The sequence below is a fragment of the Streptococcus pseudopneumoniae genome (assembly GCF_001072375.1).
GTDB classification, from domain to species: domain Bacteria; phylum Bacillota; class Bacilli; order Lactobacillales; family Streptococcaceae; genus Streptococcus; species Streptococcus pseudopneumoniae_L.
Genome location: NZ_JVKV01000052.1, coordinates 1 through 57,106, shown reverse-complemented (window position 1 = coordinate 57,106; position 57,106 = coordinate 1). Strand labels below are relative to the sequence as shown.

The following is a 57,106-nucleotide window of genomic DNA, read 5'->3' as shown; positions in this document are numbered from 1 at the left end:
TGCGACAGATGCCGCCTTTAAACGCCAATTGGCAGCAGCCCTTGCTTATGCGACAGATGCAGAGAACATCCAAACACTGCTTGCAACTTGGAAGGACAAATTTGTCGTGAAACCACAGGACCTTTCAGCATGGTATCTCCAATTCCTCGGACACCAAGCAACTCAAGAAATTGTATGGGTGTGGGCACGTGAAAACTGGGATTGGATTAAGGCAGCTCTTGGTGGTGATATGAGTTTTGACAGTTTTGTCATCTTCCCATCACACATCTTTAAAACAGAGCAACGCTTGGCAGAATACAAGGCATTCTATGAACCACAACTTTCTGACCTTGCCCTTAGCCGTAATATCCGCATGGGAATTAAGGATATCGCAGCTCGCGTTGAATTGATTAAGCGTGAAAAAGCAGCAGTTGAAGCAGTTGTAGCTCAATATAGCAAAGCTTAAAAGATTCTAGTCTAAATAGATGACAAAAACTCAACTTTCTCTTGGAAAAACAAGGGAAGTTGAGTTTTTTTTAAGATATTTTTGCTATAATAGGTATAATAAGGAGGAATTTTTGATGATCAAAATTCTATTAGTGGAAGATGACCTAGGCCTGTCAAATTCAGTCTTTGATTTCTTGGATGATTTTGCAGATGTCATGCAGGTTTTTGATGGAGAAGAAGGTCTTTATGAGGCTGAAAGTGGTGTTTATGATTTGATTCTATTGGACTTGATGTTGCCTGAAAAAAATGGGTTCCAAGTTTTAAAAGAATTGCGCGAAAAAGGTATTTCGACTCCTGTTCTGATCATGACAGCCAAGGAAAGTCTCGATGATAAGGGACACGGATTTGAGCTTGGGGCAGATGATTATCTAACAAAACCATTTTATCTAGAAGAACTCAAGATGCGTATCCAGGCCCTGCTCAAACGTTCTGGCAAATTCAATGAAAATACCCTTTCCTATGGTGATTTGACTGTCAATCTCTCTACTAATGAGGTTAAAGTCAATGAGACTGCTGTTGAATTATTGGGTAAAGAATTTGATCTCTTGGTTTATTTCCTCCAAAATCAAAATGTAATCTTACCCAAAACCCAGATTTTTGACCGTTTGTGGGGATTTGATAGTGACACCACTATCTCTGTCGTAGAGGTTTACGTATCAAAAGTTCGTAAGAAATTAAAGGGATCAGTCTTTGCTGAAAACCTCCAAACCTTGCGTAGTGTTGGGTATATTTTAAAACATGTTTAATAAATTTAAAAAGAATTGGTATGCAGAAGATTTTAGCTACTTTATCCGTAACTTTGGAGTATTTACTCTGATTTTCTCTGCTATGACCTTGATTATCTTGCAGGTTATGCACTCCAGTCTCTACACATCGGTTGATGAGAAGCTTCTGTCTCTCAGTGGCAATCCTCAAGATGTCATCCAGTTGGCTGTTAATCGAGCAACAGATGAAGTCAAAGATTTCAATAGTCAATCCGTGACTCCATCAACGGATAAAAAACCAACGGTCAGTTCCAATACAGAAGTGATTTTATTGGACTCTAATTTAAATCAACTAGTAGCTGGAAATCGCTTTTTAGGTCTTGATAGGGTTACATTTAATAAAAAGGATTTGAATCACATTAGACAGCTTCATGTTCAGAATAGCTATGGGCAGGATGAGATTTATCGAGTGATTCTGACTGAGATGAATATTGAATCTGTCTCGACCAATATTAAGTATGCAGCTGTTTTAATTAATACCAGTCAGCTAGAGCAAATCAGTCAAAATCATGAGCAGTTAATCGTAGTAGTCATGGCCAGCTTCTGGATTTTATCACTCATAGCTAGTCTTTATCTTGCTCGCGTTAGTGTCAAACCCTTGCTTGAAAGTATGCAGAAGCAGCAGAGTTTTGTCGAAAATGCCAGTCATGAGCTACGTACTCCATTGGCTGTTCTCCAAAATCGTCTAGAAACTCTTTTTCGAAAGCCGGAAGCTACTATTATGGAATCTAGCGAGAGTATTGCTTCTAGTTTAGAAGAAGTTCGAAACATGCGCTTTTTAACAACCAATCTCCTAAATTTAGCCCGTCGTGATGATGGTATCAATCCTGAACTAGGAGAGGTACAGCCAGACTTCTTTAACACAACCTTTACCAACTATGAGATGATCGCATCTGAAAATAACCGCGTTTTTCATTTTGAAAATCGTATTCATCGGACCATCATAACAGACAAGCTTCTTCTTAAGCAACTGATGACTATCTTGTTTGACAATGCTGTCAAGTATACTGAAGAAGAAGGAGTTATTCATTTTGTAATCGCTGCTACAGAGCGTAATCTCTATTTGTCAGTGGCTGATGATGGAATTGGTATTTCTGCAGCAGATAAAAAGAAAATTTTTGATCGCTTTTATCGAGTTGACAAAGCTCGTACTCGCCAAAAAGGTGGCTTTGGGCTAGGTTTATCCTTAGCAAAGCAGATTGTCGATGCCTTAAAAGGAACCATTAGTGTTAAGGATAACAAACCACATGGTACGATTTTTGAAGTAAAAATCGCCATCCAAACACCATCCAAGCGTAAAAATAAATAAAAAAATCTGTGACTTAGAAAGCGGTAGAGCAAGTATCGCTTTTCTAGTCGCAGCTCTTTAGCTATCGTATAAAAAATAGGTCGGGACAAAAATCCCGACCTTTTGAATCTAATATAATTTCTTCTTAATCATTGAACGTTGAAAGTTTGATGCCGCTAAACTCAAGGCAATTGCTAGGCTAAAAGCCAGAACTGTATTGAACTTGAGGGCTAAAAAGATGAAGCTAAATAAGGCTAAAAAGACGCAAAAACAAGCAATGTTTACAAAGAAAAGAACTTCCTTCAAACTAGCAACGGAAGTTGTTTCTGGAACATAGTCTTGGTATAGCGTTGTTTGAGTTTCCTCTTCTTCAAACTCATACGATTGATATTTTCTTACGGGCATGATTCTCTCCTTAACAGTACTCTTTCATTTTACCACTTTTCAAGAAAAAAATTATTACAGTAAGGTTACAAAAAGAATAAAGTCTGTTTTCAAATGATGAAACAAATTTCTTGACACTCTTACCCAAAGATGATAGGATGGGTAAACAACTCAAAACATCTTGGCTGTTCAAGTTTTTGTAATGAGGAAGCGAAACAAATATAAATAGCAATTGCTGGTTGTTTCCGTAGATTTAGAACCACTTTGTAGGATGAATGAAAAGATTTGCATGAAAGACAGATTTTTCTGTCTTTTATTTTTGATGCTGAGTGAGCTTTTTCCACTCTTAGAAAAGTAAAAGGAGATTTGCGGTGTATCTTGCAATCAAAGAAATTTTAAAAAATAAACTTCGTTATAGTTTGATTTTAACGACGATCTTTCTTATAGCGTTTATGGTCTTTTTTATGACAAGTTTAGCTCTGGGGCTTGTTAGAAATAATAGAGCAGCCGTGGATAATTGGCAAGCGACAGGAATTGTTTTATCAGATTATGCAAATGATAATCTGACAGCTTCCTTTATTCCAGAAAAGAATTATAAGGATCAGGTTTCCGAAGATGCAGCACCTTTGGGGTATATGTTTGCAGTGACCAATCTCGTCAATGATAGTGAGAAGGTAAACATCTCTATTTTTGCACAGGATTGGGATAGTTTTATCTCTCCTTCCTTGATTGAGGGCCATTACCCAGAAAGTGACAATGAAGTTGTCGTGGATCAGTCTTTAGAAAACTATGGAATAAAACTGGGCGATGTCATTCAACTGAATGGAAGTGAAAATTCTTATACTATCGTTGGACTTACGAAAGGGAATAAATTTTTTACAGAACCTGTAGTGTTTACAAATTTGACCAGCTATTGGACCTTGCAAGGTAGTCTGAATGCAGGTCGCTCGATTTCTGCTTTGGTCTTAAAAAATGATGCTCAGTTATCTGCAGAGGGTTTAAGTCAACTAACCATTCAAAACATGATTGCCCATATTCCGGGCTACACACCTCAAGTAAACGTATTTTCAGGCATGATTTTAGCGATGATTATCATATCAGGTCTTATTATTGGTATTTTTATTTATATTATTACCATTCAAAAACTAGGCCTCTATGGGATTATGAGAGCCCAAGGAATTCAGGTTAAAACTATTGTTTGGTCGCTTTTTTGTCAAATTATATTGCTAGCAGGTTTTGGGATCGGTCTAGCATTATTGGCAATTGTAGCTGTCATCCTTGTTCTACCTGCAACCTTCGTTTTCTATCCAAGTTGGTTAGCATATTTAGGATTGAGTTTGGGAATTTGCTTGATGGCATTACTTGGAGGAGTGATTTCTCTCCCTCGTTTGCTCAAAGTTGATCCAATAACAGCTATTGCAGAATGATAAGGAGACCAACATGACACCATTGATAGAAATGAAGCAAGTGACGAAAAGTTACGGAGAAGGAAATATGAAAGTCGTTGCACTACACGAGACGAACTTTCAACTAAATGCAGGTGAATTTGTTGCCATAGTTGGTCCTTCTGGATCTGGTAAAACAACCTTTTTGACCACCTTAGGGCAGTTGCAGGAGCCTTCAAGTGGTAGAATTCTAGTGAAGGGAAAAGATACGGGTAATTTGACTGAAAAAGAGAAAACAGATCTTCGGTTTAAGGAATTTGGTTTTATATTACAGGCTTCAAATTTGATTCCTTTTTTAACCGTTAAGGAACAATTAGACCTAATTGATCGACTAGATAAAGACAAATCTTCGAAAAGTGACCGTCAAGAGTTATTTGATTTGTTGGACCTGAACAAAGTTCAAAATCATTATCCAAAGGCCTTATCTGGGGGAGAACGTCAACGAGCAGCAATTGCCAGAGCTCTCTATAACAATCCTAGCATCGTACTTGCTGACGAACCAACGGCTAGTCTTGATACCCAAAGAGCTTACCAAGTTACGGATATGCTGGCATCTATAGCCCATGAGCAGGGAAGAGGAGTGGTAATGATTACTCATGACACCAGACTTCTCGATAAGGTCGATCGTGTCTTTATCATGAATGATGGTCACCTTGTTGAAGAAATACAAGCATAAAAGAATATAAAGTGAACTCTAGTAAAGGTGGTTCACTTTTCTTTTTCTAAAAGTGAAGAGTATAACTTTTCTTAAAAAATAGATTGCCCATAGCTGATTTTTCAGAAATGTGGTATAATTTTTCTTATGGAAAAGATTATTATTACAGCAACTGCTGAAAGCATTGAACAAGTAAAAGAATTACTAGAGGCGGGAGTTGACCGCATCTATGTTGGTGAGAAAGATTTTGGGCTTCGCCTACCAAAGACTTTTTCTTATGATGAACTGAGAACCATCGCTGGTCTGGTTCATGATGCAGGTAAGGAATTGATCGTAGCGGTCAATGCTCTTATGCATCAGGATATGATGGATCGTATCAAGCCCTTCCTTGATTTCTTGGAAGAAATTAAAACAGACTACATTACAGTTGGGGATGCGGGTGTCTTTTATGTTGTCAATCGCGATGGTTATTCTTTTAAAACCATCTATGATGCCTCAACCATGGTAACAAGCAGCCGTCAGATCAATTTCTGGGGGCAAAAGGCTGGCGCTTCTGAGGCAGTTTTAGCCCGTGAAATTCCATCTGCAGAGCTCTTTAAAATGCCTGAAATTTTGGAAATTCCTGCTGAAATTTTGGTTTATGGAGCAAGCGTTATCCACCACTCTAAGCGTCCACTCTTGCAGAATTACTATAATTTTACTCAGATTGATGATGAAAAAACACGTCAACGCGACCTCTTCTTAGCAGAGCCTAGTGATCCAGATAGCCATTACTCTATTTTTGAAGATAATCATGGAACTCACATTTTTGCCAACAACGACCTTGATTTGATGACCAAATTGCCAGAGTTGGTAGAGTATGGTTTCACTCATTGGAAACTAGAGGGACTTTATACTCCAGGGCAAGATTTTGTTGAGATTGCAAAACTCTTCATCCAAGCCCGTAGCTTGATTCAAGAGGGAAGCTTTACGCATGACCAAGCCTTCTTGTTGGATGAGCAAGTCCGTAAACTCCATCCAAAAAATCGTTTCCTTGACACAGGATTTTATGACTACGATCCTGACATGGTTAAATAAGAATCAGAAACCCGAAATAAAATGTTCGGGTTTTTCTATTGCAAGGATGAATTTGAAGCGTATTCATGTTATAATAAAAGTAGCTTTTTGTTTGGAGGTGTTTAAGTGGAAAATCTGAAAAAAATAGCAGGCATCAAGGCTGCTGAGTTCGTAACCGACGGAATGGTTGTAGGACTTGGAACAGGCTCGACTGCCTATTATTTCGTAGAGGAGATCGGACGTAGAATTAAAGAAGAAGGACTTCAAATTACAGCCGTAACGACCTCGAGTGTAACGACAAAACAGGCACAAGGATTGAATATCCCACTTAAGTCGATTGACGAGGTGGATGAGGTTGATGTGACTGTTGATGGAGCTGATGAGGTAGATCGACAGTTTAATGGTATCAAAGGAGGTGGTGGTGCGCTTCTAATGGAAAAAGTAGTTGCGACACCAACCAAACAGTATATCTGGGTGGTAGATGAGAGCAAAATGGTTGAAAAACTGGGCGCTTTCAAACTACCTGTCGAAGTTGTCCAATACGGAGCAGAACAGGTTTTCCGTCGTTTTGAAAAAGCTGGTTATAAGCCAAGTTTTCGTGAAAAAGATGGCCAACGCTTTGTGACGGATATGAAAAATTTCATCATTGATCTTGATTTAGGTGTTATTGAAGATCCGATTGCTTTTGGTCATCAACTGGATCTTCAGGTCGGTATTGTTGAGCACGGTTTATTTAATCAAATGGTTGATAAAGTGATTGTAGCAGGGCAAGCTGGCGTTCAGGTTTTAACTTCAACAAAAGGGAAATAAAGGAGGCAAACGATGTCAAAATTTAAACGTATTCACTTGGTGGTACTTGATTCTGTAGGAATCGGTGCAGCACCAGATGCTAATAACTTCGTCAATGCAGGGGTTCCGGATGGAGCATCTGATACATTAGGACACATCTCTAAATCAGTTGGTTTGAATGTACCGAATATGGCTAAGATTGGTCTTGGGAACATTGAACGTGAGACAGCCCTTAAAACCGTTCCCGCAGAAGAAAATCCTAGCGGTTACTACACTAAACTTGAGGAAGTGTCACTAGGGAAAGACACTATGACAGGTCACTGGGAAATCATGGGGCTTAATATCACTGAACCTTTCGATACTTTCTGGAATGGATTCCCAGAAGAAATTCTTACTAAAATCGAAGAATTTTCAGGACGTAAGGTTATTCGTGAAGCCAACAAACCATACTCAGGAACTGCTGTAATCGATGACTTTGGACCACGCCAAATGGAAACTGGCGAGTTGATTATCTATACATCAGCTGACCCAGTTCTTCAAATCGCAGCTCATGAAGATATCATTCCTTTGGATGAACTTTACCGTATCTGTGAATACGCTCGCTCTATTACTTTAGAGCGTCCAGCTCTTCTCGGACGTATTATTGCTCGTCCTTATGTTGGGGAGCCTGGAAACTTCACACGTACTGCAAACCGTCGTGACTTGGCCGTATCACCATTTGCACCAACTGTTTTGGACAAATTGAATGAAGCAGGTATCGACACATATGCGGTTGGTAAGATTAACGATATCTTTAACGGTGCAGGAATCAATCATGACATGGGACACAACAAGTCAAATAGCCATGGAATTGATACACTATTGAAGACTATGGGACTTGCTGAGTTTGAAAAAGGATTCTCATTCACTAACTTGGTCGACTTTGATGCACTTTACGGTCACCGCCGTGATCCGCATGGTTACCGTGATTGCTTGCATGAGTTTGATGAACGTTTGCCAGAGCTTATCGCTGCTATGAGAGAAGATGATCTACTCATGATTACTGCAGACCATGGTAATGATCCTACTTATGCAGGTACAGACCATACTCGTGAATACATTCCACTTTTGGTCTACAGCCCATCACTAAAAGGAAATGGACACTTACCAATCGGACATTTTGCAGATATTTCGGCAACAATCGCTGATAACTTTGGCGTAGATAAGGCTATGATCGGTGAAAGCTTCTTAGATAAATTGGTTTAAGATGAATCGCTTTGCATTACTGGTTAGAGGTATCAATGTCGGTGGAAAGAATAAGGTGGTCATGGCCCAGCTTCGTCAAGAATTGACAGGGTTGGGATTAGAAAATGTTGAAACCTACATCAATAGTGGGAATATTTTCTTTGATACTAGCATGCCTAGAACTCAGTTGGTTGAGAGTCTACAGGGTTTCTTTAAAGAACATTATCCATTTATCCGATATTTTTCCTTGTTAAGTCAAGAAGACTACGAAGAGGAATGTAGTCATCTACCAAACTGGTGGTCACAAGACCTAGCAAGAAAGGACATCCTCTTCTACACTGAGGACTTGGATGTGGATCAAGTCATCGAGAAAGTGAATAGTTTGGAACTGGTCGATGAAGTGCTTCATTTTGGGAAATTAGGGATCTTCTGGGGTAAATTGTCAGAAGCTAGCTACTCTAAAACAGCTTATCATAAGCACTTGCTAAAGATGCCTTTCTATCGCCAAATTACGATTCGCAATGCAAAAACCTTTGACAAAATCGGTCAATTTTTAAAACATAAAGAAGGAGATACCTAATGACATTTTTAGATAAAATAAATGAAACAGCTGCTTTTTTGAGAAGCAAGGGAGTAGAAGCGCCAGAGTTTGGTCTAATCCTTGGATCAGGACTCGGTGAACTTGCTGAAGAAATCGACAATCCAGTTGTTGTAGACTACGCTGAAATTCCAAACTGGGGACGTTCTACTGTTGTTGGACACGCTGGAAAATTAGTTTACGGTGAGCTTGCAGGACGTAAAGTCTTGGCCCTTCAAGGTCGTTTCCACTTCTACGAAGGAAATCCTCTTGAAGTTGTGACTTTCCCAGTTCGTGTTATGAAAGTTTTGGGCTGTGAAGGTGTAATTGTAACCAACGCTGCTGGTGGTATTGGCTTTGGTCCTGGTACTTTGATGGCTATCACGGACCACATCAATATGACAGGCCAAAATCCTCTAATCGGTGAAAACTTGGATGAGTTTGGTCCTCGCTTCCCAGATATGTCTAAGGCTTACACACCAGAATACCGTGCTACTGCCCATGAAGTGGCTAAAAAACTCGGTATCAAGCTTGATGAAGGTATCTATATCGGTGTTACTGGTCCGACATATGAAACACCTGCAGAGATTCGTGCCTATAAGACATTGGGAGCAGATGCAGTTGGTATGTCCACTGTTCCTGAAGTTATTGTGGCAGCCCACTCAGGCTTGAAAGTTCTCGGTATTTCATGTATCACTAACCATGCTGCTGGTTTCCAAGAAGAGCTCAACCACGAAGAAGTAGTGGAAGTGACAGAACGCGTCAAAGGCGACTTCAAAGGCTTGCTGAAAGCGATTCTTGCTGAATTGTAAGACTATGAGAGCACGACTCCAAAGCCTACCCTACGGATGGCGCCTGCTGTTAGCGACTATAACTTTGGGAATAGGAACAGGTCTAGTTGGAATTGCTTGTCACTATTTACTAGAAGGTGTGCAATGGCTTGCCTTTGGTCAAGATGGATCAGATTTGCTCCAGCAATTCAAACAAGCTGGAGGACTCCGTAGATTTCTCGTTCTATCTGTGACAGGGATTTTGGCAGCAGGGTTCTGGTATGTCCTACAACGGCGTTATAAAATCCTTTCCATTCGAAGTCAAATTGACCTGGTTGGAGATAAAGAACCAGCGCTCCTAGCCCATATCCTTCATGCAAGTATGCAGGTTGCGATTGTCGGAGCCGGCGCTTCGGTCGGAAAAGAAGCAGCTCCACGCGAGCTTGGTGCTCTTATAGCTGGACGATTGGGCAAAGTCTTGTCTTTGACTATTAAAGAGCGAAGAGTTTTGATTGCCTGTGGAGCAGGAGCCGGCTTAGCTGCGGTTTATCAGGTTCCTTTTGCCAGTAGCTTGTTTGTCTTTGAGACCTTGGGGGTATCTTATCGCTGGAAAAATTTTGTACTGGTCTTGTCCAGTACTTATCTAGCGGCCTGGGTATCCCAGCCTATTGTTGGCCATGGTGCTATTTATCACATGTCACTGGTTCATTGGTCAGCGAGTAGTTTCTTCCAGGCTGTCATAGTAGCTCTATTAGTTACTCCGTTGGCACTTGCCTTTCGTTTTCTAGCCAGTCGGGCTAGTCGCAAACGTCGCAAGAACGAGACGATTCTTTGGGCTCTTCCTCTAGCTTTTCTAGTGCTAGCGAGCCTTGCAGTCTTTTTCCCTATCTTTATGGGAAATGGCCAGGTATTAGCCCAAGCCTTGTTGTCTAGTCAGCCGATTCCCTATCTTCCATTGACTCTCGTAGTGAAGGAGCTTCTGGTTTATCTCCTTTTACGAAATGGTACCTACGGGGGAACTCTGACACCGTCATTTACTTTAGGAATTGGAGCAGGCTATCTAGTGACTTTGATCTTTGAGGCAGTTGGTATTCATCTAGATCCAGCTCTAGGAATGCTACTTGGAGCGACGGTCTTTTTAGGGCCGACCTTACAAGCTCCCTTGACTGCCATTGCCCTAAGTCTTGGTTTTACAGGACAGAGCTGGACTTTGATTCTACCACTGGCACTAGCTGCTGGTGTGTCTTATGTGATTCAAAATAGATGGGAGAATAAACGATGAGAGTGCATTTTGTCTTGCACGAAACTTTTGAAGTACCTGGTGCTTATCTAAAGTGGGCGCAGGAGCGTAGTCATCAGGTGAAAATGACAAAGGTCTACGAGCGAGAAGCTCTACCTGAGACAGTGGATGAGATCGATTTTTTGATTGTCATGGGAGGACCACAATCACCAGATGAGGATCGCGCAACCTTCCCTTACTATGATCCACAAGCTGAGATTGAACTAATTCAAAAAGCTATGAAGGCGGATTGCTACATCGTTGGTGTCTGTCTGGGTGCGCAGCTCATGTCAGTTGCTTATGGGGCGGAGTATGAGCATAGTCCAGAGCGTGAGATTGGGGTGTATCCTGTGACCTTGACGCCTGAAGGCCTAGCAGATCCGCATACCAGCTTATTTGGTGCAAACTTTGATTCAGGCCACTGGCACGGTGATATGCCGGGATTGACGGAGGATGCTGTCGTCCTTGCGACCAGTCAAGGTTGTCCACGTCAGATTATTCGCTTTAGTCCTAAACACTATGCCTTCCAAGCTCATTTGGAATTTGATTCAGAAGCGGTTGACCTTCTGATTGCTGCGGATGGTGAAGAAGTTTTGGAAGAACAAAGCAAAAAATTGACCTATGTTCAAAATCCTGAGACCATTCGCGCATATGATTATCAAGAAATGAATGCAAAGCTTTACGCATTTTTGGATTCATTAACAAACTAAACAAAATGGAAAGCTAAAACATGTGTTCTAATTTGAACACGAGCGGAAAGCTTTTTTAAACAAAGAATACACACAGAAAGGATGGGTTAACCGTATTTGCTAAACTAAATACGGTCGGAGAACTGTGTAAAAAAGATAAAGTTTCTAGCATCTGCGATGCGTCGTCAGTTTTCTATTTTTACTTTGTTCTCTGTCGCCTGTCCTATTAATAAAAAAGAAAGGATGAGCATGTGTTCAGATTTGAACACGAGCGGAAAGCTCGGAAAATAGATAATCTGACTGAGAAATCAGGTTTTCTCGTCAGATTCCTAATTTTCAGTCGTTTTCTGGTTGCTCTTTGTATCATAAATTATGTCTATCCATATTGCTGCTAAGCAAGGTGAAATTGCTGATAAAATTCTTCTTCCTGGAGATCCTCTTCGTGCGAAATTTATCGCTGAGAATTTCCTTGAAGATGCTGTTTGCTTCAACGAAGTGCGTAACATGTTTGGTTACACAGGCACTTACAAAGGTCACCGTGTATCTGTTATGGGAACAGGGATGGGTATGCCATCCATCTCTATTTATGCGCGCGAGTTGATTGTCGATTACGGTGTGAAAAAATTGATTCGTGTCGGTACAGCCGGTTCTTTGAATGAGGATGTTCACGTTCGTGAGTTGGTCTTGGCACAAGCAGCTGCTACCAATTCAAATATCATCCGCAACGACTGGCCTCAATACGATTTTCCTCAAATTGCTAGCTTTGATTTGCTAGATAAAGCCTACCATATTGCCAAAGACCTCGGTATGACTACTCACGTCGGAAATGTCTTGTCATCAGACGTTTTCTATTCTAATTATGGTGATAAGAACATCGAGCTTGGTAAATGGGGTGTGAAAGCTGTCGAAATGGAAGCGGCGGCTCTTTACTATCTTGCTGCCCAACACCATGTCGATGCTTTAGCTATTATGACGATTTCTGACAGCTTGGTTAACCCAGAAGAAGACACTACAGCTGAAGAACGCCAAAACACCTTCACTGATATGATGAAGGTTGGTTTGGAAACATTGATTGCTGACTATAGGTAGATTCCATTCATGTGATTTCTCTTGTTCTCAAAATGATAACCACCAACAATGAATCAATCCTGAAATAGGTAAGAATAAGGAAATTTAAGGAAGCCTAATTGTGTCAAAGGACCGAGACTAGTCAGTTTAATATCTAAATCATAATCAAATGAAGTTGGAAGCCAAGTTGTCAAGCAGTCAAGGCTTTCAACTTTTTAACTTGAAAATTCCTAGGAGTACAAAATGGATAAAATTGAACAACTACAAGGTATTATTGACCAAAGTCAGAGAATTATCTTTTTCGGTGGTGCAGGGGTTTCTACAGAGTCTAATATTCCAGATTTTCGTAGTTCAGATGGTATCTATAGTCTGAAACTAGGTCGCCATTTTACTGCCGAGCAACTGGTTTCACGCACTATGTTTGAGCGCTATCCAGAGGATTTTTTTGATTTCTACAAAAAGTATCTGGTCTATCCAGATGCCAAGCCGAATTTAGCACATGATTATCTAGCATCGTTGGAAAAAACAGGCAAATTAAAGGCGATTGTGACGCAAAATATCGATAGCTTGCATGAAATGGCGGGGTCTCAGAAAGTTTTGAAACTGCATGGTAGTGCAGATCGTAATTACTGTTTGGGCTGTCATCACTTTTATGATTTGGATGATTTTTTGGCACTTGAAGGTCCAGTTCCTCATTGTTTATATTGTGGTAAAGTGGTCAAACCTGATGTAACCCTTTATGAGGAATCACTAGATATGGACGTATTTAGTCGAGCAGCTCGAGCCATTCAGCAAGCAGATTTATTGATTATTGGAGGAACTTCCTTAGTCGTTTATCCTGCAGCTAGCCTAATCAATTATTTTTCAGGGTCAAATCTTGTCGTTATCAACAAGTCCAGCACTCCTCAAGACAGCCAAGCTGATTTAGTTATCGAAGGTAAGATCGGAGAAGTATTTTCTAAATTGAGACAATAAAAAACTGAAAGAAGTAGGACTATACTTCTTTCAGTTTTTTTGTATCACGAACTCAGAAACTATGAACAAGATTCTCTTCATTTCTAGGGGAATATTATAGTGGATTGAAATAAGATGTGAACAGAGAGATTAGAAAAGTCAAACTAATTTCTCGAAATATTTTTAGCAGTTGTAGTGTACTGTTCTAGATTCAATCTACTATATTGTTGATTTATAAATTGCTCGAGTTATTTTTAATTGTTGAATAAAAGGAAAAAAGGAAGATTTTCTGGATGAAAATCTTCCTTTTTTAGTCAATCAGTACATGCTGATTTTAATGAGATGCTACTATATTGTTTACTTTTTTAAAGATCGCAAAAAACAATCAATCTCTGCTTGAGAATGGAGAATACGCATCTTTTCTGGGTAAGTATTGTTTAAGTATTGGTATCTATCCTTAGCATTTTTTGTTCGTCCATCCCAGAGAATCCAACGGATAAATTCCCAGTTGAATTGCTCGGGGCATCCTGCTGCCATACTTTCTCTGACTTTGCCTCTGTATTTTAAATAGCGCTTAAAGGCTCTTAGCAAACAAGTCCAAGCCGAGAAATTTAAAAAGATAATCTGGTCAGCTTGCTCCATTCTTTCCTCATAGCAACACCAAGAGTAGTTGCCATCAATGACCCAATTTTTGTTTTTGGATAAAAAGTCCTTCATTTCCTTAAGCATCCAGTCACGGTCACTGTCTTGCCAACCAGGTTGAAATTGGAGAGTATCCATATGAAGTTTTGGGATAGAGTAGTGCTTGGCCAGTTTTTCTGCAAGAGTAGATTTACCTGATCCTGAATATCCGATGATAGCTATTTTCATAATGACCTCCAGAAAAATGTGTACAAAAAAAGCTCCGAAGAGCTCATTTTGTATGCAGTTAAAGATTAACCAAGTTTAGCTGCAAGACGTGCTTTATCACGGCTAGCTTTGTTTTTGTGGATCAAACCTTTAGTTTCTGCTTTATCGATAGCTGAGCTGGCAGCACGGTAAAGTTCTTCAGATGGGTTTGCTTCAAAAGCTTTGATAGCAGTACGCATAGCTGATTTTTGAGCTGAGTTCTTTTCGTTTTGTTTAACGTTCAATTCAGCGCGTTTGATAGCTGATTTAATGTTTGCCAATGTTCTTACCTCCATTTTTACTAACTATACCATTATATCTGAAAACTTACGTTTTGACAAGGGAAAATTATTTTTTTAAGTAAATTTCATCAATTTCGTGATTTTTAGATTTATGGAGAATGACCTCGGCACGATTTCGTGTCGGTTCAATGTAATTTTGGAGATTGGTGAGGTTGATACTGGTCCAAACTTGGTGAGCAAAATCCTTCACTTCACTAAGAGGAAGTTGAGTGAAACGATAGTAATAGTTGCCTGGATCATCTTGAGCAAAGCTAAGGAGTTTTAAGAATCGATCCAAATACCAACTTTCAATGTCTTCGACAGCGGCATCGACATAGATTGAAAAGTCAAAGAAATCAGTAATATAGAGACGGGCATTATGAGGGTTTTGGAAAACATTGATTCCCTCAACAATGACAAAATCAGCAGCTTCTACTCGTTGTTTTTGACCTGGCACGATATCATAGATTTCATGGGAATAAACAGGAATATCAACATCCTGCCCATTTTTGAGTTGGTCTAGGAAATTGAGCAAAGCTTCCATGTCGTAGCTCTCAGGAAAACCCTTGCGGTTGAGAATGTCTTGCTCAATTAAGACACTATTTGAGTATAGAAAACCATCCGTAGTCACTAGTTCAACACTTGCTCCAGGAACGATACGAGACAGCAAAATTTGCAAGAGTCGACTAGTGGTTGATTTACCGACAGCGACACTTCCTGAAACTCCAATAATAAAGGGCTGTTTTTTGCTCTCTCTTTGAAGGAAAATGCCTTTTGAGAAGGCAAGGTCTTCTTTGGAACGTTTGTAAATCTGAATCAGATGTGCCAGTGGCAGATAGATATCTGTAACGTCTTGAAGGCTAATCTGGTCATTGAAACTCTTAATAGAATCTAACTCTTCCTCGGTCAAGGGAGGAGTTGTTTTGCGATGCAAGGATTGCCAAGTTTCGCGGTTTATCTTTTCAAAATGTAAAAATTCGTTGGTCATACTATATCCTCGTTTGATATCTTAGTATACCATATTTTAGAAAGAATAACCATCTGACCAATTGAGAAAAAGCGCTTTCTTTGTTAAAATATAAGGGGAAAAACCTATAAAGGAGGTGTTAAGATGAAAGCTGGATTAAGAGAAAATACGCTGGGTTTGTTCAGCCTATTTGTAGTTGTTTTATGGTTATCACCAAACTGGGTGAATTTCTCCTTTACGATAGGAACTCAGAGCTATAACTGGACCACTTTTGTTTTGTTTATCTTATTACCCCTCATAGGTCTTGGCTACCTTGTGCTAGCTTTCTTTAAACGAAAGTGTTGGCTCTTCTTTTTTGGTCTTGCTTGCATTTTTGCTTTTCCGATTACCATGGCAGTTGGGAGCTTTTTACTAGGTCCCTAATGTTAATCCGAATTTATATTATTTTTGAGAAAATACAATGTGATGTAAGGGCTTGATACCTTTGTAAACGATTTACAATTTAAGTCAAATTATGGTAAAATAGTATCATGAGTAAAATGTATTATGCAGAAAATCCAGATGCAGCCCATGATATTCATGAGCTTAGAGTTGAGCTACTTGGGCAAAAGATGACCTTTTTGACAGATGCTGGTGTCTTTAGTAAAAAAATGATTGACTTTGGAAGTCAGTTGTTGTTAAGATGTCTAGATATTGAAAAAGGTGAAAAAATTCTTGATGTTGGTTGTGGCTATGGTCCGATAGGTTTGTCTTTGGTTAAAGCATATGGTGCCCACGCAACTATGGTGGATATCAACAATCGTGCCCTGGATTTAGCCCAGCAAAATGCAGTAAAAAACAAGGTTCAAGCGACTATCTTCCAGTCTAATATTTATGAGCAGGTAGAAGGACAATTTGACCATGTCATTTCGAATCCTCCTATTCGCGCTGGCAAGCAAGTAGTCCACGAAATCATCGAAAAAAGTATAGACTTTTTAGTAGATGGTGGAGATTTGACGATCGTCATCCAGAAAAAACAAGGAGCTCCTAGTGCCAAAAGTAAGATGGAAGAAGTCTTTGGCAATTGCGAGGTTGTAAAGAAAGATAAGGGATATTATATCCTTAGAAGTGTGAAAGAATGAGAGCAGTAGATCTAATCCAGAAAAAAAGAGACGGCCAAGAACTAAGCTCCAGTGAGATCCAATGGCTGATTGAAGGTTATGTATCTGGAATCGTCCCTGACTACCAGATGGCTGCTTTTGCTATGGCAGTATATTTTCAGGGAATGACTATAGATGAGATTTCTGACTTGACTATGAACATGGTTAAGACAGGTCAGGAGTTTGATTTATCGCCAATCGAAGGCATTAAGGTGGATAAACACTCTACTGGTGGAGTTGGTGATAAGGTAACTTTAATCCTAGCACCTTTAGTAGCTAGTTTCGGTGTTCCAGTTGCTAAGATGAGTGGTAGAGGTCTGGGGCATACCGGCGGTACTATCGATAAATTAGAATCCATCAAAGGTTTTCAGATTGAACGAAATCAGGATGAATTTATCAAACAAGTTCAGGATATTGGTGTCTCAGTCATTGGCCAGTCCGATCAACTGGTTAAGGCTGATAAATTGCTCTATGCCCTTCGTGATGTGACGGCAACGGTTGATACTATTCCCTTGATTGCTAGCTCAGTCATGAGTAAAAAGATTGCAGCTGGAGCTGATGCCATCTTACTTGACGTTACTGTTGGTGAAGGTGCTTTCATGAAAACAGTGGACGAGGCCCGTGAATTGGCTCAAACCATGGTAAACCTTGGTAAGACGGTAGGTCGTAAGACAGTAGCAGTCATTACGGACATGAGTCAACCATTGGGACGTGCCATTGGAAACCGCTTGGAAATCCTAGAAGCACTAGAAATTCTTCAAGGTAAGGGACGTGAAGATATTAGTCATTTTATCTGCGAGTTAGCCCAGATTATGCTATCTTTAGCAAATGTTGAAAAAACTGTTGAGGAAGTAAGACAACATCTTGAAAATGGTAAGGCACTCCAGAAATTCGAAGAGATGGTTGTAGCTCAGGGTGGAGATTTAGAAGACCTCTATCGTCCAGTAAAAGTTGACCATATAGTTGATATTCCTGCTCAAGAGGATGGTATTATCGCAGAACTTCCAGCCATGGAGTTTGGTCTTTTTGCCATGAGATTGGGTGCTGGTCGTTCAGTGAAAACAGACGCCCTTGACTTTGAGACAGGGATTGTTTTTGAGAAGAAAGTTGGAGACTTTGTCAGAAAGGGTGAAATTGTTGCAAAAGTATATACAAATGGCAAAATTTCTCCGGAACTAGTTACAGATTTCCAAAAATATGTTAAAATTAAAATAAGTGATGAAGTGATAAAATCGCGTGAAATTATCGAAATCATCTCCTAATTTAAGGAAAAACCGAAATGAAATTAAATAAATACATTGATCATACGCTTTTAAAACAAGATGCAACAGTGGAACAAATTGATCGTTTGTTATCTGAAGCCAAAGATTATGATTTTGCCAGTGTTTGTGTCAATCCTTGCTGGGTTTCGCATGCAAGAACTGCACTCGTAGATACTGATGTCAAGGTTTGTACAGTAGTAGGATTCCCTCTTGGAGCTACAACTTCAGCAGTCAAAGCTTATGAAACCAAAGAAGCAATCCAAAATGGTGCTGACGAAATTGATATGGTTATCAATGTTGGTGCACTCAAATCAGGAAATGCTGCAGTAGTTGAGTCAGACATTCGAGCTGTTGTTGAAGCAAGCGGAGATAAACTCGTTAAGGTTATTATCGAGGCTTGTTTGTTAACTGATGAAGAAAAAGTTCTAGCTTGTCAGCTAGCTCAGAAAGCAGGAGCAGACTTTGTCAAGACGTCAACAGGTTTCTCAACAGGTGGTGCAACTTTGCCAGATGTTCAATTAATGCGTCAGATAGTTGGTCCTGATATGGGGGTCAAAGCAGCTGGTGGAGCTCGTTCTTATGCAGATGCAGTTGCCTTTGTTGAAGCTGGAGCTACTCGTATCGGAACATCTTCTGGCGTAGCAATCTTAAAAGGAGAGTTAGCAGATGGCGACTACTGAGTTGATTGACTTAGCGATTGAGACTAGTAAAAATGCCTATGTTCCTTATTCACATTTTCCGATTGGAGCTGTTTTGGTTGCCAAGGACGGCAGTGTTTATACAGGATGCAATATTGAAAATGCTAGCTACCCCTTGACCAACTGTGGTGAGAGAACAGCTATTTTTAAAGCTATCTCCGAAGGACAACGTGAGTTTTCAGAATTGATTGTTTACGGTCAAACTGAGAAACCTATTTCTCCTTGTGGAGCTTGTCGCCAAGTTATGGTCGAATTTTTTGAACAAGATCTAAAGGTGACTCTAGTTGCCAAAGATAAATCGACGGTCGAGATGACGGTCGGGGAATTACTTCCATACTCATTTACAGACTTGCAATAGTCTGTGTCACTCTTTGAGTGACAAGGGTCCTTGTGGCCAATCAATCCATACTTGCAACTTCGTTGCGCATCTTATTTAGGAGGTTCAGTAATGAACAAGAAACAATGGCTAGGCCTTGGTCTAGTTGCAGTGGCAGCATTTGGACTTGCTGCATGTGGTAATCGCTCTTCTCGTAACGCAGCTTCTTCATCTTCTGATTTGAAGACTAAAGCAGCTATCGTTACAGATACTGGTGGTGTTGATGATAAATCATTCAACCAATCAGCTTGGGAAGGTCTTCAAGCTTGGGGTAAAGAGCACAATCTTGCAAAAGATAAAGGCTACACATACTTCCAATCAACAAGTGAAGCTGACTACGCTAACAACTTGAACCAAGCAGCAGGAAACTACAACTTGATTTATGGTGTTGGTTTTGCCCTTCACAATGCAGTTGAAGAAGCAGCGAAAGAACATGCAGACTTGAACTATGTTTTGATTGATGATGTGATTAAAGATCAAAAGAACGTAGCAAGTGTAACATTTGCTGATAACGAAGCAGCTTACCTTGCAGGTGTAGCAGCAGCTAAAACTACTAAAACAAAACAAGTTGGTTTTGTAGGTGGTATGGAATCTGAAGTTATTTCTCGTTTCGCAGCTGGTTTCAAAGCTGGTGTTGAGTCAGTTGACCCATCTATCAAAGTACAAGTAGACTACGCTGGTTCATTTGGTGATGCTGCTAAAGGTAAAACAATCGCTGCAGCTCAATACGCTGCAGGTGCAGACGTAATCTACCAAGCAGCTGGTGGTACTGGTGCAGGTGTCTTCTCAGAAGCTAAATCTTTGAATGAAAGCAAAAACGAAGGCGAAAAAGTTTGGGTTATCGGTGTAGACCGTGACCAAGTTGAAGAAGGTAAATACACTTCTAAAGACGGTAAAGAAGCTAACTTCGTACTTGCTTCTACTTTGAAACAAGTCGGAACAACAGTTCAAGATATTGCAAACAAAACTGAAAAAGGTGAATTCCCTGGCGGTCAAGTGATCGTTTACTCATTGAAGGATAAAGGGGTTGATCTAGTAACAACTAACCTTTCTGAAGAAGGTAAAAAAGCTGTTGAAGATGCAAAAGCTAAAATCCTTGATGGAAGTGTAAAAGTTCCTGAAAAATAATGGATGAAAGTCATTTCTTAGGGGAGCGGCCTGTGGCCGCTTCTTTAAGAATTGAGACAAATTGTTTTGTCTCAATAGAGCTTGCTAAGATTCTTTAGCAGGTTTTATTGAAACAAAATAAAACTCTGAAAGGAAGAGCACATGGCACACGAAAATGTCATTGAGATGCGTGAAATTACCAAAGTTTTTGGTGAATTTGTCGCTAACGACAAGATTAACCTTGAACTTCGTAAAGGTGAAATTCATGCACTTTTAGGAGAAAATGGAGCTGGTAAGTCCACTCTTATGAACATGCTTGCAGGGCTTCTAGAACCAACTAGTGGTGAAATTGTGGTTAACGGTCAAGTTGTAAAACTAGACTCGCCATCAAAAGCAGCTAGCCTAGGAATTGGGATGGTTCACCAGCACTTTATGTTGGTAGAGGCTTTCACTGTTGCTGAAAATATCATTTTGGGAAGCGAATTAACCAAAAATGGTGTTCTAGATATTGCTCGAGCAAGTCGAGAGATTCTTGAATTATCAGAGCGTTATGGACTAGCTGTGGATCCTTCTGCCAAAGTAGCAGATATCTCTGTTGGTGCTCAACAACGTGTTGAAATTTTGAAGACACTTTATCGTGGTGCCGATATTCTTATCTTTGACGAACCAACTGCCGTTTTAACACCATCAGAAATCGATGAGTTGATGGCTATCATGAAGAACTTGGTCAAAGAAGGCAAATCAATTATCTTGATTACCCACAAGTTGGATGAAATTCGTGCAGTTTCTGATCGCGTTACAGTTATCCGCCGTGGGAAATCAATCGAAACAGTTGAAATTGCTGGTGCAACTAATGCTGACTTGGCAGAAATGATGGTGGGACGTTCGGTTTCCTTCAAAACTGAGAAGCAAGCACCTCAACCTAAAGAAGTCGTTCTTTCCATCAAAGACTTGGTTGTTCATGAAAACCGTGGCGTTCCTGCTGTTAAGAATCTTTCACTCGATGTTCGAGCTGGTGAGATTGTGGGAATTGCCGGTATTGATGGAAATGGTCAGTCTGAATTGATCCAAGCTATCACAGGACTTCGTAAGATTGAGTCTGGTAGTGTGGAATTGAAAGGCCAGTCCATTGTAGGATTGCATCCACGTCAAATTACTGAACTGAGCGTTGGTCACGTTCCGGAAGACCGTCACCGTGATGGTTTGGTCTTGGAAATGATGATTTCTGAAAATATCGCTCTTCAAACTTACTATAAAGAACCTCTTAGCAAGAAGGGAATTTTAAATTATACGAATATCCTTGACTATGCAAAAAAATTGATGCAGGAGTTTGATGTTCGTGCTGCCAGTGAAATTGTTCCAGCTTCGGCCCTTTCTGGAGGAAATCAACAAAAAGCAATCATCGCTCGGGAGATTGATCGAAATCCGGATCTCCTCATCGTCAGCCAACCAACTCGTGGTTTGGACGTCGGTGCCATTGAGTACATTCACAAACGCTTGATTCAAGAACGTGATAATGGGAAAGCTGTCCTTGTAGTCAGCTTTGAACTAGATGAGATTCTAAATGTCTCAGATAGAATCGCTGTTATCCATGATGGTAAGATTCAAGGGATTGTAACGCCAGAAACAACCAACAAGCAAGAGCTTGGTGTCTTGATGGCTGGTGGTGAATTGGAAAAAGGAGAAGAGTGATGTCTAAAAAATTACAACAAATTTCGGTTCCCTTGATTTCTGTTATCCTTGGAATCTTGCTTGGAGCCATCGTCATGTGGATTTTTGGCTATGATGCTATCTGGGGTTATGAAGAGTTGTTCTACACAGCCTTTGGTAGTGTTCGTGGAATCGGTGAAATTTTCCGTGCCATGGGGCCATTAGTCTTGATTGCTCTTGGATTTGCAGTTGCGAGTCGTGCTGGCTTCTTTAACGTTGGTCTTCCAGGACAAGCACTCGCTGGTTGGGTTATGAGTGGCTGGTTCGCTCTTTCGAATCCAGATTTGCCACGTCCATTGTTGATTCTTGCGACAGTAGTCATTGCGCTGGTGGCTGGAGGAATTGTCGGAGCCATTCCTGGTATTTTAAGAGCCTATCTGGGAACATCTGAAGTCATCGTAACCATCATGATGAACTACATTGTTCTCTATACAAGTAATGCCTTTATCCACTCTTTCCCTAAAGATATCATGCAAAGTACTGACTCATCAATTCGAGTAAGTGCAAACGCAACTTATCAAACACCTTGGCTTGCTGAGTTAACAGGAAACTCTCGTATGAATATTGGGATTTTCTTTGCTATCGTTGCAGTTGCAGTTATCTGGTTCTTGCTTAAGAAGACAACTCTCGGTTTTGAAATCCGTGCAGTTGGTCTCAATCCAAATGCTTCTGAATACGCAGGTATTTCAGCTAAACGCACCATTATTCTATCAATGATTATCTCAGGTGCTCTTGCAGGACTTGGTGGCGCAGTAGAAGGACTAGGTACCTTCCAAAACGTCTACGTTCAAGGTTCATCGTTAGCAATCGGATTTAACGGTATGGCAGTAAGTCTGCTTGCTTCAAACTCACCAGTTGGAATTCTATTTGCGGCCTTCCTTTTCAGTGTTCTTCAAGTTGGAGCTCCTGGTATGAATGCTGCACAAGTACCATCTGAGCTTGTAAGTATCGTTACAGCCTCAATTATCTTCTTTGTCAGCGTTCACTACATCATCGAACGCTTTGTCAAACCAAGAAAACAACTTAAAGGAGGTAAATAAGGATGTCGATTACAACAATGCTAACCCTTATGGTTTCTTCAATGTTGATTTACTCAGCACCACTTATTTTCACAAGTATCGGAGGCGTTTTCTCTGAACGTGGTGGAGTTGTTAACGTTGGACTTGAAGGAATCATGGTCATGGGTGCCTTCTCTGGAGTTGTTTTTAACCTTGAATTTGCACAAGATTTGGGAGCATTAACTCCTTGGTTGGCTCTTCTAGTTGGTGGATTAGTCGGAGCTATCTTTTCACTGATTCACGCAGTAGCTACAGTTCATTTTCGTGCTGACCATGTTGTCAGTGGTACCGTACTTAACTTGATGGCGCCAGCCTTGGCAGTCTTCTTGGTGAAGGTGCTTTATAACAAGGGACAAACGGATAACTTAACGCAAACTTTTGGACGTTTTGATTTCCCTCTTTTGGCTAATATCCCAGTTATCGGAGATATCTTCTTCAAGTCAACAAGTTTACTTGGTTACCTAGCAATTGCCTTCTCATTCTTAGCATGGTTTGTCCTCTTTAAAACTCGCTTTGGACTTCGCCTCCGTTCAGTAGGTGAACATCCACAAGCAGCAGATACTTTGGGGATTAATGTCTACAAGATGAGATATCTTGGAGTTGTGATTTCAGGTTTCCTTGGAGGAATCGGTGGAGCTATCTACGCTCAGTCAATTTCCGTTAACTTCTCAGTTACAACCATCGTTGGACCTGGATTTATCGCACTTGCTGCTATGATCTTCGGTAAATGGAATCCTGTTGGTGCTATGCTTTCAAGTCTCTTCTTTGGACTATCACAAAGTTTAGCAGTTATCGGTTCTCAACTTCCTTTCTTGCAAGGAGTCCCAGCCGTTTACTTGCAAATTGCACCATATCTTTTGACCATTGTCGTACTAGCAGCCTTCTTTGGTAAAGCTGTTGCACCGAAAGCAGATGGTATCAACTATATCAAATCTAAATAAACAAAAAAGCGTCGGTTTGAAACTGACGCTTTATTGTTTAGGTTTTTGATGGGTAAGATTTAGTCCCCAAGGAACTAGGTTCTCAGTTTTGTTTTGAATACGATTGATATTATCCTTATGGCGAATGATAATTAGACTTGCGAGGGCTAAGATAATCACTACAAATAATAAATCGTAACTTGGCAATATGAAACCGATAAGTGGAAAGAGGATCACCCCAAGTACAGCAGCAAGGGCAGCAGTAACACTAGAGAGAGAAATCATACTGCCTAGATAAAGAGTGCCGAAGAAAACAACTGCTAGATAGAGGCAAAATAGAGGAGCAAATCCGAAAATGACTCCAGCACTAGTTGCGACAGCCTTTCCTCCTTTAAAACTTGCAAATACTGGGAAGGTATGTCCAATCACAGCTAAAAGGCCAAAGACTAGAGGTGAAACACCTTGAACATGAAAGATAAGTGGAAGCAAGGTTGCGATGGTTCCTTTAAAAAAGTCAATCACGAAGGTTGCCATACCCGCTTTCTTACCTAGGATTCGAAAGGTATTGGTCGTTCCAGTATTACCAGAACCATGTTCTCTTAGATTAATCTTAAAGAAGATTTGCCCGATCCACAGTCCTGAAGGGATAGAACCCAATAAATAAGCTAAAATTAATAATACTATTGTCATCATGCTTCTATTATACCATACTTCGCTCAGCAGTCCCATTCTTATATACAGAGCGATCTACAACTCGCTTTTTTAAATACTTAAATATCACCAATAAATCGGTAGTGTATTTCCAGTTTAATTTGTCTATTCCTGCCTCTACCAATCGGTTGGTGAATAATAATTTTATCAATCAATTCGTTGATAATTTTCGGTGTCAACTTCTCGGGCTGAGTATATTTTCGAATGGTTGTCATAAATTTTTCAATGTTGTGGGCAGATTTCATTTTCATCCCAAGAGTTTCGGTGGCGGTTTGGACTTTTTCCTTCAACTCGGCTTGTTCCGCCTCATAACTATCGCACAATTTTTTGAAACGGTCGTCCGCAATCTCACCCAACAGTTGCTTTTCGTAGAGTCGCTGGATGATAGTATCCAACTCTAGCATTCGCTGTTCATTTTTGGTCAGCTGTTTTTTCAGTTCGCTGAACTTCTTGGTTTCTTTAATTTCAAACTTGTCTTTTAAGCGTTGTAATAAATCCGCTTCGTTAATCTGGAACGAGTTTATCAGTTCTTGAAGTTCGTTTAAAATTAGGTTTTCCAATACTTCTTTACGAAGATAGTGACCGCCCGAACAAGTATCGCCAGCTCGCTTAAAATGGTAACATTTATAATGGTCGAGATTCACACCAGCTTTTTCTTGTGGACAAAAACTGAGTTTATGTCCGTTTTCGCAATAAAGCAAGCCTGCAAACAAATTTTCGTGTCCTGATTTATTTTTCCAGTTTTGCCTTTGAATGACTCGCTTGTGTCCCATCATTTTTCTTGCAATTTCAAAATCTTCCTTCGAAATAATCGCTTCGTGGCTATCTGGGAAAATTAGCCAATCTTCACGAGGTCGCATGCGACAATTCCGCTGTTTATAGGAAATTTTTGCGGTTTTCAAGTTAATGGTTGAGCCGATATACTCCTCTTTTTCTAATATTTGCCAAATCATCTGAGTTTTCCAATAACAAGGGTCGCTCTCTAAAATCCGATAGTTCGCAACACCCAGATTCATTTTGTAGCGAGCAGGAGTGAGGATTTTGTCACACCTTAAACCTTGAGCTATCTCGGTTGGCGTTCTGCCTGAAATATACTCCGAAAATATTCGTTTAACGATTTCTGAAGCATATTCATCTACCAACCACTCCTTACGATTTTCTGGATTATTGAGGTATCCATAAGGGGTGATCCAGCCGATTTTTTCACCATTTTTGGCTTTGGTATGTTTCGAAAGCTTAATTTTCTGGCTACACTGCATACTATACCAGTTGTTAAACAGGGAAACTAACGGTGTGAGATAGGCATCTTGGCTGGATTTCTTGTTGCTATCTATATTTTCTTGTAGGGAAATGAAGCGAATGTTTTTCGAAGGGAAAACCACCTCCAAAAGATTTCCTGAAAGCAGGTAATCTCTTGAAACACGGCTCAAATCCTTTACCACAAAATTCGAAACTTGGTTGTTTTTAACCAATGCCAGAGCTTGTTGGAAAGCTGGACGCTGGGCGTTTGAACCTGAGTAGCCATCATCGTAAAATACAATTGGGTTACTCAAATTCTCTCGCTCCGCCAGTTTGCTTAAAATCAAGCGTTGGTTGGAAATTGAGTTAGATTCACCTTCGTTTGCGTCTTCTGATGAAAGCCTGCAATACAAAATACTAATCTCGCTCAGACCTTCAAATTCAACCTTTGTCCAATCTGGAATTTGCTTTGTTAATGTGCTGTTTGTCATCGTGTCTCCTTTCAATTACACTCTAACCCATGGACAGGATACCTCGAAAGGGCGAATAAGTCCAGTCTTTGGGGCTTACTTTTCCTGCAAAATCAGCTTTTCAAGTAATTCTTTCAAACTTTTCGAACCACCAAATTTTCGGCTAATATTAAAAGTTGCTCGCCCGATTTTGACAATTCGTTCTTTTTCATTATTCATCTGTTCGTCCTCCAATCCATTCACTAAATTCTTCCAGCGTCACCACCTGAAACATTGGCTGAAAATTATTCAGCTCGCTTTCGATTTTCTTCGAAATCACTTCTTTTCGTTTGTCGTGCGGCACAATCCATAGAACCAGTGGAAACACACCGTCTTGTTCTCGCTGTTCAATGCCTGTTTGGTAGTAGGCGATGTATTTTTTACACTGATTTACCACTCGGTTGAGGCTTTCGGTCGCCATATCGATTTCGCAAAAATAACTGTCCTCGTATTCGCCCAAAACCAGCTGAGCAAAAGCATCAGGTTTCAGAAAAATCTTCTTACCCGAAAAGGTGGCGTAGGTGCGGTGGCAGGTGGGTTCAAAATCGAACCGTTCCAGCTGGATTTTGCCAGCTTCTTCCAACAATTTCAGAAAAACATACGCTTGTGTCACCGCCAGCGTGTGTTCCAAGTGGTGAGCGGTGGGTTCATACTTATTTTTAAAGCGTTGTGGACGGTGTAATGCTTTCAACCCTTTTATCGTGATGTACCAAACGAAACTGCCTGAACCTGCTCGCACGCCACCGATTCGCCGTTCGAGGTGATTGATGAGTTGGCGATTTTTGATATGGTTTAAAAGCAAGTTAGCTCTTCGGAAAGCAGTTCGCGAATGCTGGCTATCCTGAAAATAGAGGGCAACAATCTGCTTGGTGGTCGCATAACGGCACTGGGCGAGTAGGATTAAAATCTCTCGTTCTTTTTCCGCTAGTTCAATTTTCTCCATTTTGTCCTCCTCGCTTCTTCCGTCCTAAGTTTTTGGGCGGCGTTTCATCTTTCTTGTTTTGAAGTGGGATATTTTCGAAATTGACTAAATCGTTGCCGTAGCGTTCCAAACTTTCGGCATAAAGTTTATCAATTGGCTGAGCATTTTTCGAAAGAGGCAGACTTTGCCCTGAGACCCACTTGAAGTGGTTGTAAAAAATAGGCATTTGGGCATAAAAGTGAAAAGGTGCAAGGGTCATAAAATCTTCGAAAGTGAGCTCTGGAGCTTGGCTGGCGAGTTCCTTGGCTTCGTGGTGTTCCAGCGTGAAAATAATTTTACTGCGACAATTACTCAAAATGCTGGTACGCAGAGCAGATGGTAGTTGCGTCAAGTTCTGACTGGCAAGAATGTAGCCCACTTTCATCGAACGAGATACCGCGAGGGCATCCTCCAAATCCACAGGGAGCTTAAGGAATTGCCCCAGCTCATCAATGTAAATGGGCAGGAAAGGGCGATTTTCAGGGGCGAGACGGGCTTGGTGGAGGGTTAGCTGGTAGATGTAGTTGGTAATAAGCGACCCTATAAATTTAGCGTTTGTCACCCCAATCTGCCCTCGGTTAAGGTTCACCAGCACCACCTTTTTACTCGTGAACAGCTCAATCAAATTAAACTTTTTTGAAGTGGAGGCAAGCATAGCTCGCAGTTCTTTTCGCAATAATAGCTGACGAACTTTGTTCAGAACAGGCGAGATTAATACCTCACGGTTTGCTTCACTTAGCTGGTTGTAGCCCTGCCAGAAATCCAAGAGAAAAGGGTCAGAAATCTGACTTAATAGTTGATTTCGAAAGACAGGATTGGTTAAAAACTGAGGTAATTGGGGTAAATTAGAATTTTCAACTTGTGCCATCACGGTTAAGGCATGGCTGAGCACATCAACCGTGCGAATACCCCAGTTGTCGCTGAAAAGTTCTTGAAAAAGATTAAGCAACATATCTGCCACCAGCTCAGGCGAGGTGTAGCGAGTCAGGTCAAAGGGGTTGAGACCGATAATTTTGTTGCTGGAGCTGGGGTCTATGATAACCAAATCCACTCGCCGTTCTTTTGGGAAATGAGCCAACACTTCTTGCACCAAGTCTCCTTTGGGGTCAATTAACAGCGTGCTTCTGCCTGCCTGAATATCTGTTAAAATGAACTGGGCGAGTAGGGTAGATTTCCCGACACCCGTTCCGCCTAAAACTAATAAATGTTGAGTGGCGTCTCGAGGTAAAATCTGCAGCGGTTCGTTTTTGATACTTTCACCAAACTTTCGAACAGGCACATCTGGCACTCTATAACCCAAAGGCAGTCGGAGAATTTTGGGGTGAATATTGGCAATCCCAGCCAGCTCACCTTCGCCAATAGGGGCAAGCCAAAAACTGGCAAGCTCCTGCGAAGAAAGGGTGAGCGGAAAAGCCCACGGAATTTGAACCTTATTAACTTTCTCGCTTGAAATCTGGTTAAGAAAAAATTCGACACCGCTGGATTCTAACATTCGAAAGGATCCTAAAACGGTATGGTATAGCTCATTCTTACGAAAATGGCTATCACTTCGCACGCCAATCCGTACATCTGATTGAAACTGGGCGTGGCGGAGTTTTTCCCGAATTAACTTGTCAGCATCTTTGGAAAGTTTTGGAATATTACCTGAAATCCATTGCCACCAAGTGGCATTGAGGTGCGATAAATCCCGAGCCAGTGGTTTTGGCGAACGAGACTTGCCCACCACAACCTGCACGCAGATTTCCTCCAATGGTTTGAGGTGATGGCACAGTGCTAAAAAGGAACGAGTGAAATTTTCAACGGCATCTGTTTTGAGACTAAAATGGTTGCGTTTGATAACTACACGCCACGCTTTTTCAAATGTTTTTCGCTCTTTAGGGCGAAGTTTCGAAAACTGAATGTCATTGGAAACCTGTAACATTTTGTGTAAATAGGGTGTGTCCAGTGGGCTACTGAGAAGCAAATATCGCACCTCGTTTTTCGTTAAACGAATCTCCAAAACGAAGGGCTGGCGTCTGGTGTAGCCTGAAAGTCGCACCATCAAATCCAGTATGTCTTGGAACTCCACGGGGCGAGTGTAATCCATCTCGAACGCTTCAAAATTTGTTGGGCGTTTCATCGGTTCACCTCCAATCTCTTTTGTTTTTCCAGTAGCGAAAGGCAAGCATTCCGCCACAAATGAACAGAACTAGCAGACTCAAAGGCATGGCGATTTCGATTAGCCAGTGAACCGCCCGATTGACCAAATAAGCCAGCAGAATGAAAAGCAAGGTGTAGCCAACTATTTTTCGCACACTTCATCATCTGCCTTTCTGTAATCAATGGGATTTTTAGAATATTTAGGAACGGGATAGTTAGAGATAATAATGTCGCTCTCAACTTCATTACCCCATATAGCCCACTTTTTATTAGAAGACACAGGTCGCCTTGCAAAGAGCTCCAAATAATCTGGTTCAGAACAGCGTTCGATGATAGCAAAGAGTTCTTCGGGCTTGTGACTGTGGTCTTGTTTAGGGAAGAAACCCCAATTCATTTGACCTTTAAACTTGATAGGAGCTTTTCCGCGAGTTGCGAAAATGACATGCTCGGTGGAATTTCGCAGATAAGTTCCCAAGCCCAGAGTTGGTTTAACCCAAGTAAAAATGCTTTTTGGCTCAAAGCCCCATGCCCGAATAATATCGTAAGATTCTTCCATATAAGAGTTGGAAGTCCAAAACCAGAGATGGGCGTTATCTGCAGCAATGTCCTTTATGGGCATATTGCGGATTTCCTCGTGGCTCATCAGGTTGTAGTGCTTGCAAGCTCCGTAGCTACCTGTTTGGTTCTTCATATAGGGAACATCAGCGAGGATGGTTTTGAATTTCTTTGGTTGAGTTGGTTGTGTCATTTTAAAATCCTTTCTGTTTGTGACGCTCCGAGCATACCAGAAACCGCTAGCAAAAGGGAGCATAAGCAGTTTATGGATTAGGAGCGATGAGAATGGTGCTATATCTGTTAATGTGCTATCATATTGCTGTTTTGTTCGGTGATGTAAAAATTACTTCACTTTCGAAATTCTTTGAGTAGTTCCGCCTGAGCTGAGAGGAATGCCTCGTTGACGGCTTGCCTTTTTTCAAGAAATTGAGCTAGTTCAATTTCTTCTTCAGTGTAAACAGGAAGAAGATTTTTGTTTTTCTCTTTGACAGGTTGTTTTTTAGATTGAGAATCAAGATATACCAACAAGGCAATAACGCCAGCCACAAAGCCAAGAGAAACGGCAAAAATTATGGGCAAGATAAGTTCATTCATAGGGAACCTCCTATCTTATCTGCTGGGAGGCGACCAAAGCAAAAGTCTTGATGATGAAATCTGTGCGTTCCTTGGCATGGGGAGTTTTTGCCAGAATATCTGCCTCGAGCTTCGAAAGGTCGCCTACTTTGTTAAGAATGTCTGCCGTCAGAAGCTGATTCTTCTGAAGAATAGCCATATCTTTGGATAGAGTTTTTGCGATTTCAAGCTGAAATGGATTCGCCAGTTGAGAGATTGTATCTGTTTGATTTTGAGTATTTTGTGGAAGCATAGTTTTTCTCCTTTATTTTTAATGGAATGCATGTTGGTCTTATTCGCCGATAGGCAAGTCCTCCTTTCCTAACACACCTGAGCTCTGGTGTGGTATAATGTTGTTAGCTAACTGATGGTTTAAGTATATCACCGACTAATTGTCCTGTCGTTGTGAGAAAAGAGCCTAAAGTTGTGGTTACAAGTTGGAGGAGGAAAAAGCTATGGAGTTTATTCGATTAGGAACTTTTTGCCAAATTATCAATAATTCACTTTTTGAGAGAATAAATTCTGATTTTGAATTTAAGAAAAACCAAGAAAGTGTCGTAACAATGATATTGCGTATCTTGTCTTATGATTCAAATGATGAGTTGGATGAAAAATATAATGGAGAAGATGGTGAGAAAATATTGGATAAACCTTACTGTAGTAAAATCTGTAAGGGAACAGAAAAAATCCATCTATCCCTCCTAAAATTTTTACAAAAAGATGATTATATAGAGCGAATTTCGACTGTGGAAGGGCAGTTTTCAAGTATTGAAGATGACGCCTATTTCTCGAAATCAGTCGCTTGTCGTAAAATATTAGATCTTTTCACTTCTCCAACTTACAAAATTATTGAATTCATCGAAAATCCTCATATTGAGAATCGCTGGGAAATTGATGTCAACCAGCTGGAAGAACTCTATAAAAATAAGGAATATGACCGATTTTTAGCGACCTCCTTAGTCTTTATCGCTACTTATATCTCAAATTTAGATAAGAAACACCAACCAGAACTTCAGGAAATCGCTTCTTTGCCAGAGGTCTCAAGTGAGATGTTTGACTCTATTTGTCGGGGCAGATGTTTTGACTCTTTCAGACGCAAAATCCGCATCATTCCACGTAAGACTACAAAAGATTTTCTTATCAAAAGTGAAACTGTTTTTGAGTCAAAGTTTGTTAATCCAAGATTGATGGAAGATGGAAAATTGACCTATTCTTTCTCTTTCGAAACAAAAGAGGAAGCTGAAAATCATCATTTGAAGGTTACGATTAACGGAGAAGACTTGGAAGTTCACTCGAGGCTTGATACAAGTTGCGACAGCGTCTACCCTAACAAATTGATTCATTCCGTTCACGATATACCACATCACCGCTACTACGAAGTAAAATTAGAAGTGGAACAAATCCGCAAATGTCCCGTCTTTCAAACTTCTTATCGTTTGACTGCACCGTGTAAAAGTTTTAAAGTTGATGTCAGTGTGATTGGTGAAGACAAGGACGATTGGGTAACTTCGTTCAATATGTTTTCGCAAGCCAAATACCGAGATTCTAAACATAATCGTATTAACACCATACCTGGTAGCAATGCGGACAGTGTTGATATCAATCAGTGGATTTCAGAACGAACAGGTTACTCTTTAAATGTTCGTCCTAAAAGAGACAAATGGCTGGATTACATTCCAGACATTGACAAAACATAAATATTAGTGTATAATAAAGCTATAAAATTTAATATTTTCGCAACTTTCCAGAGAACTTCTGAGAATAGTTAATCCCTTGCATTCGGTAGAAAATAAAACAATCTACCGAGCAAGCGGTAGAAATCTATTTTTAGAGGTAACTCACATGTATTCAAAACGCTATAAACAAATCATTTGGAATGATACTGCAGCTAATCCCTACTCAAAAGAAAATCTTGCTCGTAGATTATTAACTTATATCGATGATGCTGAAAAAATTCAGGCATTAACAGGTTTTAACGAGAAAAAGCAAGATGCTTTAAGAGAAAAGAATAGTCAAGCAGTGAAAGTTTTTAACGATTTTCTTCTTCATACGATGGAGTGTCAAAATCAAGGTATTGATTTCAGAAGTTCCAGAAACGGAGCAGATTTAGACACTGCTGTAATGGAAGTTTTAGATTTAACTGAAGAACAATATGTTTTGCATAAACAAAGTATTTTAAGGCGTTTAGAGCGTAAACGAAATAAGCGTTCTGTTTAACCTAAGACCTACCCTCGTGGGTCTTTTTCATTTTTTCAATTTTCTCTAAAATATAACTACCTGCTACAATAGTAAGGAAAGGAGAAATTTTGACAAATCATCACAAGAACAAATTAGAAAATATCAAAACAATGACTATCGGCTATGCCAGAGTTAGCTCAACAGATAATCGGCAAGAATTAGGGTTATCTGTTCAAAAAGAAGCACTCGGCTTTTGTGATAAACTCTATATTGAAAAAGATTCTGGTGGAAATCAGGAGCGAAAACAACTTGACAAAGCTTTAAAAATGGCGAAAAAATATGCCCAGCAAGGTGTTAAAACAAATTTTGTTGTGTATAAATTGGATAGACTTACCAGAAAAATGCTTCACCTCTCTGCTATTATTGAAGATTTAACCAAACATGGTATTCATCTTCAATCAATTCATGAAAATATTGAAACAGATTCTTTAACTGGAAAATTCTTTTGTTTGATGTTGGGTTATGTGGCAGAATGGGAGCTTCAAGCTATTTCTGAACGCACTAAAGACGGACTCCGCAAAGCGAAAGAAAAAGGTGTAAAACTTGGCAATAAAGGAATAGCGAAAGATAAAGAAAAGCAAATTATTGCACAATATCAGCAAAAAGAAATGTCCGTTCGAAATATTGCGAATCAGCTGAGTACTTCCACCGCAACCATATATAATGTGCTAAGGCGCAATAGTATTCAAATAAATAGAAGAAATCACCTATAATTGATTGACAAATCCTTAGAAAAATAGTACATTAAACCTATCAACAGTTTTAGCAAACGGTCGTTTGTTAAAACAATCAAAGTTATCAATAAAAATATGTCAAATGCTGATTTAATAAGGTTTTAGTTACCTTGTTGAATTGGCATTTTTTATTTTTTCATTGTTTTAGTTGACGACCGTTAACTAAAACAAGCTCAACCCCTATTGTAGCAGGGATTTTTTGAGTGAAAAATAAAAAATGGAGGTTCTTTATGGGACTTAACGACTTAAAAGCCGACTCAGTTGAGGTAACAACCAAACTTTCGGTTTCTGATATTGGCGTGATTCTTCAAGAAATTTGCGCCGAGTGGAAAACAACCCCAGAAGCTATTCAGAGTAGTTCGGGTGCATTAGCTGATTTTGATGATAGAGCTGATATAGAAATCGTCATTAAAGGTAAAGCTGGCTTATTCTCTCCGCAATTTTATGCAGTTCAGGTTTATGTTTACCAACTTGAGAATGAATGCGGGCTTCAGCTCATTGCTTTAGGTGATTCTGGATTTTCGAAAATGTGGTATGGTCTTAATGGCGCGATAAAAATGTCTGAAAGCATTAAACGCCGTGACGCCATTATAGAACGAATTATGCAATATAGTTCGAGATAGAATAGAAAGAGGTTTAAAATGAATACTCGTTTAAATCAAAAAGTAGTTCGTGATGAATTGGTTGAGGTTATTGAAAGCTCAGGTGGTTTTCTTGGCGGAATTGAATATCAATTAGTCGTTGGTGGGAAGATTAAAGAACAATCCCAAGACCTTAGCTATATTCTTAGTGCCTTTGATAGATATTGGTAATTTATTAGAAAGAGTATCGATGAAGAGAAGGTTATTTTTCTCATTTATAATTTTACTGTCATGTATTATGCTTTTAGGTTGTAGTTCCCCTAAGAACTTTACAGGTAAATGGAAAACCGATATCTTCGACCAAGGAAGTGTTAGAGAAGATGGAGCGAAAATCGCAGGTAAAGCAACTGGACAAGCCGACCTTGCTTCAATTATCTCTAAATATATTCACTGGAATGCTACTATGGAGATAAAAAAAGACGGAACTTTAACAATGGACAACGGCGAAACTTTCTCCGCCAAATGGCATCAAAAAGGCGACAAAATTGTAATTGAAGGAAAAAATATTTCCGGAATTGCAACCCTGTCTGACGACCAAAAGACTTTATATTTTGAAAATAAGCCATTAAATGATAATTCTGATAACCAGAATGGTTTTATGATTGGAGAAAATTCATTAAAGTTTGAATTTAAAAAGGTAGAATAATGATGAAAAAATTAGGAATGGTGATTACATGTTTAGTGATGATTCTGTTACTTGTTTCTTGCGCAAATAAGAGAAAGGATTTAGTTTTATCGAATTTTCCAAGTGTTCAGAATGAACTAACCGAAAAAGACTTGCTTAAGGCGGTTGGAGCACCACACGAGAAGTCCTCTTCTCTTAGTGATGTTACCCAGTTATATGAAAAACTACTAAAAATGGACTTATCTAGTAGTGAATCAATCCTGTCTCAGAAATCAAATTGGACTGTGGGGATAAATGGTATCATTACAGACTACTACGTTTACAAATTAAAAGACGGTAAGTCAGTGATTGTTTTTCTTAGTAAAGGAAAGGTCGTTGCAATAACAAGAAAAGGTATTGATTATAAGTAACGTAAAAGGTAAAGTAATATGAAAAATAGCATTAAAATTCGGTTGGCAATTATAACAATAGCTATCATTGGGTTTCTATTTTATGGATTTAGAGATAATGGTTCAGTGATTTATTACGGGCAAAGCTATACAGCAGGTTCCGTATTTAATCCTGATTCTTATCTCTCAGCTGGGCTATTTAAATCCGCAGGCAAAGAGATAAACAAACTGGTTTCGAAAAAGCGTGGAAGTAGCCTTACAGGTGTGATGGTCTCTGTTGTGGTTGGTGGAATTACTTTTTTCACACTTTGGCAAGATGACGATTTTAAAGATATTTTAGTAGAAGCAAGAAAACAAGGAGAAAATAATTAAAATGGCTAATTTGGATAATTACTTGATTTTGGTTTTTATTGCAGTAACTGGAATTCTTATCGCTATTCAATTCGCAGGCGAGCGTTTTGCAGATTGGCTAACAGATTTAACCGAGCAATTCTTTTCAAAAAGCTTGGATAAGCACGAAGAAAAACGCAGAATGGAAAGAGAGGAAGATAAATAAGTTAAGGAGTTACGGTCTAGTTATATTGCCAGATAAAACTAAGATTATCTTCTCTTCTTCAAATCTAAGGTATCTAATCCCAAAAATAATATTTATATTTGACGAATAATAGAAAAAAGACGGCTCATTTGTACCGCTCCCCAAAAGTTAGATAGAAAAAATCTAACTTTTGGGGAGTTTTATGTTCGCTTCGCCTTTCGGTTTGGGCTGGATAGCTTTGTGGTAATACTGCTGTTTCAGCTCCCCTTTGACACACAATTTATTGTGTATTTGAACAATATTTTTCAAAATCTAAGCAAAAACTGCGTTTAAAAATGTCCTTAATAAAGAATAGTGAACCCCTGATTTGTTAGAAATTCGATTAATAATACGGATTTCTAAAGCCAAATCGCTATTCTTCATAGGGATGTTTTATATCCTTTTACAAAAAGTCTCTAAATCTACAAGGAGGGGGATAGCATGAGTGAGGAGTAAAAAGAATTTCTATCTTTCATAAAAACTTTTGAGAGTGCTGTCTTGAATTTTATAAAATATAAGTAAAAATCTTTCTGTATGTATTTATTAATTCTTGATGGAATATTACTTACTTTAACTCTTTGAAATGATAAACAATTTTATTTTCAAAACCAATATAAATTAATACTCAATGAAAATCAAAGAGCAAAATAGGAAGCTAGCTGCAGGCTGTACTTGAGTACGGTAAGGCGATGCTGACGTGGTTTGAATTTGATTTTCGAATAGTATAAACTTGAACTTTAGTTATTTGGAAAGATGAAGTTCTTTTATCGAAATTGCTATACTAGTGATTTGATTAATGAAAAGTGATATAATGGTTATTGTATAGAAAAAATGGAGAATAACCATGGAGAATAATTATTTAAGCACTAATATTGCTCTAACTTCCCAAAAAATTGATAATAACATTAGTAAATACTATAGAAATAGCAAAGAAATTCTTAACGATGAAGAAAAGCCAATCAGTGAAGAAGATTTTAAGAATATTATTAAACATGAAATTTTTAACTTCATAGGGCATTTTGAAAATATAATTTTACTTGTTGGAGCAGGAGCGTCTGTTGTAGGTGATAGAGATCCCAGATTTGGCCATACTGTGGATATGCTAGCAAAAGAGGCGAAAAAACAACTAGTCGAGCCTGATTATTTTAGTCTTGATGAATTATCTAAAATGTGTAAATATTGTACAAAAGAAGACGATTTTAATTTGGAAGACTTTTTATCTCAAATGCAAGCATTCTCTCGGTTTGTATCCGATTCAGAAAAAGATAAATTCGAGAAGTCATACACTAAAATTATTGAAATTATTCAGGATAAAACATCTTACAATTACGATGAAAAATACTTTAAACATGCAAAACTAATTAAACAATTAACTGATATGCATGTTACACCTAATAGACTTTCCATAGTAACTACTAATTATGATACGATTATTGAGGAAAGTGCCTATAGCTTGAATTATACTGTATTTGACGGCTTTACTTTTTCTCATGAACCAACTTTCGATGTTGATATGTTCGACTGGTACTTATCAAAGCCAATTTCAGATGTAAAATCTCAAAAGGAAGCCTATAAGAAGTCAGTTGTGAACTTATTAAAAATCCATGGTTCTTTAACTTGGGAGCGAGAGCAAGATAAAATTGTTAGAAAAAATAAAGTTGATTCAAAATCTCCAATAATGATTTTTCCGAGCTCAAATAAATACATGCAAAGCTATCAGAAACCTTATTTTGAATTATTTTCTAAATTTCAAGAATTACTTCGAAAACCTAACACTCTCTTAATTACAGCGGGGTTTAGTTTTGCTGATAATCATATATCACAAATGATAATTCAAGCTTTAAAAAATATCCCAAGTCTATCTTTATTGATTACCGATTTTAATATTTCCCCTGAAAAGCCTAATGAAAATTGGGAAGAGATAAAAAAATTAATGAATAGTAATTATAATATTGCTTTTTTAAAGGCAGTGATGAATACAGATTTAACGAATTATTTTGTTAGAGGTGAAAGTAATGATTGATTCACTATATCCAAATAATGATAAAAACGATTTTTATTTAGGCATGATTTCTGAAGTATATAAAAATTCAAGTGTTGTTCAGGTTGAAAATCTTTCATGGTTAAAATTCAGAAAAATTCGCAAGGAATTGCTAGTGCCTAATACTATAAATTTTCTCGTTATTGTTGAATCCGTTCTTGGTATTTATTTGGGTGAAGTGTACCATTCAAAGCTACCAAGTTCGGATAGTGTACATAATGCTCTTCTGAGAGAACACTCAGAAAAAATCTATCCTGAATTAAGTTTGGATATAATAGGTGTAATGTCGAACAATAGTAAAAAATTTAAACTTTCAGGTTTTTCGACCGTTGGCCTAACGGATAAGGTCTATATCGCCAACAAAAGAATTGTAGACATCTATTTAAAATCAATTGAACTTAAAGACGAGGATTCCAAAAAACCCGAAATTAAACTAACATCGTTTGCAAAATTTTCAAGCTTCCCCTCAGAAGAAGTTTCTTTACGCCCAAGCACATTATTCGACAGGCATCTTATGGCAATTGGGACAACTAATAGTGGAAAATCAACATCATCCCTATCTATTTTAGATAAATTGATTGAGAACGACAAAAAGGTTCTGATAATTGACCCTACTGGAGAATACTCCAATTCGTTCAATAAAAATAAAAATATCATTAAGTTAAATTTAGGTATTGATACAATTTTAGATACAGGTCGGGTATCTTTTAGTCAGTGGGCAACACTCTTTGAGACTAATGATTCTACTCAGCCTGCTGTATTGGCGGATGCTATAAAAAGTTTACGTTATCAAAACAAAATGGGTATTAATGATGTGTACCAGAAAAATGGAAAGACGCCCACTGAAGTTTCTAAAGCCATGTCTAGTTTAAGTATCCAAGACACTTCTTTTGATATATCCTTACTTTCGAGACAAATTACTGAAGAGGCAGTTGAAATCAGTAGAGATATGAAAACATATATTGCAGGATCATTTCAATTCAATCAAAAACAATGGCTCGTGCAAAAAGTTGAATACAAGATATCTAATACTAAATTATCAGATTTTTTCTCTCCCAAAACTAAAACTAAAACTGATTTAATTGAGAAAATTGATAGCTTTTTAAAAAATGATATCCGTAGTTTGTATATAAATACTTCTACTATAGGTACTAGTGATAGTATTGGAGGGATGATAGTTGAATTGATAAGTACATATATTATAGATTCAAAGAAAAAAGATAATATTGCCTTCGTGATGTTTATTGACGAAGTGCACAGATATTCACAAAATAATCAGGAGAATAATTATCAGATAGGCTTAACTTCTATTGCGCGAGAAGGGAGAAAAAAAGGAATATTTCTATTTTTAACAACACAAAATCCTCAAGATGTTCCAAAGGAATTACTAGGTCAAATTGGAACATTATTAATTCATAGGCTTACTCATAAAAATGAGCTAGAGGCTATAAAAAATCATTTGTCCGAGCAATCATATAGACAGATTAATAAGCTAAATCAAGGTGAAGCTATTTTAACTAGTATAAATATTGTGAGAGATTTACACATTGAAATAATAAAAAGCGATAGACCTCATGCAAATTCAACTACGTTATTGTAAAACTTTTATTGATGTTATTTTTTTAAATAGAATGTTAAGCAAGTGTGCTAAGCTCGATTTTCTTAAAGAAAATCACTGAAAGCCAGCGATTTACAGTCACTGACTTTTTTGAGGTAGAGTGATAGTTTATTGGACTACTGATGGAGGTGCGGTATAAATACAACATCAGGTAACATGTATGTGATATTTTGGAAAGTGGAGAAGACGCATTTACGAGGAGGGAGAAAATACAGTATCAACCGTTAACAATAATTTATATCTGTGAAATAACAGGAATAGTTATTTTTGTGTTAAAGTCTAACACACATTTAGCTCGAGGAGACTCGAGCTTTTTGGTTGGGTGAATGCTTTTACGCAGTGGAGAAAGGTAAAATATAGTAGATTGAATCTGGAATAGCCCACGTACTTTTCTAAATGTTGTTAGAAACTGGTTTTAATTTCGCAATTAAATTGTTCAGTTTTTATTTCATCTAACTATATTTAAGGTAAATCGATAGCTTCTTGCATTCGCTTCGCCTTTCGGTTCGGGTTGCTTAACTTTGCACTAACACCACCGTTCAAGCTCCGTTTTGGCACACGACTTATTGTGTATTTACACAATGTTTGTCTTTGTAGAGGGGGGCGGAGGAGTCTTCAAGAAAATATTCTAAGCTTTTTATTTCCTTTTTTTACTTCTGTTGTTATGGATTAGCTTTCGAAAATCTCCAGCAGTTGAGCTTTTCACAACTTCACATTCTCACAAAAACATCAGCAAAAAATCTGCATTTTATACCTTTAAACCGATGTAAATTAAACTCAAAAATAGACTAGACTTCCGTACCAAAGAGAGTTATGATGGACAGGTAAAAGAAATTTAACAGATAGGAGCGATATGTACATCGATTTAGAAACGGAAATTTATCTACAAAAATTAGAAGGTGACATTCATAGCCAGCTATATTGGGGCGTAGTGCCAGAAATACCAATTGAATGGCAACCAAACCAATTAGGATTTTACCTCAGCGACCCAATATCTTTGCCTGCTTTTTTAACGAAACTACGAGTGTTCGAAAAAGGTTTTGCCTTCGATTGTGTTGGAACTAATGTTTTTAAACGCAAGATAACAGTTTTTGCCATTAACGAAAGCAAAGAGAAATTTATTGCGAAAATTGAAAAGTTGCTTAATTGCCAAAGTAGAGGCGAGATGTGTGAAACCTTGCTATACATTTTAGCAACGCCAGTAACTTGTATCGATGAAGCGATTTGTTAACCTAAAATTACAACAAAATTGCCCCAGTTTTACGACTGGGGTGATTGTTTCGATTTGAAAATATATAGAAAATTTTCTTGAAATAAACTTAACATTTCGTCAAAATATCAGAAAATTAAAAACGTTTCCAAAAATACTATACTCATATTGCCAAAAACTATAATTTCATGTATACTTAGAGCACTGAAGATTTCTTATTTTATTCAACCGACATCATTTTAACGAAAGTGAGGATGGAGCGGCTAAAAAGATAAAATCGATGTTAACTACAGCAGGTGTTGTCAGTATTGGTAGCGTAGTCTCTGGTCATATATTCGAAAATCTTACTGTGATAAGTGTAGCGATAGTCGTTATTTTACTAATTATTTGTTGCTTTGCATTCCTGGTTATCAATTCTAATAAAAGAACCAGAAATTCAAAAGATCTGATGGCCACTTGGCTTAGAAAGGGTAACAACTATACTAAACCTAGGAATAAAGCTTCACCAAGTAAGAGAAAAATCACCACTAAGAAGTGGTGAGCAACTGTAAATCGGTCTTGCTGTTTCTTGTTGGTAAATAGCAAGGCTGATAACTAAAAATAAGAAATCTTCTTCCCAGCGGTAGAGCAAGTATCGTTGGGATTTTCTTTATCTCAAAAGCATATATTTTATAGCTGTCTGAGATAACTTAATCTATTATACAGACTTTAAGTAATTGTGTCAACAGTTTTGTTGAAAAATCGTTAAAATTAAACTTGGCTTTGTAGCTCAATGTTTAAAACTTCGACCTTTTCTTTCTGTAATTTGCAATTCCAAACGACAAATTCGTCCAAATCTTCCGTTCTATAACAAGCAGTATAATATTTTTTGGCACGCTCAGGATTAAGAAAACGGCAAGTATAAACCCAAGAATATTCGTCCGTGATGGGATTTTTACTTCTAAAACAAGGATTAAAAACACATCCTACACCGTGTAATTCTTCGAAAGTTGTAAGGTGAACTGTTTCAATTTGGGGGAGTTTGGGCGGTAGAAAATTTTGAAATTTGGCTGAATCATATCTCTCCAATAGTAGTCAAAATTTTCGAAGGCTTTTAGTTTTGCTTTGTTGCCAATTTAAAGCTCGGTGGGTACTGGAGCTTCTTGCGACAGTTTGCCCAACTCGTAACTCACCCGAAGCATTTCTTGAAGCGTCCAGACCGAAATATCGTGAAAATCTTGGCTGTCTGAATTTTGGCGTTCCAGCGTAGGGATTCTGCCAATCATGCTGGCTACTATAGCAATTTCTTGGTCTCGGGTGGTGTCTTCGTTTTCAAAATTGTGGATATTTTGAATGCGGTCTTGAAGCGAGAATTGCTCTTGTTCAAGTTCATTATTTTGAATACTTCTGTTAGTGAATTTTTCCATAGAAATCTCCTTTGCTTTGTTGGTGTGTCCATCATAACTCTCCGTAAGGAAAGAGTCAAGCACTTTTTCACGAAAACCCCAACGACTTGAAATCGCTGGGGTTAAGGGGTTAGAGTTGGTTAGTTGTTGGACTGCTGGGTGAGGTGTAGACATTATACCATGAAATGAGAGAGAAACGGAAAGGAATCTTTTCTCAATTTGTGACATCTGATACTTTATGTAAGTAGAAAATTTTTATTATGAACACTATTGTTCGGAAATTAAGGCTAAAGTTTTAAAAATTCATGAAAATTTCAGAAAATCCTTGATTTTGTGTTTATTTATGCTATAATGAGAACAATTATTTTTAGGAGGTGGAATATGTCTTACTTATTCGAGATATTACCAAGTTTATTGAGCGGTGCGACAATGACGTTACAAGTTTTTGCACTGGTCTTACTTTTTTCAATCCCTTTAGGCATTTTGGTTGCCTTTTGCTTACAGGTCCATTGGAAACCCCTCCATTACATGATTGATATCTATATCTGGGTGATGCGCGGGACACCCTTGCTCTTGCAACTAATTTTTATTTATTATGTCCTTCCAAATATTGGGATTCGTTTAGATCGTGTGCCTGCAGCGATTATTGCCTTCACGCTTAATTATGCAGCCTATTTTGCTGAAATTTTCCGTGGAGGAATTGCAACCATTCCTCAGGGGCAGTACGAAGCAGCTAAGGTTTTGAAATTCAAACCTATCGATACCGTTCGCTACATCATCTTGCCACAGGTGACCAAGATTGTCCTACCAAGTGTATTTAACGAGGTTATGAGTTTGGTTAAGGATACTTCTCTGGTCTATGCGCTCGGTATTTCAGATTTAATCCTAGCTAGTCGAACCGCTGCCAATCGTGATGCTAGCTTGATTCCAATGTTTCTAGCAGGAGCTATTTATCTGCTTATGATTGGTATCGTTACAATTTTAGCTAAGAAACTTGAGAAAAAATTCAGCTACTATAGATAGGAGGTTATCCATGTTAGAGTTAAGAAATATCAGCAAAAAATTTGGAAAAAAAGAAATTTTATCCAATTTCAGTTTAACAATTCCTGAAAAGCAGATTTTAGCTATTGTTGGTCCATCTGGTGGTGGGAAGACTACCTTGCTCAGAATGTTAGCTGGACTAGAAACGATTGATTCAGGAGAGATCTTTTATAATGGAGAATCCCTACCTCTGGATGAACTTGAGAAGCGTCACTTGTTAGGTTTTGTTTTTCAAGATTTTCAGCTTTTTCCTCACTTATCCGTTATGGAGAACTTGATCTTGTCACCTATTAAGACTATGGGAATGTCTGAAGTAGACGCAAAGAAGAAGGCGACTGACTTACTCGCTCGTCTAGGGCTCGAAGCTCACGCAGATGCTTATCCATACTCATTATCTGGTGGTCAAAAGCAACGGGTTGCCTTAGCACGCGCTATGATGATAGATCCTGAGGTGATTGGTTATGACGAACCAACTTCAGCCCTTGACCCAGAGTTGCGTCTCGAAGTTGAAAAACTGATTTTACAAAATCGAGAATTAGGCATGACTCAAATTGTCGTAACCCACGATCTCCAGTTTGCAGAAAATATTGCTGACCAGATTCTCAAAGTAGAGCCTAAGTAGGAGGTGTCTATGAATCGAAAGAAAATCAGCCTTGTTTTGGTATTCTTTCTGGCCTTTTTCCTGGTAGGATGCACACAAAAAGCTAGTGATCCCAAAGTCGATAATTGGGATAAATACCAACAACAAGGAACAATAACCATCGGATTTGACAATACCTTTGTTCCTATGGGTTTTGAAGAAAAGAATGGGCAATATGTTGGATTTGATATTGATTTAGCCCAAGCTGTTTCTGAGAAACTTGGCTTTAAGGTTCAATTTCAACCGATTGATTGGGATATGAAGGAAACAGAGCTTCAAAATGGGACCATTGATGCTATTTGGAATGGTTATTCTGCGACAGATGAACGTCGTGAGAAGGTAGCTTTTACCATTCCTTACATGGAAAATCAGCAAGTTCTCGTCTCTAAAAAATCGCAAAATATCCAATCAGTGTCTGATATGGCAGGTAAGATTTTGGGTGCTCAGGCAGGTTCTTCGGGTTATCTGGACTTTGAAGCTCAACCTGACCTCTTGAAAAATATCGTAAAAGATCAAAAAGCAAACCAGTATCAGAGCTTTAATGAAGCCTTGATTGACTTGCAAAATGATCGGATTGATGCTCTTTTAATTGACCGTGTTTATGCCAATTATTATCTTAAAACGGAAGGGATATTAGACCAGTATGAGATTTTCCCAGCTGGTTTTGAGAGTGAGTCTTTTGCAGTCGGAGTAAGACCAGCAGATATAATCTTATTAGCCAATTTGAATAAGGCTTTTGTGGAACTCTATCAAGAAGGAAAATTCCAAGAAATTAGCCAGAAATGGTTTGGTGAAGATATAGCAACAAGCCAAGTTAAAGGAAAAGAAAACTGAGACTCTCGTCTTGGTTTCTTTTTTTAGGGTGGAAATGAGTGATTTTTTTACTAAATAGGACTTGTGAATAGGCTTTTAACTTGAAAATTTTGCAAAATCCTTAGAAAACCTGTAAAATAGAAAAGATGAACAAATAGGAGGTTCCTTGTGTCAAAAAAGGAAATCAATATTAACAATTATAATGATGACGCCATTCAGGTGCTAGAAGGGTTGGATGCGGTCCGTAAACGTCCAGGGATGTATATCGGATCGACTGACGGTGCTGGTCTCCATCACCTAGTATGGGAAATTGTCGATAATGCAGTCGATGAAGCCTTATCTGGATTTGGTGATCGTATTGATGTAACGATTAATAAAGACGGTAGTTTAACGGTTCAAGACCATGGGCGTGGGATGCCAACTGGTATGCACGCTATGGGGATTCCAACGGTTGAGGTTATTTTTACCATTCTCCACGCTGGAGGAAAATTCGGTCAAGGTGGCTACAAGACTTCTGGTGGTCTTCACGGAGTTGGTTCTTCTGTCGTGAATGCCCTCTCTAGTTGGCTCGAAGTAGAAATTACACGTGATGGGGCTGTTTACAAACAACGCTTTGAAAATGGTGGGAAACCAGTAACAACTCTTGAAAAGGTTGGAACTGCACCTAAGTCTAAAACAGGTACCAAAGTGACCTTTATGCCGGATGCTAGTATCTTTTCTACGACAGACTTTAAATACAATACCATTTCAGAGCGTCTCAATGAGTCAGCCTTCCTCTTGAAAAATGTAACCTTGTCATTAACGGATAAGCGAACAGACGAAGCAATTGAATTCCATTATGAGAATGGGGTGCAGGACTTTGTTTCTTACCTCAATGAAGACAAGGAAACCTTGACGCCTGTCCTATACTTTGAAGGGGAAGATAATGGTTTCCAAGTGGAAGTAGCCCTTCAGTATAACGATGGATTTTCAGATAACATCCTGTCCTTTGTCAATAACGTTCGCACTAAGGACGGTGGAACGCATGAGACAGGACTCAAGTCTGCCATTACCAAAGTTATGAACGACTATGCGCGAAAAACTGGCCTTCTCAAAGAAAAAGATAAAAACCTAGAAGGTTCAGATTACCGTGAAGGATTAGCAGCAGTTCTATCAATTCTCGTTCCTGAAGAACATTTGCAGTTTGAGGGACAGACTAAGGATAAACTTGGAAGTCCGCTTGCTCGTCCTGTTGTAGATGGAATTGTAGCTGATAAGTTAACTTTCTTCCTCATGGAAAATGGAGAATTAGCTTCAAATCTGATTCGTAAAGCAATCAAGGCGCGTGATGCCCGTGAAGCAGCACGAAAAGCGCGTGATGAGAGCCGAAATGGCAAGAAGAATAAGAAAGACAAGGGATTGCTTTCTGGGAAATTAACCCCAGCCCAGTCTAAAAATCCAGCTAAGAACGAACTCTACCTGGTCGAAGGGGACTCTGCCGGTGGTTCTGCTAAGCAAGGCCGTGACCGCAAGTTCCAGGCTATCTTACCTCTTCGAGGTAAGGTTATTAATACAGCCAAGGCTAAGATGGCGGATATCCTCAAAAATGAAGAAATCAATACCATGATTTATACCATTGGTGCTGGTGTGGGGGCAGACTTCTCCCTTGAAGATGCCAACTATGACAAGATCATTATCATGACCGATGCGGATACCGACGGTGCCCACATTCAAACTCTTCTCTTAACCTTCTTTTATCGCTATATGCGTCCGCTAGTTGAAGCAGGACATGTCTATATCGCCCTTCCGCCTCTTTACAAGATGTCTAAAGGCAAAGGCAAGAAAGAAGAAGTGGCTTATGCTTGGACGGATGGTGAACTAGAGGAACTACGTAGGCAGTTCGGTAAAGGCGCTACCCTCCAACGCTACAAGGGGCTTGGTGAGATGAATGCGGACCAACTCTGGGAAACAACTATGAATCCAGAAACCCGTACCCTCATTCGTGTTACGATTGAAGATTTAGCACGCGCAGAACGTCGCGTCAATGTCCTCATGGGTGACAAGGTTGAACCACGTCGTAAGTGGATTGAGGATAATGTCAAGTTTACACTGGAAGAAGCAACAGTGTTTTAAAGAAATCTTTTTTTCATAATCTTAGCTCTTTAAAAGAGGTATAAATCATGATCAGTTTATTGTTTGATAGTTCATTTCTTTTCATAGTCTTAGCTTTAGGTGCAATTATGTATATAATTGCCAAACAAGGTAAACCTGAGCAAAGTCTCTATCTTGAATTTTTACTATTAACCATATTAACTACCTGTGTCTTTTTATTTGATAATCCTTTAAGACCCAATCCTTATGCAGGTTTGCTCTTTTATGTTTTTGACTTTTATATTTTCACATCAGCTAGCTTAGCATTCAGTCTTACAGCTATTTATAAAAGTACCAGACATCTCAGATATTATCCTAGTAGTTACTCAAAACTTCTTAAGATAAATGCCTGGTTTTTAGCAATCTTATCAGGTATGAACCTACTATTTATAATGTTGGCGCAAGAAATGGGAATTATTTTGCTATTACCAATTTTTGGTATTAGTTTTATCATTCAATTCTTGGTCGGAGAGCTTGAAAGAAAAAGAGTTCAGAAGACAAAGGAGGGTGAACAGTGAACAGTTCTTTAATAATGATATTTTTCTTTTTCGAAATCATTGTTATCGCTGGTATAATTCTTGATGCAATCTCCAATAGAGAGGAAATAGAATATTCAAACTCATTAAGTTCCTTAGTATTTATGGCGTGTAATATTGGTGTGTTCGTATTATTTAATCCGTATATAGACGACCCCTACTTAGAAGTGTTTTTAAAGATATTTTATATACTAGCCCATATACCTTTAAGTTTAACTTATGCGATTACTAATCTTTATAAAAGTATCAAACACATCAATTATTTTCCTAGTAAGTTTGCTCGGATATTAATATGCAACGTTACGATTATATTTCTCTTCTCAATTGTAAATGTTTTTGTATTATTTAGAGAAACGAAAGAAATTTATATACTTATTTTCTTGCAAGGCCTTTTTTCAGGAATTCAATTCCTACTTTGGATGCTTGAAATAAAAAGAGTTCAGAAGCTTCTTAAGGAAAGAAATGAAGATGCTGTTATTCAGAACCTAGAGACCACTGAGGATGAACCACATGAGAACTGACCAGGAAATGCTTGGACTGATTTTACAAATAGCTAAAAAGTTACAGGTTGATGCTGTGGCTCTATCTGGTTCACGTACAAACCAAAAGATTCAAACAGATGAATTTCAAGACTATGATGTTGTTTATGTCGTGGACGACTTATATAATTTGACGAGTGACCTTGCTTGGTTGGACCAGTTTGGCACACGTATCATTGAGCAACATAATATCCTAGGCAACTGTCGTCTCTATCTCATGCTATTTGAAGATGGCAATCGGATTGATTTAACCCTCTGCCCCAAAGACCACATTCAAGAGTGGGTAGAAAGCGAAGCGGATTTCACGGTGCTAGAGGACACTAAGGGCTTGTTTGAGACCTATTCTCCAAGTCCAGAGCGTTACTGGATAACCCCAGCTACTGAGACGGATTTTGAAAAATCTTGTAATGAATTTTGGTGGGTGTCAGCCTACGTGGTCAAAGGAATTTGTCGTAAGCAACTTATCTATTCGACTGACCATCTCTACGGTATTTGTCAACAAGAACTCCTAAAGATCTTGGCTTGGCAGGTGGCAAGTGATGGGGGGGATGTCGACATCGGCAAGAACTATAAGTATCTCTTTAACTATTTACCTGCTGAGAAGGAGAAAGAATTCTCAAATCTGCTTGATTTCTCAAGTTTAGATAAAATCACTCAGTCTTTATTAGCAAACATACAACTTTTCCACCAAGAAGCTCAAAGCCTTGCCCAAAAGATGGGCTTTGACTATGATAGGGAAGTAGCTGAGAAGATGATTGAGTATGCCGAGGAAAAACTTCCTAATCACTCAGTAAATAAAGAACACAAATTATAATTTTAAATCATAGAAAGGGTCGTTTGGTTATTTATAGTGACTGAACAACTTTTCCATAAAAACATACTCTACATTCTTTGAAAGGAGTTGAACACGCCCTAAATGATGTGTGAAAAAGATAAATTCTCTTGTGAGCATCGATCACTGTAAGAATTTCCTATTTTCACTTTGCATTTTACGGGCTTTGTATCCTATATGAGTAACATTCAAAACATGTCCCTGGAGGACATCATGGGAGAGCGTTTTGGTCGCTACTCCAAGTACATCATTCAAGACCGGGCTTTGCCAGACATTCGGGATGGATTGAAGCCGGTTCAACGCCGTATTCTTTATTCGATGAATAAGGATGGCAATACTTTTGACAAGAGCTACCGTAAGTCGGCTAAGTCAGTCGGGAACATCATGGGTAATTTTCACCCACACGGAGATTCTTCTATCTATGATGCCATGGTCCGTATGTCTCAGGATTGGAAAAACCGTGAGATTCTGGTTGAAATGCACGGTAACAATGGTTCTATGGACGGAGATCCGCCTGCGGCTATGCGTTATACTGAAGCACGTTTGTCAGAGATTGCAGGCTATCTCCTTCAGGATATCGAGAAAAAGACAGTTCCTTTTGCTTGGAACTTTGACGATACGGAGAAAGAACCAACTGTCTTACCAGCAGCCTTTCCGAATCTTTTGGTCAATGGTTCGACCGGGATTTCAGCTGGTTATGCCACGGATATTCCACCGCATAATTTGGCTGAAGTTATCGATGCGACAGTCTACATGATTGATCATCCAACTGCCAAGGTTGAGAAGTTGATGGAATTCTTGCCTGGGCCAGATTTCCCTACGGGAGCTATCATCCAAGGTCGTGACGAGATTAAAAAGGCCTATGAAACTGGTAAGGGGCGCGTGGTTGTTCGTTCCAAGACGGAAATTGAGAAACTTAAAGGTGGTAAGGAACAAATCGTTATCACTGAGATTCCCTATGAGATTAATAAGGCTAGTTTAGTCAAGAAGATTGATGAAGTCCGTGTCAATAATAAGGTGGCAGGTATTGCTGAGGTTCGGGATGAGTCTGACCGTGATGGTCTTCGTATCGCAATTGAACTCAAGAAAGATGCGAACACGGAGCTCGTTCTCAATTACCTTTTCAAGTATACTGACCTACAAATCAACTACAATTTCAATATGGTTGCGATTGACAATTTCACCCCTCGTCAGGTTGGAATTGTGCCTATATTGTCTAGCTATATTGCCCACCGTCGTGAAGTGATCTTGGCGCGTTCTCGCTTTGACAAGGAAAAGGCTGAAAAACGTCTCCATATCGTGGAAGGTTTGATTCGTGTCATCTCTATCCTGGATGAAGTTATTGCCCTTATCCGTGCTTCTGAGAACAAGGCTGACGCTAAGGAAAACCTCAAGGTCAGCTATGATTTTACAGAAGAACAGGCTGAGGCCATTGTTACCTTGCAATTGTATCGTTTGACCAATACAGACGTGGTTGTCTTGCAAGAAGAAGAAGCAGAACTTCGTGAAAAGATTGCTATGCTTGCAGCTATCATCGGTGATGAACGTACAATGTACAATCTCATGAAGAAAGAACTCCGTGAGGTCAAGAAGAAATTTGCGACACCTCGATTGAGTACTTTAGAAGATACAGCTAAAGTCATTGAGATTGATACAGCTAGCCTTATCGCTGAAGAAGATACTTACGTTAGCGTGACTAAGGCAGGTTATATCAAACGGACTAGCCCTCGTTCCTTTGCAGCTTCAACCTTAGAAGAAATTGGTAAACGGGATGATGACCGATTGCTATTCGTTCAATCTGTCAAAACTACTCAACACCTTTTAATTTTTACAACGCTTGGGAATGTCATTTACCGACCAGTCCATGAATTAGCAGATATTCGTTGGAAGGATATCGGAGAGCATTTGAGCCAGTCTATTACAAACTTTGAAACCAATGAAGAAGTGCTCTATGTAGAAGTTGTTGATCAATTTGATGATGCGACAACTTATTTTGCAGCAACACGACTTGGACAAATCAAACGGGTAGAACGCAAAGAATTCTCTCCATGGAGAACCTATCGTTCTAAATCTGTCAAGTACGCTAAGTTGAAAGACGATACTGACCAGATTGTTGCAGTAGCTCCGATTAAATTGGATGATGTTCTGTTGATCAGTCGAAACGGTTATGCCCTCCGCTTTAACATCGAAGAAGTACCAGTTATCGGTGCCAAAGCTGCAGGGGTCAAAGCCATGAATCTCAAAGCAGATGATGTGATACAAGCAGCCTTTATCTGCAATACTTCGTCTTTCTATCTTTTAACGCAACGTGGAAGCTTGAAACGTGTTTCAACAGAGGAAATTCCAGCAACCAGTCGTGCCAATCGTGGCCTTCAAGTCTTGAGAGAATTAAAGAGTAAACCCCATCGCGTATTCTTGGCTGGAGCGGTCTCAGAACAAGGATTTGTTGGAGATCTCTTTAGTACAGAAGTAGAAGATGGAGAACAAACACTTGTGATTCAATCAAATAATGGAACGATTTACGAATCAATCCTACAAGATTTGAATCTATCAGAACGTACAAGCAATGGAAGCTTTATCTCAGATAGCATTTCTGATGAAGAAGTTTTTGATGCTTATCTCAAAGAAATCTTTAAAGAAGACAAAGAAAATTAAAAATCGGTCTTAGTGACTGATTTTTTATAAGTAAAATTTTCAGAAAATTACAAATAATACTTGAATTTTTAGGAGAATAGTGTAGAATAGAACACAGAGCTTGATTAGAATAAAGGAGATTGTCATGACAGTTACGATTGATTGGGAAAATCTCGGTTTTTCCTATATGAAACTACCTTATCGTTATATCGCTAATTTTAAAAATGGACAATGGTCTCAAGGAGAATTAACAGAAGATGCAACCTTGCATATTTCAGAATCATCTCCAAGCCTTCACTATGGACAGCAAGCATTTGAAGGATTGAAAGCCTATCGTACAAAGGATGGCAGTATTCAACTCTTCCGTCCAGATGAAAATGCTAAACGTCTGCAACGTACCTGTGATCGTCTCTTGATGCCACAAGTTCCAACAGAAATGTTTGTAGAGGCTTGTAAAGCCGTTGTTCGTGCAAATGAAGAATACGTACCCCCTTATGGAACTGGTGGAACTCTTTACCTTCGTCCGCTCTTGATTGGTGTTGGAGATATCATTGGGGTAAAACCAGCTGAGGAGTATATTTTTACCATCTTTGCTATGCCAGTTGGAAATTACTTTAAGGGTGGATTGGTTCCAACAAACTTCTTGATTCAAGACGAGTATGACCGTGCTGCACCAAATGGAACAGGGGCTGCCAAGGTCGGTGGGAACTATGCAGCTAGTCTTTTGCCAGGAAAAATGGCTAAATCCCGTCATTTCTCAGATGTTATTTATCTTGACCCATCAACACACACTAAGATTGAAGAAGTTGGTTCAGCAAACTTCTTTGGAATTACAGCTGATAATGAGTTTGTAACCCCATTGAGTCCATCAATCTTGCCATCGATTACCAAGTACTCATTACTTTATTTGGCAGAGCATCGTTTGGGCTTGAAGCCTGTTGAGGGAGATGTACCAATTGATAGTCTGGATCGATTTGTAGAAGCAGGTGCCTGCGGTACTGCGGCAGTTATCTCACCAATTGGAGGAATCCAACACGGTGATGACTTCCATGTGTTCTACAGTGAAACAGAGGTTGGTCCAGTAACTCGTAAACTATACGATGAATTGACAGGTATCCAATTTGGTGACATTGAAGCGCCAGAAGGTTGGATTGTAAAAGTAGATTAAAAATTATTAAAGGAGTTCTTTATGAAAACGAAAAAGTGGATGTTAACAGCAGGAGTGGTCCTGAGTACAGCAGTTCTTCTTGTAGCTTGTGGGAAAGCTGACAAGGAAGCAGATGCGCCTACAACTTTCTCTTATGTCTATGGAGTAGACCCATCATCTTTGGACTACAGTATCGCAACTCGTACTTCAACAACGGATATCATCGGTAACGTCGTTGATGGTTTGTTGGAAAACGATGAATACGGGAATTTGATTCCTTCCCTCGCTGAGGATTGGAGTGTCTCACAAGACGGTTTGACTTATACTTATAAACTTCGCAAAGGGGTTAAATGGTACACGTCAGAAGGTGAAGAATACGCTGAAGTAACTGCGCATGACTTTGTTACTGGGTTGAAACACGTAGCTGATGGCAAATCAGACGGTGTCACTCTTATTCAAAACTCAATTAAGGGCTTGAATGAATATATGACTGGTGAGACTAACGATTTCTCAACAGTTGGAGTTAAGGCAGTGGATGATTATACTGTTGAGTACACTCTAAACGCACCTGAAACTTTCTGGAATTCCAAAGTAACTTCAGCAACTATGTTGCCAGTAAATGAAGAATTCCTCAAAGCTTCTGGTAAAAATTATGGAACGGTCAGTCCAGCTGGTATTCTTTATAACGGTCCATATATTTTGAAGACATTGACTTCAAAATCTTTAATCGAATATGAAAAGAACCCAAATTATTGGGATAAAGAGAAGGTTAAAATTGAGAAAGTTAAATTAACTTACTATGATGGCTCAGACCAAGAATCCTTGATCCGTAGCTTCTCTTCGGGTGTTTACACAACAGCTCGCCTCTTCCCAAGTAGCTCAAACTTTGCTTCTACTTTGGAACAATACGGGGATAAAATTACATATAGTCCACAGGATTCAACTAGTTACTACTTTACCTTTAACGTAAACCGTCAATCTTTCAATAAGACAGCGAAAACAAGTGAAGAACAGAAAACTTCTACAAAAGAAGCAATGTTGAACAAGGACTTCCGTCAAGCAATCAACTTTGCCTTCAACCGTCATTCTTATGCTGCCCAGCTCAATGGTGAAGATGGTGCGGACAAGATTATTCGTAACAGCTTAGTACCAGATAACTTTGTACAATCTGGTGGCAAAAACTTTGGTGATATCGCTCAAAAAGAATTGGTCAACTATGGAGACCAATGGAAAGGTGTTGAGCTAGTCGACGGAAAAGATACCATCTACAATCCTGACAAAGCCAAAGCTTCATTTGAAAAAGCTAAGAAAGAGTTGGAATCAAAAGGTGTAACCTTCCCAATTCACTTGGATGTCCCAGTTGAACAGACAGATACCATTGCCGTTCAACAAAGCAATTCCTTTAAACAATCAATCGAGTCAACTCTTGGTTCAGAAAATGTCGTGATCGATGTCCTTCAGATGACTGATAACGAGAAAGAAAGCATTACGTCTCAAGCGCGTGTTCCTGCTCAAAAAGACTATGACTTGAACAGTACTGGATGGGCTCCAAGTTACCAAGATCCAGCAAGTTATCTCAATATCATGGATCCTAAGACTGGTTCCGCTATGAAACACCTTGGTATTACTAAAGGAAAAGACAAGGAAGTAGTAGCTCAACTAGGTTTAGACGAATATAAGAAACTCTTGGATGATGCAGTTTCTGAGAAAAATGACTTGGATAAGAGATATGAAAAATATGCTAAAGCTCAAGCTTGGCTTACTGATAGTTCTCTCTTGATGCCAACAGCTTCATCAGGTGGTTCACCAGTTGTCAGCAATGTCGTTCCATTCTCTAAACCATACTCACAAGTAGGTATTAAGGGTGATCCATACATCTTCAAGGGAATGAAACTGCAAAAAGAGATTGTAACTGCTAAAGAATATCAAGCAGCTCTTGAAAAATGGCAAAAAGAAAAATTGGAATCAAATAATAAATACCAAAAAGAATTAGAAAGTCATGTCAAATAAAACAGACTAGTACTTTTGGAATAAAGGGGCCTATATGGAATGGATTAAACTAATAGGGATAGTTATCATTGTGATTGGTTTTGTCTATAAGTTAGATACCATTGCAACGGTAGTCTTAGCTAGTTTAGTTACAGCTCTAGTTTCTGGAGTTTCTCTTGTTGAGTTCTTGGAAATTTTGGGAAAAGAATTTAGTAATCAACGAGTTCTGACGATTTTTATGGTAACCTTGCCACTAGTTGGTTTATCTGAAACTTTTGGCCTCAAGCAACGTTCGATTGACTTGATTCAAAAGATTAAAGGACTGACCGTAGGAAGTTTTTATACAGTTTATTTCTTTTTTCGGGAACTTGATGGATTCTTTGCCATTCGTCTAGGAGGACATCCGCAGTTTGTAAGGCCTTTGGTTCACCCCATGGGACAAGCAGCAGCAGAGTCTCAATTAGGTAGAAAATTAACGAAGCAAGAGAGCGAAGCGCTAAAAGCGCGTGCAGCAGCAAATGATAATTTCGCAAATTTCTTTGCTCAAAATACTTTCGTTGGTGCAGGCGGTGTCCTCTTGATAGGGGGCACACTGGACCAATTAGGTTACGAAAGTAATTATGCAGGAATTGCTTCAGCTTCGCTTATAGTTGCAGGAGTGGCCCTACTTGTGGTAGGAATTTACAATTACCTGTTTGATAGAAAACTGCTAGTGAAAAAGCTTAGTAAAGGAAAAGAAGAATGAGCAATCTAGCAAGTCAGTTATTAGAGTTGACCTATATTGTGATTGGTTGTCAATTCCTTCATACGGCTTATTGTAGCTATAAAGATAAAACAAACCCAGTTCGATTTGGAACGGCTGGGTTTTGGGCTTTATTGGGCATCAGTTTTATCGGTGGTTCCTATCTACCTTCTGTCTGTATTGGGGTTATCGTAGTGCTATTAGCCCTACTAACTCTCTTTAAACAGGTTCGTATCGGCACCTTACCGTCTCTGGATGAAGTCAAGGCAAATATTGAAGCTAAACGACTAAAGAATAAAATTTTTATTCCAGTCATGTTAATGGCTTTGATTGCTTTGGTATTAGCAAAAATGATCCCTGAGTTTAGTAAGATTGCTATCAGCCTTGCTGCATTTTTCGCAACCATCTCACTTTTATTGATTACTAAGAGTTCTCCTAGAAGTTTGCTAGCAGAAAACGATCGCATGGTGCAACAAGTTTCAACCAGTGGGATTGTGCCTCAACTTTTAGGTGCTTTAGGGGCAATATTTACCGTAGCAGGAGTTGGAGACCTGATTTCTCATTTGATAAGTGGTCTAATTCCTTCGGGCAGTCGTTTTATGGGTGTGGTAGCTTATGTCCTTGGGATGGTTCTATTCTCCATGATAATGGGTAATGCCTTTGCTGCCTTTACTGTTATTACTGCTGGAATTGGAGTTCCCTTTGTATTTGCCTTGGGAGCTGATCCAATCGTGACTGCAGCTCTAGCAATGACGGCAGGTTGCTGTGGAACCTTATTGACCCCAATGGCGGCTAACTTTAATGCTTTACCGGCAGCTCTCCTGGATATGAAAGATCCAAATGGGGTTATCAAAGCGCAAGTAGGAGTAGCTGTTATCATGATCATCCTACATATATTTTTGATGTACTTTTTGGCATTTTAGCAAAGGAAATAAAATGAAAATATTAGTAACAGGTTTTGATCCTTTTGGTGGTGAAAAGGTTAATCCAGCTCTGGAAGCTGTTAAATCATTACCATCTGAGATTCATGGAGCTGAAATTCATTGGGTAGAAATCCCAACAGTCTTTTATAAAGCAGCAGAGGTATTAGAAACAACAATCGCCCGCTATCAGCCAGATGCGGTGCTTTGCATCGGACAAGCAGGAGGAAGAACTAGTCTAACTCCTGAACGAGTTGCCATCAACCAAGATGATGCTAGAATTCCTGATAACCAAGGAAATCAGCCGATTGACACTCCTATACGCCTGGACGGTCAAGCAGCCTATTTTAGCACACTACCTATTAAGGCAATGGTTCAAGCGATTAAAGAGGAAGGGTTGCCAGCTACAGTGTCCAATACAGCAGGAACCTTTGTTTGTAATCATTTGATGTACCAGGCTCTCTATTTAGCGGATAAAAAGTTTTCACATATGAGAGCAGGCTTTATGCATATTCCCTATATGACAGAACAGGTGATCAATAAACCTAATACAGCATCTATGAATTTAACTGATATCGTCAGAGGTATCGAAGCTGCGATTGGTGCTATCGTAGATTATAAAGATAAGGACATAAAATTAGTGGGTGGGACAACCCACTAACAATGAGCCTTCCCTAGGTTAAAAAAATTAGATTTTGTCACAAAAACTCTTTATCAAGATTAGCTTGGTAAAGAGTTTTTTTCTTGCCAGTTTTTTAAATTTCTTGTACAATAGGAAGAGTGAAAAGAGGTATCGTATGAGTAAAAAAGATAAAAAAATTGAAATTCAATTAACAGACGCAACTGTTTTAGTTGGTAAGGAAAAGTATGAAGGGTATACTTTAACGATTGGTAAAAAGGTTATTGGTGAAATTGCTGAACTAGATAATCAATTTGCGATCATAAAGAATGGAAATGTCGATAGTTTTTATAAAAAACTTGAAAAAGCTGTGGAAATTTTGATTGAAAACTATAATTTAGCAAAATAAAGCTTGTTTTTTGTAAATTTTCATGATATAATAGTTTTTGTTGAACATTGGAGAGATAGCGAAGAGGCTAAACGCGGCGGACTGTAAATCCGCTCCTTCG

General features: G+C 39.0%; 62 protein-coding genes (1 of these 62 cut by a window edge). 49 read left to right on the top strand and 13 right to left on the bottom strand.

Annotated elements, in window-relative coordinates:
• The 3 genes from ADH31_RS04085 to ADH31_RS04075 all read left to right on the top strand — a co-directional run.
• Window positions 1-445: the 3' end of a M1 family metallopeptidase gene (locus tag ADH31_RS04085; protein ID WP_049509126.1), read on the top strand. 2,102 nt of this gene lie to the left of the window's left edge; the window shows 445 of its 2,547 coding nt (coding positions 2,103-2,547); its start codon lies beyond the left edge, outside the window; the stop codon is at window positions 443-445.
• A gap of 115 nt (window positions 446-560) precedes the next feature.
• Window positions 561-1,232 carry a response regulator transcription factor gene (locus ADH31_RS04080; RefSeq protein ID WP_000590623.1) on the top strand — a complete coding sequence of 224 codons (672 nt, stop codon included), beginning with the start codon at window positions 561-563 and terminating at the stop codon, window positions 1,230-1,232.
• Entirely contained in the window at window positions 1,225-2,559 is a 1,335-nt protein-coding gene (locus ADH31_RS04075; protein ID WP_049509125.1) for a sensor histidine kinase, read from the top strand. The genes ADH31_RS04080 and ADH31_RS04075 overlap by 8 nt, the downstream gene beginning before the upstream one ends.
• 108 nt (window positions 2,560-2,667) lie before the next feature.
• On the opposite strand, the gene ADH31_RS04070 is transcribed toward ADH31_RS04075, so the two are convergent.
• Window positions 2,668-2,943, bottom strand: a complete 276-nt coding sequence (locus ADH31_RS04070; protein WP_001145235.1) for a DUF3270 family protein — start codon at window positions 2,941-2,943, stop codon at window positions 2,668-2,670.
• Window positions 2,944-3,293: 350 nt separating this feature from the next.
• Between ADH31_RS04070 and ADH31_RS04065 the strand changes: the two genes are divergently transcribed.
• The 11 genes from ADH31_RS04065 to ADH31_RS04015 all read left to right on the top strand — a co-directional run bounded on the left by ADH31_RS04065 (window position 3,294) and on the right by ADH31_RS04015 (window position 13,449).
• On the top strand, window positions 3,294-4,349 hold the full coding sequence (locus ADH31_RS04065; RefSeq protein WP_049509124.1) for an ABC transporter permease: 1,056 nt from the start codon (window positions 3,294-3,296) through the stop codon (window positions 4,347-4,349).
• 13 nt (window positions 4,350-4,362) lie between these two features.
• A complete protein-coding gene (locus ADH31_RS04060; RefSeq protein WP_049509123.1) occupies window positions 4,363-5,043 on the top strand; it encodes an ABC transporter ATP-binding protein in 681 nt (226 codons plus the stop codon).
• Between the two features lie 126 nt (window positions 5,044-5,169).
• Complete coding sequence (locus ADH31_RS04055) at window positions 5,170-6,099, top strand: peptidase U32 family protein (RefSeq protein WP_049509122.1); 930 nt, start codon at window positions 5,170-5,172, stop codon at window positions 6,097-6,099.
• 105 nt (window positions 6,100-6,204) lie between these two features.
• Complete coding sequence (rpiA, locus tag ADH31_RS04050; RefSeq protein WP_045763755.1) at window positions 6,205-6,888, top strand: ribose-5-phosphate isomerase RpiA; 684 nt, start codon at window positions 6,205-6,207, stop codon at window positions 6,886-6,888.
• Window positions 6,889-6,900: 12 nt separating this feature from the next.
• On the top strand, window positions 6,901-8,112 hold the full coding sequence (locus tag ADH31_RS04045; protein ID WP_049509121.1) for a phosphopentomutase: 1,212 nt from the start codon (window positions 6,901-6,903) through the stop codon (window positions 8,110-8,112).
• A 1-nt stretch (window position 8,113) separates the two neighbouring features.
• A complete protein-coding gene (locus tag ADH31_RS04040; RefSeq protein ID WP_049509120.1) occupies window positions 8,114-8,671 on the top strand; it encodes a DUF1697 domain-containing protein in 558 nt (185 codons plus the stop codon).
• On the top strand, window positions 8,671-9,480 hold the full coding sequence (locus ADH31_RS04035; protein ID WP_049509119.1) for a purine-nucleoside phosphorylase: 810 nt from the start codon (window positions 8,671-8,673) through the stop codon (window positions 9,478-9,480). Before ADH31_RS04040 ends, ADH31_RS04035 begins: the two co-directional genes overlap by 1 nt.
• 4 nt (window positions 9,481-9,484) lie before the next feature.
• Complete coding sequence (locus tag ADH31_RS04030; RefSeq protein ID WP_049509118.1) at window positions 9,485-10,720, top strand: chloride channel protein; 1,236 nt, start codon at window positions 9,485-9,487, stop codon at window positions 10,718-10,720.
• A complete protein-coding gene (locus ADH31_RS04025; protein WP_049509117.1) occupies window positions 10,717-11,427 on the top strand; it encodes a glutamine amidotransferase-related protein in 711 nt (236 codons plus the stop codon). The genes ADH31_RS04030 and ADH31_RS04025 overlap by 4 nt, the downstream gene beginning before the upstream one ends.
• 351 nt (window positions 11,428-11,778) lie before the next feature.
• Entirely contained in the window at window positions 11,779-12,495 is a 717-nt protein-coding gene (gene deoD / locus ADH31_RS04020) for a purine-nucleoside phosphorylase (protein ID WP_049509116.1), read from the top strand.
• A 222-nt stretch (window positions 12,496-12,717) separates the two neighbouring features.
• Window positions 12,718-13,449, top strand: coding sequence for an NAD-dependent protein deacylase (locus ADH31_RS04015; protein WP_049509115.1), 732 nt, complete (start codon window positions 12,718-12,720; stop codon window positions 13,447-13,449).
• Window positions 13,450-13,785: 336 nt separating this feature from the next.
• On the opposite strand, the gene ADH31_RS04010 is transcribed toward ADH31_RS04015, so the two are convergent.
• The 3 genes from ADH31_RS04010 to coaA form a co-directional block, all read right to left on the bottom strand.
• Window positions 13,786-14,298: a DNA topology modulation protein gene (locus ADH31_RS04010; RefSeq protein WP_049509114.1), complete on the bottom strand. Its 513-nt coding sequence runs from the start codon at window positions 14,296-14,298 to the stop codon at window positions 13,786-13,788.
• Window positions 14,299-14,363: 65 nt separating this feature from the next.
• Window positions 14,364-14,612: a 30S ribosomal protein S20 gene (gene rpsT, locus ADH31_RS04005; RefSeq protein ID WP_029689628.1), complete on the bottom strand. Its 249-nt coding sequence runs from the start codon at window positions 14,610-14,612 to the stop codon at window positions 14,364-14,366.
• A gap of 52 nt (window positions 14,613-14,664) precedes the next feature.
• Window positions 14,665-15,585: a type I pantothenate kinase gene (gene coaA, locus ADH31_RS04000; protein ID WP_049509113.1), complete on the bottom strand. Its 921-nt coding sequence runs from the start codon at window positions 15,583-15,585 to the stop codon at window positions 14,665-14,667.
• A gap of 123 nt (window positions 15,586-15,708) precedes the next feature.
• Here coaA and ADH31_RS03995 point away from each other — a divergent pair, with 123 nt between their 5' ends.
• The 9 genes from ADH31_RS03995 to ADH31_RS03955 all read left to right on the top strand — a co-directional run bounded on the left by ADH31_RS03995 (window position 15,709) and on the right by ADH31_RS03955 (window position 23,855).
• Window positions 15,709-15,987 carry a hypothetical protein gene (locus ADH31_RS03995; RefSeq protein WP_049509112.1) on the top strand — a complete coding sequence of 93 codons (279 nt, stop codon included), beginning with the start codon at window positions 15,709-15,711 and terminating at the stop codon, window positions 15,985-15,987.
• 107 nt (window positions 15,988-16,094) lie between these two features.
• Window positions 16,095-16,685, top strand: coding sequence for a class I SAM-dependent methyltransferase (locus tag ADH31_RS03990; RefSeq protein ID WP_152904331.1), 591 nt, complete (start codon window positions 16,095-16,097; stop codon window positions 16,683-16,685).
• A complete protein-coding gene (locus ADH31_RS03985; protein ID WP_049509110.1) occupies window positions 16,682-17,965 on the top strand; it encodes a pyrimidine-nucleoside phosphorylase in 1,284 nt (427 codons plus the stop codon). Before ADH31_RS03990 ends, ADH31_RS03985 begins: the two co-directional genes overlap by 4 nt.
• A gap of 17 nt (window positions 17,966-17,982) precedes the next feature.
• Window positions 17,983-18,645, top strand: coding sequence for a deoxyribose-phosphate aldolase (deoC, locus tag ADH31_RS03980; RefSeq protein ID WP_049509109.1), 663 nt, complete (start codon window positions 17,983-17,985; stop codon window positions 18,643-18,645).
• Complete coding sequence (locus ADH31_RS03975) at window positions 18,632-19,021, top strand: cytidine deaminase (protein ID WP_049502784.1); 390 nt, start codon at window positions 18,632-18,634, stop codon at window positions 19,019-19,021. Before deoC ends, ADH31_RS03975 begins: the two co-directional genes overlap by 14 nt.
• Before the next feature lie 90 nt (window positions 19,022-19,111).
• Window positions 19,112-20,167, top strand: a complete 1,056-nt coding sequence (locus ADH31_RS03970) for a BMP family lipoprotein (protein ID WP_049509108.1) — start codon at window positions 19,112-19,114, stop codon at window positions 20,165-20,167.
• Between the two features lie 141 nt (window positions 20,168-20,308).
• A complete protein-coding gene (locus ADH31_RS03965) occupies window positions 20,309-21,838 on the top strand; it encodes an ABC transporter ATP-binding protein (protein WP_049509107.1) in 1,530 nt (509 codons plus the stop codon).
• Window positions 21,838-22,896, top strand: coding sequence for an ABC transporter permease (locus ADH31_RS03960; RefSeq protein ID WP_049509106.1), 1,059 nt, complete (start codon window positions 21,838-21,840; stop codon window positions 22,894-22,896). The genes ADH31_RS03965 and ADH31_RS03960 overlap by 1 nt, the downstream gene beginning before the upstream one ends.
• Before the next feature lie 2 nt (window positions 22,897-22,898).
• The gene (locus tag ADH31_RS03955) at window positions 22,899-23,855 is read left to right on the top strand and encodes an ABC transporter permease (protein ID WP_049509105.1); all 957 of its coding nucleotides are present in this window, start codon (window positions 22,899-22,901) and stop codon (window positions 23,853-23,855) included.
• 30 nt (window positions 23,856-23,885) lie between these two features.
• On the opposite strand, the gene plsY is transcribed toward ADH31_RS03955, so the two are convergent.
• From plsY to ADH31_RS03915, 8 genes are all read right to left on the bottom strand, one after another.
• Window positions 23,886-24,527, bottom strand: coding sequence for a glycerol-3-phosphate 1-O-acyltransferase PlsY (gene plsY / locus ADH31_RS03950; protein WP_049509104.1), 642 nt, complete (start codon window positions 24,525-24,527; stop codon window positions 23,886-23,888).
• A gap of 77 nt (window positions 24,528-24,604) precedes the next feature.
• Window positions 24,605-26,275, bottom strand: a complete 1,671-nt coding sequence (locus ADH31_RS03945; protein WP_049509103.1) for a recombinase family protein — start codon at window positions 26,273-26,275, stop codon at window positions 24,605-24,607.
• Between the two features lie 75 nt (window positions 26,276-26,350).
• The gene (locus ADH31_RS10305) at window positions 26,351-26,473 is read right to left on the bottom strand and encodes a hypothetical protein (RefSeq protein ID WP_261024644.1); all 123 of its coding nucleotides are present in this window, start codon (window positions 26,471-26,473) and stop codon (window positions 26,351-26,353) included.
• A complete protein-coding gene (locus ADH31_RS03940; RefSeq protein ID WP_049509102.1) occupies window positions 26,466-27,236 on the bottom strand; it encodes a replication-relaxation family protein in 771 nt (256 codons plus the stop codon). The genes ADH31_RS10305 and ADH31_RS03940 overlap by 8 nt, the downstream gene beginning before the upstream one ends.
• Window positions 27,223-29,373, bottom strand: a complete 2,151-nt coding sequence (locus ADH31_RS03935) for a type IV secretory system conjugative DNA transfer family protein (protein ID WP_049509101.1) — start codon at window positions 29,371-29,373, stop codon at window positions 27,223-27,225. The genes ADH31_RS03940 and ADH31_RS03935 overlap by 14 nt, the downstream gene beginning before the upstream one ends.
• A 162-nt stretch (window positions 29,374-29,535) precedes the next feature.
• Window positions 29,536-30,141: an MT-A70 family methyltransferase gene (locus tag ADH31_RS03925; protein WP_049509099.1), complete on the bottom strand. Its 606-nt coding sequence runs from the start codon at window positions 30,139-30,141 to the stop codon at window positions 29,536-29,538.
• Window positions 30,142-30,296: 155 nt separating this feature from the next.
• Window positions 30,297-30,542, bottom strand: coding sequence for a hypothetical protein (locus ADH31_RS03920; protein WP_049509098.1), 246 nt, complete (start codon window positions 30,540-30,542; stop codon window positions 30,297-30,299).
• Between the two features lie 10 nt (window positions 30,543-30,552).
• Window positions 30,553-30,813, bottom strand: a complete 261-nt coding sequence (locus tag ADH31_RS03915; protein ID WP_049509097.1) for a hypothetical protein — start codon at window positions 30,811-30,813, stop codon at window positions 30,553-30,555.
• Between the two features lie 202 nt (window positions 30,814-31,015).
• On the opposite strand from ADH31_RS03915, the gene ADH31_RS03910 reads away from it, so the two are divergent.
• The 12 genes from ADH31_RS03910 to ADH31_RS03860 all read left to right on the top strand — a co-directional run bounded on the left by ADH31_RS03910 (window position 31,016) and on the right by ADH31_RS03860 (window position 40,651).
• On the top strand, window positions 31,016-32,257 hold the full coding sequence (locus ADH31_RS03910; RefSeq protein ID WP_049509096.1) for a hypothetical protein: 1,242 nt from the start codon (window positions 31,016-31,018) through the stop codon (window positions 32,255-32,257).
• Between the two features lie 145 nt (window positions 32,258-32,402).
• The gene (locus ADH31_RS03905; RefSeq protein WP_049509095.1) at window positions 32,403-32,777 is read left to right on the top strand and encodes a hypothetical protein; all 375 of its coding nucleotides are present in this window, start codon (window positions 32,403-32,405) and stop codon (window positions 32,775-32,777) included.
• 89 nt (window positions 32,778-32,866) lie between these two features.
• Window positions 32,867-33,511, top strand: a complete 645-nt coding sequence (locus ADH31_RS03900; protein WP_049509094.1) for a recombinase family protein — start codon at window positions 32,867-32,869, stop codon at window positions 33,509-33,511.
• 251 nt (window positions 33,512-33,762) lie between these two features.
• Entirely contained in the window at window positions 33,763-34,155 is a 393-nt protein-coding gene (locus tag ADH31_RS03895) for a hypothetical protein (RefSeq protein ID WP_000523899.1), read from the top strand.
• A gap of 18 nt (window positions 34,156-34,173) precedes the next feature.
• Entirely contained in the window at window positions 34,174-34,344 is a 171-nt protein-coding gene (locus tag ADH31_RS10090) for a hypothetical protein (protein ID WP_162837408.1), read from the top strand.
• A complete protein-coding gene (locus tag ADH31_RS03890; RefSeq protein WP_152904330.1) occupies window positions 34,322-34,819 on the top strand; it encodes a hypothetical protein in 498 nt (165 codons plus the stop codon). Before ADH31_RS10090 ends, ADH31_RS03890 begins: the two co-directional genes overlap by 23 nt.
• Window positions 34,819-35,208, top strand: coding sequence for a hypothetical protein (locus tag ADH31_RS03885; RefSeq protein ID WP_049509093.1), 390 nt, complete (start codon window positions 34,819-34,821; stop codon window positions 35,206-35,208). Before ADH31_RS03890 ends, ADH31_RS03885 begins: the two co-directional genes overlap by 1 nt.
• A gap of 18 nt (window positions 35,209-35,226) precedes the next feature.
• Complete coding sequence (locus ADH31_RS03880) at window positions 35,227-35,559, top strand: hypothetical protein (RefSeq protein WP_049509092.1); 333 nt, start codon at window positions 35,227-35,229, stop codon at window positions 35,557-35,559.
• Between the two features lies 1 nt (window position 35,560).
• The gene (locus tag ADH31_RS03875) at window positions 35,561-35,743 is read left to right on the top strand and encodes a hypothetical protein (protein ID WP_049509091.1); all 183 of its coding nucleotides are present in this window, start codon (window positions 35,561-35,563) and stop codon (window positions 35,741-35,743) included.
• An 862-nt stretch (window positions 35,744-36,605) separates the two neighbouring features.
• Window positions 36,606-37,784: an SIR2 family protein gene (locus ADH31_RS03870; RefSeq protein WP_049509090.1), complete on the top strand. Its 1,179-nt coding sequence runs from the start codon at window positions 36,606-36,608 to the stop codon at window positions 37,782-37,784.
• Window positions 37,777-39,402: an ATP-binding protein gene (locus ADH31_RS03865; protein ID WP_049509089.1), complete on the top strand. Its 1,626-nt coding sequence runs from the start codon at window positions 37,777-37,779 to the stop codon at window positions 39,400-39,402. Before ADH31_RS03870 ends, ADH31_RS03865 begins: the two co-directional genes overlap by 8 nt.
• 871 nt (window positions 39,403-40,273) lie before the next feature.
• Window positions 40,274-40,651: a hypothetical protein gene (locus ADH31_RS03860; RefSeq protein ID WP_049509088.1), complete on the top strand. Its 378-nt coding sequence runs from the start codon at window positions 40,274-40,276 to the stop codon at window positions 40,649-40,651.
• Between the two features lie 1,094 nt (window positions 40,652-41,745).
• Here ADH31_RS03860 and ADH31_RS09900 read toward each other — a convergent pair.
• Entirely contained in the window at window positions 41,746-42,243 is a 498-nt protein-coding gene (locus ADH31_RS09900; RefSeq protein ID WP_152904329.1) for a DUF6900 domain-containing protein, read from the bottom strand.
• Window positions 42,244-42,396: 153 nt separating this feature from the next.
• Here ADH31_RS09900 and ADH31_RS03845 point away from each other — a divergent pair, with 153 nt between their 5' ends.
• From ADH31_RS03845 to ADH31_RS03780, 14 genes are all read left to right on the top strand, one after another.
• Complete coding sequence (locus tag ADH31_RS03845) at window positions 42,397-43,038, top strand: amino acid ABC transporter permease (protein WP_049509085.1); 642 nt, start codon at window positions 42,397-42,399, stop codon at window positions 43,036-43,038.
• A gap of 10 nt (window positions 43,039-43,048) precedes the next feature.
• Window positions 43,049-43,678 (top strand): amino acid ABC transporter ATP-binding protein, encoded by a 630-nt coding sequence (locus ADH31_RS03840; RefSeq protein WP_049509084.1) that lies wholly within the window; start codon window positions 43,049-43,051, stop codon window positions 43,676-43,678.
• 9 nt (window positions 43,679-43,687) lie between these two features.
• Window positions 43,688-44,530 carry an amino acid ABC transporter substrate-binding protein gene (locus tag ADH31_RS03835; RefSeq protein WP_049509083.1) on the top strand — a complete coding sequence of 281 codons (843 nt, stop codon included), beginning with the start codon at window positions 43,688-43,690 and terminating at the stop codon, window positions 44,528-44,530.
• A 147-nt stretch (window positions 44,531-44,677) separates the two neighbouring features.
• Window positions 44,678-46,621: a DNA topoisomerase IV subunit B gene (gene parE / locus ADH31_RS03830; RefSeq protein ID WP_049509082.1), complete on the top strand. Its 1,944-nt coding sequence runs from the start codon at window positions 44,678-44,680 to the stop codon at window positions 46,619-46,621.
• Between the two features lie 47 nt (window positions 46,622-46,668).
• Window positions 46,669-47,157: a hypothetical protein gene (locus tag ADH31_RS03825; protein WP_049509081.1), complete on the top strand. Its 489-nt coding sequence runs from the start codon at window positions 46,669-46,671 to the stop codon at window positions 47,155-47,157.
• Entirely contained in the window at window positions 47,154-47,696 is a 543-nt protein-coding gene (locus ADH31_RS03820) for a hypothetical protein (RefSeq protein ID WP_239682032.1), read from the top strand. The genes ADH31_RS03825 and ADH31_RS03820 overlap by 4 nt, the downstream gene beginning before the upstream one ends.
• Window positions 47,686-48,528, top strand: coding sequence for an aminoglycoside 6-adenylyltransferase (locus ADH31_RS03815; RefSeq protein WP_049509080.1), 843 nt, complete (start codon window positions 47,686-47,688; stop codon window positions 48,526-48,528). Before ADH31_RS03820 ends, ADH31_RS03815 begins: the two co-directional genes overlap by 11 nt.
• Window positions 48,529-48,723: 195 nt before the next feature.
• Window positions 48,724-51,201, top strand: a complete 2,478-nt coding sequence (gene parC, locus ADH31_RS03810; protein ID WP_080980063.1) for a DNA topoisomerase IV subunit A — start codon at window positions 48,724-48,726, stop codon at window positions 51,199-51,201.
• A gap of 124 nt (window positions 51,202-51,325) precedes the next feature.
• Complete coding sequence (locus tag ADH31_RS03805; protein ID WP_000219010.1) at window positions 51,326-52,348, top strand: branched-chain amino acid aminotransferase; 1,023 nt, start codon at window positions 51,326-51,328, stop codon at window positions 52,346-52,348.
• A gap of 21 nt (window positions 52,349-52,369) precedes the next feature.
• On the top strand, window positions 52,370-54,337 hold the full coding sequence (locus ADH31_RS03800; protein WP_049509078.1) for a peptide ABC transporter substrate-binding protein: 1,968 nt from the start codon (window positions 52,370-52,372) through the stop codon (window positions 54,335-54,337).
• Window positions 54,338-54,371: 34 nt separating this feature from the next.
• Window positions 54,372-55,061, top strand: coding sequence for a DUF969 domain-containing protein (locus ADH31_RS03795; protein ID WP_049509077.1), 690 nt, complete (start codon window positions 54,372-54,374; stop codon window positions 55,059-55,061).
• Entirely contained in the window at window positions 55,058-55,981 is a 924-nt protein-coding gene (locus tag ADH31_RS03790) for a DUF979 domain-containing protein (RefSeq protein ID WP_049509076.1), read from the top strand. The genes ADH31_RS03795 and ADH31_RS03790 overlap by 4 nt, the downstream gene beginning before the upstream one ends.
• Window positions 55,982-55,994: 13 nt before the next feature.
• Window positions 55,995-56,639 (top strand): pyroglutamyl-peptidase I, encoded by a 645-nt coding sequence (gene pcp, locus ADH31_RS03785; protein WP_049509075.1) that lies wholly within the window; start codon window positions 55,995-55,997, stop codon window positions 56,637-56,639.
• A 136-nt stretch (window positions 56,640-56,775) separates the two neighbouring features.
• A complete protein-coding gene (locus tag ADH31_RS03780) occupies window positions 56,776-57,006 on the top strand; it encodes a DUF2969 domain-containing protein (RefSeq protein ID WP_000037108.1) in 231 nt (76 codons plus the stop codon).
• Window positions 57,007-57,106: the final 100 nt, after the last annotated feature.

What these genes read in the sequence shown, in the direction of transcription:
- ADH31_RS04080 (WP_000590623.1), top strand. Translation starts at nt 561, where the DNA reads ATGATCAAAATTCTATTAGTGGAAGATGACCTAGGCCTGTCAAATTCA.
- ADH31_RS04075 (WP_049509125.1), top strand. Translation starts at nt 1,225, where the DNA reads ATGTTTAATAAATTTAAAAAGAATTGGTATGCAGAAGATTTTAGCTAC.
- ADH31_RS04070 (WP_001145235.1), bottom strand. Translation starts at nt 2,943, where the DNA reads ATGCCCGTAAGAAAATATCAATCGTATGAGTTTGAAGAAGAGGAAACT.
- ADH31_RS04060 (WP_049509123.1), top strand. Translation starts at nt 4,363, where the DNA reads ATGACACCATTGATAGAAATGAAGCAAGTGACGAAAAGTTACGGAGAA.
- ADH31_RS04055 (WP_049509122.1), top strand. Translation starts at nt 5,170, where the DNA reads ATGGAAAAGATTATTATTACAGCAACTGCTGAAAGCATTGAACAAGTA.
- ADH31_RS04045 (WP_049509121.1), top strand. Translation starts at nt 6,901, where the DNA reads ATGTCAAAATTTAAACGTATTCACTTGGTGGTACTTGATTCTGTAGGA.
- ADH31_RS04040 (WP_049509120.1), top strand. Translation starts at nt 8,114, where the DNA reads ATGAATCGCTTTGCATTACTGGTTAGAGGTATCAATGTCGGTGGAAAG.
- ADH31_RS04035 (WP_049509119.1), top strand. Translation starts at nt 8,671, where the DNA reads ATGACATTTTTAGATAAAATAAATGAAACAGCTGCTTTTTTGAGAAGC.
- ADH31_RS04030 (WP_049509118.1), top strand. Translation starts at nt 9,485, where the DNA reads ATGAGAGCACGACTCCAAAGCCTACCCTACGGATGGCGCCTGCTGTTA.
- ADH31_RS04025 (WP_049509117.1), top strand. Translation starts at nt 10,717, where the DNA reads ATGAGAGTGCATTTTGTCTTGCACGAAACTTTTGAAGTACCTGGTGCT.
- deoD (WP_049509116.1), top strand. Translation starts at nt 11,779, where the DNA reads ATGTCTATCCATATTGCTGCTAAGCAAGGTGAAATTGCTGATAAAATT.
- ADH31_RS04015 (WP_049509115.1), top strand. Translation starts at nt 12,718, where the DNA reads ATGGATAAAATTGAACAACTACAAGGTATTATTGACCAAAGTCAGAGA.
- ADH31_RS04010 (WP_049509114.1), bottom strand. Translation starts at nt 14,298, where the DNA reads ATGAAAATAGCTATCATCGGATATTCAGGATCAGGTAAATCTACTCTT.
- rpsT (WP_029689628.1), bottom strand. Translation starts at nt 14,612, where the DNA reads ATGGAGGTAAGAACATTGGCAAACATTAAATCAGCTATCAAACGCGCT.
- coaA (WP_049509113.1), bottom strand. Translation starts at nt 15,585, where the DNA reads ATGACCAACGAATTTTTACATTTTGAAAAGATAAACCGCGAAACTTGG.
- ADH31_RS03995 (WP_049509112.1), top strand. Translation starts at nt 15,709, where the DNA reads ATGAAAGCTGGATTAAGAGAAAATACGCTGGGTTTGTTCAGCCTATTT.
- ADH31_RS03990 (WP_152904331.1), top strand. Translation starts at nt 16,095, where the DNA reads ATGAGTAAAATGTATTATGCAGAAAATCCAGATGCAGCCCATGATATT.
- ADH31_RS03985 (WP_049509110.1), top strand. Translation starts at nt 16,682, where the DNA reads ATGAGAGCAGTAGATCTAATCCAGAAAAAAAGAGACGGCCAAGAACTA.
- deoC (WP_049509109.1), top strand. Translation starts at nt 17,983, where the DNA reads ATGAAATTAAATAAATACATTGATCATACGCTTTTAAAACAAGATGCA.
- ADH31_RS03975 (WP_049502784.1), top strand. Translation starts at nt 18,632, where the DNA reads ATGGCGACTACTGAGTTGATTGACTTAGCGATTGAGACTAGTAAAAAT.
- ADH31_RS03970 (WP_049509108.1), top strand. Translation starts at nt 19,112, where the DNA reads ATGAACAAGAAACAATGGCTAGGCCTTGGTCTAGTTGCAGTGGCAGCA.
- ADH31_RS03965 (WP_049509107.1), top strand. Translation starts at nt 20,309, where the DNA reads ATGGCACACGAAAATGTCATTGAGATGCGTGAAATTACCAAAGTTTTT.
- ADH31_RS03960 (WP_049509106.1), top strand. Translation starts at nt 21,838, where the DNA reads ATGTCTAAAAAATTACAACAAATTTCGGTTCCCTTGATTTCTGTTATC.
- ADH31_RS03955 (WP_049509105.1), top strand. Translation starts at nt 22,899, where the DNA reads ATGTCGATTACAACAATGCTAACCCTTATGGTTTCTTCAATGTTGATT.
- plsY (WP_049509104.1), bottom strand. Translation starts at nt 24,527, where the DNA reads ATGATGACAATAGTATTATTAATTTTAGCTTATTTATTGGGTTCTATC.
- ADH31_RS03945 (WP_049509103.1), bottom strand. Translation starts at nt 26,275, where the DNA reads ATGACAAACAGCACATTAACAAAGCAAATTCCAGATTGGACAAAGGTT.
- ADH31_RS10305 (WP_261024644.1), bottom strand. Translation starts at nt 26,473, where the DNA reads ATGAATAATGAAAAAGAACGAATTGTCAAAATCGGGCGAGCAACTTTT.
- ADH31_RS03940 (WP_049509102.1), bottom strand. Translation starts at nt 27,236, where the DNA reads ATGGAGAAAATTGAACTAGCGGAAAAAGAACGAGAGATTTTAATCCTA.
- ADH31_RS03935 (WP_049509101.1), bottom strand. Translation starts at nt 29,373, where the DNA reads ATGAAACGCCCAACAAATTTTGAAGCGTTCGAGATGGATTACACTCGC.
- ADH31_RS03925 (WP_049509099.1), bottom strand. Translation starts at nt 30,141, where the DNA reads ATGACACAACCAACTCAACCAAAGAAATTCAAAACCATCCTCGCTGAT.
- ADH31_RS03920 (WP_049509098.1), bottom strand. Translation starts at nt 30,542, where the DNA reads ATGAATGAACTTATCTTGCCCATAATTTTTGCCGTTTCTCTTGGCTTT.
- ADH31_RS03915 (WP_049509097.1), bottom strand. Translation starts at nt 30,813, where the DNA reads ATGCTTCCACAAAATACTCAAAATCAAACAGATACAATCTCTCAACTG.
- ADH31_RS03910 (WP_049509096.1), top strand. Translation starts at nt 31,016, where the DNA reads ATGGAGTTTATTCGATTAGGAACTTTTTGCCAAATTATCAATAATTCA.
- ADH31_RS03905 (WP_049509095.1), top strand. Translation starts at nt 32,403, where the DNA reads ATGTATTCAAAACGCTATAAACAAATCATTTGGAATGATACTGCAGCT.
- ADH31_RS03895 (WP_000523899.1), top strand. Translation starts at nt 33,763, where the DNA reads ATGGGACTTAACGACTTAAAAGCCGACTCAGTTGAGGTAACAACCAAA.
- ADH31_RS10090 (WP_162837408.1), top strand. Translation starts at nt 34,174, where the DNA reads ATGAATACTCGTTTAAATCAAAAAGTAGTTCGTGATGAATTGGTTGAG.
- ADH31_RS03885 (WP_049509093.1), top strand. Translation starts at nt 34,819, where the DNA reads ATGATGAAAAAATTAGGAATGGTGATTACATGTTTAGTGATGATTCTG.
- ADH31_RS03880 (WP_049509092.1), top strand. Translation starts at nt 35,227, where the DNA reads ATGAAAAATAGCATTAAAATTCGGTTGGCAATTATAACAATAGCTATC.
- ADH31_RS03875 (WP_049509091.1), top strand. Translation starts at nt 35,561, where the DNA reads ATGGCTAATTTGGATAATTACTTGATTTTGGTTTTTATTGCAGTAACT.
- ADH31_RS03870 (WP_049509090.1), top strand. Translation starts at nt 36,606, where the DNA reads ATGGAGAATAATTATTTAAGCACTAATATTGCTCTAACTTCCCAAAAA.
- ADH31_RS03865 (WP_049509089.1), top strand. Translation starts at nt 37,777, where the DNA reads ATGATTGATTCACTATATCCAAATAATGATAAAAACGATTTTTATTTA.
- ADH31_RS03860 (WP_049509088.1), top strand. Translation starts at nt 40,274, where the DNA reads ATGTACATCGATTTAGAAACGGAAATTTATCTACAAAAATTAGAAGGT.
- ADH31_RS09900 (WP_152904329.1), bottom strand. Translation starts at nt 42,243, where the DNA reads ATGTCACAAATTGAGAAAAGATTCCTTTCCGTTTCTCTCTCATTTCAT.
- ADH31_RS03845 (WP_049509085.1), top strand. Translation starts at nt 42,397, where the DNA reads ATGTCTTACTTATTCGAGATATTACCAAGTTTATTGAGCGGTGCGACA.
- ADH31_RS03840 (WP_049509084.1), top strand. Translation starts at nt 43,049, where the DNA reads ATGTTAGAGTTAAGAAATATCAGCAAAAAATTTGGAAAAAAAGAAATT.
- ADH31_RS03835 (WP_049509083.1), top strand. Translation starts at nt 43,688, where the DNA reads ATGAATCGAAAGAAAATCAGCCTTGTTTTGGTATTCTTTCTGGCCTTT.
- ADH31_RS03825 (WP_049509081.1), top strand. Translation starts at nt 46,669, where the DNA reads ATGATCAGTTTATTGTTTGATAGTTCATTTCTTTTCATAGTCTTAGCT.
- ADH31_RS03815 (WP_049509080.1), top strand. Translation starts at nt 47,686, where the DNA reads ATGAGAACTGACCAGGAAATGCTTGGACTGATTTTACAAATAGCTAAA.
- parC (WP_080980063.1), top strand. Translation starts at nt 48,724, where the DNA reads ATGAGTAACATTCAAAACATGTCCCTGGAGGACATCATGGGAGAGCGT.
- ADH31_RS03805 (WP_000219010.1), top strand. Translation starts at nt 51,326, where the DNA reads ATGACAGTTACGATTGATTGGGAAAATCTCGGTTTTTCCTATATGAAA.
- ADH31_RS03800 (WP_049509078.1), top strand. Translation starts at nt 52,370, where the DNA reads ATGAAAACGAAAAAGTGGATGTTAACAGCAGGAGTGGTCCTGAGTACA.
- ADH31_RS03795 (WP_049509077.1), top strand. Translation starts at nt 54,372, where the DNA reads ATGGAATGGATTAAACTAATAGGGATAGTTATCATTGTGATTGGTTTT.
- ADH31_RS03790 (WP_049509076.1), top strand. Translation starts at nt 55,058, where the DNA reads ATGAGCAATCTAGCAAGTCAGTTATTAGAGTTGACCTATATTGTGATT.
- pcp (WP_049509075.1), top strand. Translation starts at nt 55,995, where the DNA reads ATGAAAATATTAGTAACAGGTTTTGATCCTTTTGGTGGTGAAAAGGTT.
- ADH31_RS03780 (WP_000037108.1), top strand. Translation starts at nt 56,776, where the DNA reads ATGAGTAAAAAAGATAAAAAAATTGAAATTCAATTAACAGACGCAACT.